Consider the following 53,814-nt stretch of genomic DNA (forward strand, 5'->3'; position numbering starts at 1 on the left):
CCTCAGAAGATGGACTGGGGCGCCGTCTTTACCGCCCCTGTCCTGTGGTTTGGGGTGTGGGCCCTGGGCTTCGTCCTGACCCTGGGCCGGTATGTCTGGAGCTACCTCCGCTTCGTCCGGCTGGTCCGGCGGGAGAGTCGTGTCCCCGACCAGTTGGCGCTGGACGTGCTCAAGGAGCTGGACCCCGGCGGGAACACTGTCCTGGCGGTCTGCCCGGCGGTCCCCGGTCCCATGGCCCTGGGGCTGCTGCGGCCCACGGTGGTCCTCCCGGAGGGGGTGGAGGACCGGGGGCGGCTGGAGGACATCCTTCGCCACGAGCTCACCCACCTGCGCCGCCATGACCTCCTCTGCAAGTGGCTGTGGGCGGCGGTGACCAGTCTCCACTGGTTCAACCCCCTCATGCCGGTGTTCCGCCGGGAGGTGACCCGGCGGTGTGAGCTCGCCTGCGACGAGGCCGCGGCGGGGGACCTGCCCCCGGCGGACCGGCGGCGGTACGGAGATACCCTCCTCTCCCTGGCGGCGGAGCCCCCAAAGGGGCTGATGGTCACCACCCTGTGTGAGGAAAAGGAGCATTTGAAGGAAAGGCTGGTGGATCTTGTGAACGGAAGAAAGCGGGGCCCTGCCGCCCTGTGTCTCACCCTGTGTCTTGCCCTGCTGCTGGGGAGCTGCGCCATGGTCGGCGGCACGGCCCCCGTGACGCCCGGCCCGGAGACGACGCCCCCGCCGGTGGAGACGGCCCCGGCGGCCACCCCGGACCCCGACGCCCTCTTTACCGATGCTGTCCTCTACGACCTGGGGGGCGGGCTCACCCTGGCCCTCCCCGCCGACCTGTCCGAGGACCTGCTGGTCCAGTTCCCCACGCCCGCCGAGGAGGGAGGCGGGCCCCTGTTCCCACGGGTCTACCATCGTCCCAGCTATGAGGCCAGCATGGAGGAATTTGGGGCCCCCATGGGCTTTCTCTTCTCCCTCTTCCGCTACGACCAGGTGGGCTACGAGCAGGAGTACCTGGCTGTCCATGGCGGAACGGGTCAGACCGTCTTCGCCAAGGACGAGAACTGGTACTATGTGATGGGGGAGCCCACCGATGTGCAGTATTACGCCAGGGGGGACGTCATCGACGACACCGCCCCCGAGTACCAGAGCTGGGTGTACGCCATGTCCCGCATCTCCGACATCCAGGCCGACTTCACCGCCCGCAACGGTCTCATTCCCATCAACAGCGCGGCTGAGCTGGACCAGCCCTTCCAGTGGAGCGGAGAGCATCACTATGTGGAGGTCCACAGTACCGATTACTCCGTTTCCCTGACCCTCCTCCTCTCCAAGCCCGTCACCCAGGGCCAAAGGGGGATCTGGTGTGTGGAGGGGGAGTTCTCCAACAACTACGGTGGCTGGAGCCGGGTGCTGCCACGAAACATCGATGTGACGGTCCGGGAATACTATGCCGACCTTCAGGCCCAGGCAGACCGGGGAGAGCGTCCGGAGCTGCTGGACCCGGTCCAGGCGGCCAGGGCGTGGTATCAGGAGGAGTACAGCGCCAAGACCCTGGACGGACTCACCTTCGCCCTCCTGGAGGGGGAGCCCGCCGGGATGCTCTGGGGCCGCATCTCCCGGGTGACCGGACAGCCGGGGACGTTGGAACACCTCTCCTACCTGGACGGCAGTCCGGGCAGCAGCGAGGGCCGGATGGCCTTCCCGGACCGGGAGTATCTGCACAGCCCCTACCTTTACACCTATGTGTGGCTGACCGCCCAGCCGCCGGAGACCATCGAAGGGGCGGCGGTGCGCTACCGGAACGTGCAGGGGGACCAGCTCCTCTTCCTGGCGGAGGGGGACCTGCTGGGGGTCACCTACCGGGAGGAAACCACCTGGTACCGGCCCGCCTACCCCTACGATCCCGGCCTCTATGAGCGGATGCTGGCCCTCTGCGCCGACCTGGCCCAGGCGGAGGACCCCTTCACCCAGGACCAGGTGAGCGCCGGTATGGACGCGCTGTCGGCCTGGCTGGAGAGGGAGGTCTGGCCAACGCCGGCGGAGGCCCCGCAGTATCTGCCCCTCTACGCTGGCTACCACGCCCAGACCTATCTGGAAAATGGCAAGGGGCAGGGGAGCGGCCTTGAGCGGGCCGACGTGCTGGTCCTGTTCGCTGCCCTTCCGGCGGATGCCCCCCAGGGGGAGGGGACCTACGTCTTCTGGCTCATCCCCGACGGAACCGGCGGCTGGCAGGTGGACGACTGGGGGTATACTGCCTTCCCCGATTTGGATACATAGCTTGGAATATGACAAAACAGCGCCCGGCGGTCCCCATGATGGGACCGCCGGGCGCTTACGTCTGCGTCGCAAATGCCACCGTCCCCCTGGAAGGGGGAAGGTCTGCGGGGGTGGTATTTCTTTTGTTGTGGTGCCCGACGACCCGGCGGGCCATATGACAGCGCCCCCTTGACGGGGGAGCTGTCAGCGCAGCTGACTGAGGAGGTGGGCAGGGCACAAACCACGCCGCGCAGGCCGATGGGGACATCGGCCCCTACGCCAAGGTTACGGCGGTGTTGTAGGGGCGGCGATCAGCCGCCCGGCGTTTCGGTGCGGTATTTCTTTTGTTGTGGGGCCCGACGACCCGGCGGGCCATATGACAGCGCCCCCTTGACGGGGAAGCTGTCAGCGCAGCTGACTGAGGGGGTGGGCAGGGCGCAAACCACGCCACGCGGGCCGATGGGGACATCGGCCCCTACACCCGTCATTCTGAGCGAAGCGAAGAATCCGTATTCCTGACCATGTGGAAAAGGACGGGGGGACGGATGTTTCGCTGACGCTCAACATGACGCAGAGATACGCCCCTTTCCCCGTCGCCCGCGCTCTGCCCCCGTCATTCTGAAGCCACAGGGGCCGACACGCTGGTCGGCCCCTGTGGCGGACAAGGCGGCGCATACCTGCCGCTTACGCTGTTTTATTTGGCGGGGCGGCCCTCGTCGGCGGGCGGGTCCAGGACCACCACCCGGATCTCCATCACCCGGCGGTGGTCCACCTTGGTGACGGTGACGTCCAGGTCCTCATAGACGAAGTGGTCGCCCTCCTCGGGCACCCGGCCCACCTCCTCCATGACCCAGCCGGAGACGGTGGTGGAGTCGCTCTCCCCCTTGATGGAGAAGAGGTCGTAGAGGTCGGTGAGGTTGGCGTTGCAGGAGATGAGGTAGCTGCCGTCGGGCTGCTTCTGGAACTCCTCGATGACCTCGTCGTGCTCGTCCCAGATCTCGCCCACCAGCTCCTCCACGATGTCCTCCAGGGTGCAAAGACCCTCGGTGCCGCCGTACTCGTCCACAACGATGACCATGTGGGCCTTGGCCTTCTGGAGGATGCGCAGCAGGTCGGAGATCTTGGTGTTGGCGGTGGTGTAGAGCACGGTGGAGACGATGGCGGAGATGTCGTCGTGGCCGCGGTAGCGGGCGGCGTGGAAGTCCTTCTCGTGGATGACGCCCACGATGTTGTCGATGTCCTCGTGGTAGACCGGCAGCCGGGAGTAGCCGCTCTCGGCGAAGGCTTTGGCGATGTCGTCCATGGTGTCGGTGTCCTCCACGGCCACAATGTCCACCCGTGGGGTGAGGATCTCGTCCACCTCCAGGTCGCCGAACTCGATGGCGGAGCGGATGAGCTGGCTCTCGTCCTGGTCCAGGCCGCCCTCGGTCTCGGCCTGGTCTACCATGGTGATAAGCTCCTCCTCGGTGATGCCGCTGTCCGAGCTGCTGCGGAAGAGCCGGCTGAGCAGCCGCTTCCACTGGGCGAAGAGGAAGTTGACGGGCCGCAAAAGGAGCATCAGCACCCGCAGGACGGGGGCGGAGAGCATGGCGAAGGATTCGGGGTGCTCCTTGGCCAGCCCCTTGGGGGAGATCTCGCCAAAAATCAGGATGACCACGGTCAGCACGATGGTAGACACCGCCGGGCCGTAGGCCGTGCCCACAAACTGTGTGAAGAGGACGGTGCCCAGGGTGGAGGCCGAGATATTCACGATGTTGTTGCCGATGAGGATGGTGGAGAGCAGCCGGTCATAGTCCTCGGCCAGGGCCAGGGTCCGGGCGGCCCGCCGGTCTCCGGCGTCGGCCCGGCTCTTCAGCCGGATGCGGTTGAGGGAGGTGAAGGCGGTCTCGGTGGCGGAGAAATAGGCGGAGAATACCACCATCAGCAAGAGGGCGACGATCATTGTGATACTTTGGGGGTCCATAAGGACGATCAACTCAACTTTCTTTTGATATTTGGTAGGAAAGGGGGACCAGAATGGGAAAATGCGCACAAAAGGACAGCCCTATGCCCTGCGGCTAAGGCTGTCCTCAGAATTCATTATCCAGTTCTGACTAGGCGGAGGTCGGTCCACAGGGACTCACCAGACCCTTCTTTCCGTAGAATGGGACCAGTATACCAGAAATGGAGCCGCCGCGCAAGGGGGAGTTTTTCACCGCCCCCGGCCGGGCATCTGGAAGGTCCGGGGGGTCTTGCCGCTGCGCTGGGCCAGGAAGGGGAAGAGCGCGGCGGGGTCGCCCAGGGTGAAGTCCTTCTTCCGGGCCAGGATACACTGGCCGCTCTTCAAAAAGACCAGCAGATAGCCGTCGGTCTCCACCAGATCGACGATCTGGTCGTAGGGGGTGTCGGAGGAGCCGGCGCTGTCGGCGGCGTCCAGATGGTCGTCAAAGAAGCGGTAGCGGATGGGCTTGCCGTAGGCGCCGTTTTTCCGGGCGGCCTTCACCACCTGCTTTTCCATCCGGCGGCACACCCGCTTGGCGGCGGAGCGGTCCACATAGGGTACGGCCAGCAGAAAGACGGCCAGACAGAAGATGCCGGTGCCCAGGGCGCGGATGCTGGCGTAATTGCCGGCGGCGGCGATCCACCAGATGGCCAGGGCCAGGACCACCGCCAGGGCATAGAGGACCCAGATGGGGTTTTTCTGATGGAGGATGTAGTGGGCGGCGATCATATGGGCGTAAGCGTCGGTATCATGGGCGGTCTCGACCTGAAAGATGGGTTCCATGTGTTCAGCCTCCTCTGAGTGCGTCGGCCTGCTCCTGGGTCAGGGGGACGCCGCCCCCCAGCAGCCGGACGTTGAGATGGATCTGGGCGGTGTGCTCCAGGGTCTCCATGCGCCAGTAGGCCCGCTCCAGATCGGGACCCATGGTGAGGGCGCCGTGGTTGGCCAGGAGAAGGGCGTCGTGGTCAGCCATGAGCGGGGCGGCAGCGGCGGGCAGCTCATCGGTGCCGGTGCGGCCATAGGGGGCGCAGGGCACCGGGCCCAGGGCCATGACAGCCTCCCCCAGCAGGGGCTCCTCCAGGCCCTGGCGGGCGCAGGCGAAGGCGGTAGCGGCGGGGGGATGGGCGTGGCAGACGCCGCCCACATCGGGCCGGGCCCGGTAGCAGGCCAGGTGAAGGGGAGTCTCCGAGGAGGGGCGGTAGGAGGAGGGACTGGTCATCCGGCCCTGGCTGTCCACCACCAGCAGCATGTCGGGGGTGAGAAAGCCCTTGCTCACCCCGGCTGGGGTCACCAAAAAAAGGCCCTCGCCCAGTCTCCGGCTGAAGTTGCCGTCGTTGGCGGCCACCCAGCCCCGTTCCCACATCCTGCGGCCCAGCTCGCACATGAGCCGTCTTTGGGTCTCGTAATCCATATCGCTCCTCCTTACTTGCGCACACGGGGTGCTTGTCCCCTCCATTATAACCTCTGCGCCGGCGCTTGACAATAAAAATGCCGCGACTTTCCCGGCCTGCCCGATGCAAAAGTTGGACTTGCATTCCCACAAAAAATATGGTATCATACTGATTACTGTTTGGGTGCATTGCGCCCATTTCATGCTGACCATGCCCTCCGGGGCTTGAAAGGAACGATGCTTTCATGGGTACGCTCAAATTTGTCCTCACCATCGTCCAGGTGCTGGCCGCTGTGTTCCTCACCTTCGTGGTGCTGGCGCAGTCGGGGAAGAGCTCCGGCCTCTCCGGCGCCATCGCCGGCGGCGCGGACACCTTCCTCTCCAAGAACAAGGCCAAGAGCTGGGACGCCAAACTGGCCCGCTGGACCAAGTGGGTGGCCATCGCCTTCATGATCCTGACTCTGGTGCTCTGCCTGCTGCCCAGCGGGGCCGCCGCCTGAGCCGGAGACTGAGACGAACAAGGACCAAAAGGGACGCACTCCAACAGGAGCGCGTCCTTTTTTGTTGCACATCGGCTCATCGTGGTATACTATGGAGGAAAGCGCCGGCCTGCCGCCGGCACACAAAACGAAATCGGAAAAAGACAAAGGAGATTATCTGTTTGATGAACGTACAGGGAACCTATCAGGCCACCGCCCGTGGCTTCGGTTTCTTCACGCCGGAGGGGGCGGCAGGCCGGGAGTCCGACCTCTTCGTCCCGCCCCGCTGTGACGGCGGGGCCTGGACGGGGGACCGGGTCACCGCCCGGGTGAGCGCCGACCCCCGGGACCCCCAGCGGCAGGTGGCCAAGATCACCGCCGTGGTGGAGCGGACCAACCGCACCCTGGTGGGGGCGGTGGAGCGCCGGGGGCGGGAGGTGTGGCTCCGGCCCACCAGTGACCGCTACCCCAACGCCGTCAAGGTGGTGGGCCGCTCGGCGGCCAAGCTGAAGGCGGGGGACAAGATCGCCGTGGCCGTCACCAGCTACGGCAGCGCCAAGCTGCCCCCCACGGGCACCTTCAAGCGCATCTTTGGAAGGGAGGGCACCCGTCAGGCCGCCGTGGACGCCCTCCTCTATGAGCACGGCATTGACCGGGAATTTCCCGCCCCGGTGACCGCCGCCGCCCAGCTGGTCCCCCAGGAGGTGGACCCCGCCGCCTGCGCCGGCCGGCTGGACCTGCGGGACAAGACCATCATCACCATCGACGGGGCGTCCTCCAAGGACTTTGACGACGCCGTCAGCCTGGAAAAAGACGGGGAGGGCCATTGGGTCCTGGGGGTCCACATTGCCGACGTCTCTCACTATGTGACGGAGGGCTCCCCCCTGGACCTGGAGGCGTTCCACCGGGCCACCTCGGTCTACTTTGCCGACCAGGTCATCCCCATGCTGCCCGAGGCCCTCTCCAACGGCATCTGCTCCCTCAACCCCCAGGTGGACCGGCTGGCCCTCTCCTGTATCATGACCATGGACGCCCATGGAAAGGTGCTGGGCCATAAGATTGTCAAGACCGTCCTCCGCTCCACCGAGCGGATGACCTACGACGACTGCAACCTCCTTCTCAGGGACCGGGACCCCGCCCTGGCGGAGCGTTACGCCCATATCCTCCCCATGCTCCGGGACATGGCCGCCCTGGCCCGGGCCCTGGAGAAGGGCCGGAAGGCCCGGGGGGCCCTGGACCTGGAGAGCCAGGAGTGCTATATCGTCTGCGACGAGACGGGGGCCCCGGTGGACATCCGGGTGCGGGAGACGGGGGAGTCGGAAAAGCTCATCGAGTCCTTCATGCTCGCCGCCAACGAGTGCGTGGCCGAGCACCTCAAAAAGGCGGGGCTCCCCGCCGTCTACCGGGTCCACGAAAAGCCCTCCGAGGACAAGGCGACCAACCTGAAGGCCATGCTGGCCCCCCTGGGGCTGGACCTCCGGCAGGCCGACAACGGCAGCCTCCAGAAGGTGCTGGAGGGGGTGAAGGGCACCCCCCAGGCCCCCGCCGTCCACACCATGGTCCTGCGCAGCCTCATGAAGGCCCGGTACGACACCGAGAACCTGGGCCACTTCGGGCTGGCCGCCAAGTACTACTGTCATTTCACCTCCCCCATCCGCCGCTACCCCGACCTTATGGTCCACCGCATCCTCACCGCCCTGCTGGACGGCTCCCTGGAACGGCGAAAGGGCAAGCTGGCCGCCGCCGCAGACCGGGCCGCCAAGCAATCCTCCGACCGGGAGGTCCACGCCATGACCGCCGAGCGGGACATTGAGAAGTGCTATATGGCGGAACTCATGACGGCCTATCTCGGGGAGACCTTCCAGGGCTCCGTCACCGGCGTCACCAAGTTCGGCCTCTTCGTGGGACTGGCCAACGGGGTGGAAGGGCTCCTCCCCGTCACCGCCCTGCCCGATGACCGCTATGAGTACGACGAGGTCCGCATGACCCTCACCGGGGCCCGGACCAAGTTCACCTACACCTTCGGCATGGACCTCACCGTCCTCTGCGCCGCCGCCGACCCCGGCTCCGGCCAGATCGACTTCACCCTGCCCGACGTGGTCCCCGCCCCCAGGCCCGTGAAGCCGGTCAAGCCCGCCAAGGAGGGAGAGCGCACCCGCAAGGGTCGGGGCGGGAAGGGCCGCAAACCCGGCTCCAAGCCCGGTTACCGCCCGCCCAAGCCGGGCAAGGGGAGGAAAAAGCGATGACGAAACGGAATTTATCCGCCTTATTATTGCTGGTCGTATTTGCTTTTGCCGCCGGCTGCCAGGCCGCCGTCCCGCCATCGGCGGCTCCGACCCCCACCCCGGTCCACACGCCCACCGCACCGCCCGCGCCCACTCCCACGCCCACCCCCGACCCGGTGGGGGAGGCCCTGGCCGCCATGACCACCGAGGAGAAAGTGGGCCAGCTCCTCATCGCTGGGTTCTACGAGACCCAGGCGGGGGAGGAGGCCCGGCGCTACATCCAGGACTGCCATGTGGGCGGGCTCATCCTCTATGGCCGGAACGTGGAGAGCGCCCGGCAGCTCACCGACCTCACCAACGGCCTGAAGGCCCTGGCCGGCGACATCCCCCTCTTCCTCTCCACCGACCAGGAGGGGGGCGTGGTGGAGCGGATGCCCCCGGAGGTCCGGAACCTGCCCAACGCCTATGATGTGGCCGATGCGGCGGTCTTCGGCGAGGTGCTGGGGGCGGAGTGCGCCGCCTTTGGGGTCAACATGGATTTTGCCCCATCCCTGGATATCTGGTCCAACCCGGACAACACTGTGATCGGAAAACGGGCCTTCGGCTCCGACGCTGAAACTGTGGAACGGCGGGGACTGGACGGTCTGAACGCCATGGAGGGGACCGGTACCATTCCAGTGGTCAAGCACTTTCCCGGCCACGGGGACACGGTGGTGGACTCCCATGTGGGTCTTCCCGTGGTGGACAAGACCCGGGAGGAGCTGTCGGCTAAGGAACTCATTCCCTTTCAGACCGCCATCGACGCCGGCGCCCCCGCCATCATGGTGGGCCATATCCTCCTCACGAAGCTCGACCCGGAACGGCCCGCCACCCTCTCCGCCGAGGTGGTCACCGGCCTGCTCCGGGAGGAGCTGGGCTTTGACGGGGTGGTGGTGACCGACGACCTCACCATGGGGGCCATCACCCAGCAGTACGGCCTGGGGGAGGCCGCCGTGCTGGCGGTGGAGGCGGGCTGTGACGTGCTGCTGGTCTGCCATGAGGCGGGCACCGTGGAGGAGGTCTATGCCGCCCTCTTGGACGCCGTGGACACCGGCCGCATCACGGAGGACCGGCTGGACCAGAGCGTCCGGCGCATCCTGTCCCTCAAGGGGGACTTCGGCCTCACCAGCGACCCGGTGGACCTCCCCGATCTGGACGCCCTCAACGACCAGGTGGCCGCCGTCACAGCTGGTTAGCAGATCGCATTTGCCCCGAGCATTCTGGAAGGAGGATGTCTATGTTCTCTCTGCTCTACACACTGTTTGGATGGACGGAACTCACCACTGCCTTTGACCTTTCGGATTATGACCGAATACTCCGGACCATGGACGGCGGTGGAATCCCCTATCGGACCCGAGCCCTCTTCGACGGGGATGCCCCTCGCTCCCGGAGTGCTCTGGGCTCCGTGGGCCATCAGCCGGAGCACCAGACCCAGTACCAGATTTTGGTCAAAAAGGGTGACCTGGACCGGGCTCGCTTCCTCCTGCGGACGACCCGTGCACAACGCTGATCTGACCTCTTGACAAGCACCTCCTACGGGTGTAGTATCTTGATAGAGATGCTACACTTGTAGGAGGTGTTTTGATGTCCAGACTCAGCGACAGCGAATGGCAGGTCCTCACCGCCCTGTGGGACAGGGAGGGGGCCAGCCTGGGGGAGGTGGTGGACGCCCTCCGCCCCGCCACCGGGTGGAGCCGGAACACGGTGCTCACCTACCTCACCCGGATGGAGAAAAAGGGGCTGGTGTCCATCGACAAGGGCTGCTATCCCCACGTCTACCGGGCCGCCCTGGACCGGGAGACCTGCCGGGCCCAGGAGCGGCAGAGCTTTCTTGACCGGGTGTACCGGGGCTCCGCCGGGGACCTGGTGGCCGCCTTTTTGAAGGAATCCCCCCTCTCCGCCGACGAGCGGGACCGGCTCAAGGCCCTACTGGACGATATGGAGGTGTGAGGGCGCACCAGCCCTGTACGTCTCCTGCATGACCATCCTGGGCGCCCTCCCATCATCCTGAGCGATCTCCTGTCATCCTGAGCGGTTCCCCCGTCATCCTGAGCGTAAGCGAAGGATCCGTTCCCTCTGTCCCCCGGCCATCAGCGTCATAGACGGGAAATGCGGATTCTTCGGCCTGCGGCCTCAGAATGACAGGAAAAGATGCGCAGTCCCAGGTGCGGCGGTCGCCGCGCCCCACAATCACAGTTCTCTATCTCTCCAAAGTGAGGTGACAGTATGACCGATCTCTGGTCCTTCCTGCTCCAGACCCTCACCGCCGCCGGAGCGGCGGCCTTCCTCCTGGTCCTCAAGTCCCTCTTTCGGGACAAGCTCTCCCCCCGGTGGCAGTTCGGCATCTGGGGCCTGCTGGCCCTGGTGCTGCTGTATCCCGCGGGCCGGGGCGGGCGATATGTCCTCTTCAACTGGCCATTGTGGCTGGAGACCCTGAAAACCGCCCTCACCAGGGACTACGACCTTATCCGGGTGACGGCCCCCATCCCTCTGCCCGCCCCGCTGAGCGGACCCCAGACGCCCCTGGACGTCCTCTACTTCCTCTATGTGGCCGGGGTGGTGGTGCTGCTGGCGTGGTATGCCCTCGCCTATCTCCGGCTGCGGCTGGCCCTCCGCCGGGGGAGCCCCGCCGACGACGCCCAGCTCCGCCGGGTGGCGGCACAGTATGAGCTTCCGGTTTGCCGGGTGGTGGAGGTGGAGGGACTGCCCACCGCCTTCGTCTGCGGGGTGTTCCGCCCGGTGCTGGCCCTTCCCGCCGGGCAGCCGGTGGACGACAAGGTGCTCCTCCACGAGCTTTTGCACCTCAAATACCATGACGCCGCCTGGGGCCTTCTCATCTGTCTGTTCCGGTGTCTCCACTGGTGCAATCCCCTTCTGTGGTACTGCGCCGACCGGGCGGGCAACGACGCCGAGGCCCTTTGCGACCAGCGGGTGCTGGAGCGGCTGGAGGGGGAGGACCGCCGGGACTATGGCCGCATCCTCCTCTCTATGGCCTCGGACAAATACGCCCGGGCGGTGGGTACCTCCTCCATGGCCAACGGCGGACGCAACGTCCGGGCGCGCATTGAGGCCATCGCCCGATTCAAGCGGTACCCGGCGGGGATGGCCCTAGCCTCGGTGTCCGTGGCCCTGGTCCTCCTTTTTCCCCTGACCCTGGGCTGGGGCCAGACCCTGGCCAAGGCCAACGGCCTGGGCCACTCCGGCGAGCTGGAGTTCCACACCGCCATGGCTTCGGCCCGGCTCACCCCCTGCACCACCGCCGCCGGGGCCTTCGACGCCTACGGCAAGGCGGTCATCCATGATAACGGCATCTACCGGGCCCTGTGCGCCCCCCTCTCGGAGCACCCCGCCCTGGCCGCCCAGATGGAGGGCTTCGCCCACGGTCCCGACCCCTGGGTCCACGAGCACTGGGAGAGCGGCCTGCCGGGCCGGGCCGACCATACCGTTGGCTATTTTCTCTACAACCTGACCCAGGCGGACGGCGGTTATGCCGCTGTGATGGTCTGGCCCCTCCAGATGGCCTATGTGGACGGCCCCGACGCCCCGCCGGTCTATTGGAGTGAGGAGGACAGGGCCTACGCCGCCTGGCAGTCCCTCTGGGCGGAGCGGCAGGGGGACCGCTGGGTGGTCCTTCCCCAGGGGGAGTTCCATCTCACGGAGACCGAGGGGGACGGCCTGGTCTGGGGTGACGATGCCCTCCCCAGTGCTGCCATCTACGCCGCCGATGTGGACGGTCTCCGCCTGGAGCTCACCTATCAGACCGTCCACAGCGTGTCCTATACCTTTGGAGAGAAGCCCAAGGTCAACGCCCGGTTTGACGCCGCCGGAGAGTCTTTCGATTTCACCGGTTCTGAGACCCATCCCGGAGCCGCAGACCTGGTGAACCGCTACGCCGCCGCTCCCGTCTACGCCGACGGCAGCGGTCCCGCCCTGGAATTCGGTTCCGGTCAGGGCAGCAGCAGTGACGGCACCTTCTGGGGCAATGTCCGGGACTACGGCGGCCTGCTCGCCAGCGGTGGCTCCGGCTTTGGAGACGACCCCAACGACCCGCCGGTGTGGCCCGACCACTACCGCATGGTCCTCACTTATGTGGATGGCCGGGAGGAGCAGATGGTGGAGCTCCGGCCCATGGAAGGAGGAAAACGCGCATGATCTCTGACCGGCAACGGCTCTACCGGGGGGTGTCCTGCGCCGCCTGGGCCTACTTCTTCCTCTACTTTGACCTCAGCTTCAACGGGATCAGCGTCCTCCCCAACTTCGTGTGCTACCTCCTGCTGTGGCAGGCCATCTCCTTTCTGGAGGGGGAGGAGCGGGACCTGGCCCTCCTGCGGCCCCTGTGCCTGCTGCTGGGCGTGTGGGTGGGAGCGGACTGGCTCTTCACCATCTTCGGTGAAGCCCTGGACGGACGGCTCCCGGTGGTGGACCTCCTGATCTCGGCGGCGGCCATCTACTTCCACTTCCAGCTCTTCACCGACTTTGCCCATCTGGCGGCGCGGTATCAGAGCGAGGGAATGGAGCTGGACCGGCGGCTGCTGCGGCTGCGGACGGTCCAGACCGTCCTGCTCACCGCCTCCTCCCTCCTGGGGGGCTGGCTGCCCAGCGGGATACAGCTTTTCTTCCCGGGAAACGCCCTGGCGGAGGAGGCGGTCAGCGTCCTGCTCGTGGCCCTGGCCCTGGCGGGGCTGGTGGTCTCCCTCCGGCTCATGTTCGGCCTCTTCGCATTGCGGAAGTGCTTTCTTCCATCGGAGGACAAGGCGTAAAAAAAGCGGAACAGACGCAAGTCTGTTCCGCTTCTTTCGTATCAGGATCATTTCCGCCGCTTGTCCTGGACGGCGTCGTTGATGAGCTTGTAGATCTGGATGACCACGGTGGGCAGGAAGGCCAGCAGGACCACCAGACCCAGCTGAGTCATGGTGAAGGGGCTCACCTCAAAGAGGGTGCGCAGGCCGGGGACAAAGAGGACGGCGGCCAGCAGCACCACGCCGGCGAAGAAGGCGCCGATGCTGGCCTTGTTGGTGGCAAAGCCGAGGCGGAAGATGGAGGAGAGACCCCGGCAGTTGAAGCCGTGGAAAAGCCGGGCCAGGGTGAGGGTGGAGAAGGCCATGGTCATGGCCAGGCCCGCGCCGCCGTCCCGCAGGCCGATGAAGTAGGCCGTCATGACCGCGGCGGCGATGATGGCGCCGTAGGCCAGGATCTTGCCCATGAGACCGCGGGTGAGGATGGGCTCCTTGGGGTCCCGGGGCTTCTGGTCCAGCAGGCCGCCGGTGGCCGGCTCCACGCCGATGGCGATGGCGGGAAGGGAGTCGGTGAGGAGGTTGATGAACAGAAGGTGGACCGGGGCGAAGGGGACGGACAGCCCAAGGATGGAGGTGAGGAGGACGCAGAGGATGCCGGCCATGTTGCCGGAGAGGAGGAAGTTGATGGAGTTTTTGATGTTGGTGTAGACGCCCCGTCCGTTGACCACCGCCTTGACGATGGTGGCGAAGTTGTCGTCGGCCAGGATCATGGAGGCGGCGTCCTTGCTGACCTCCGTACCGGTGATGCCCATGGCCACGCCGATGTCGGCGGCCTTGAGGGCGGGGGCGTCGTTGACGCCGTCGCCGGTCATGGAGACGATCTTGCCCTTGCGCTGCCAGGCGGAGACGATGCGGATCTTATGCTCGGGGGACACCCGGGCGTAGACGGAGATCTTTTCCAGCCGCTGGTCCAGGTCGGCGTCGGTCATGGCGTCCAGCTCCACGCCGGAGACGGCCTCGTCTCCCTCCCGGAAGATGCCCAGCTGCTTGGCGATGGCGGAGGCGGTGACCTTGTGGTCGCCGGTAATCATGATGGTGCGGATGCCGCCCCGCTTGGCGTCGGCCACGGCCTGGATGGCCTCGGTCCGGGGCGGGTCGATCATGGAGATGAGACCGATGAAGGTGAAGTCCTGCTCGTCGTCCAGGGTGAGGGTGTGGTTCTCCGGCAGCTCCCGGTAGGCGAAGGCCAGCACTCGCAGGCCCTCCATGGAAAGCTCCATGTTCACCCGGGAGATGCGCTCCTTCCACTCGGCGGTCATGGGCACTCTGCCCTCCCGGGTGAGGACGTAGGCGGACCGGGCGAGGAGGACGTCGATGGCCCCCTTGGTATAGAGGGTGGGGACGCCGTCGATGTCGTGGAGGGTGCTCATGAGCTTCCGGTCAGAGTCAAAGGCCAGCTCTCCCAGGCGGGGGTGCTGCTGGCGGTAAGAGATCTCGTCGATCTCCAGCCGGTCGCCCAGCATGACCAGGGCCACCTCGGTGGGGTCGCCGATGCTGGTGCCGGTGGCCGGATCGGTGGTGGCGTCGCTGGCCAGAAGGGCCGCCTTGAGGAGGAGGCGCTGGACGTCGTTGACCAGGTCCAGGTCATTGCCCTCCAGCAGGGAGCCGTCGGCATAGAGCTTCTGGGGGGTCATTTTGTTCTGGGTCAGGGTGCCCGTCTTGTCCGAGCAGATAACAGACACGGCGCCCAGGCTCTCCACCGCCTTCAGGTCCTTGATGATGGCGTTTTCCTTGGCCATCTTCTGGGTGCCCAGGGCCAGCACGATGGTAACGATGGAGGAGAGGGCCTCGGGGATGGCGGCCACGGCCAGGGCCACGGCGAACATCAGGGAGTCCAGAATGGGCATCTCCCGGTAGAGGGACAGGCCGAAGACCAGGGCGCAGATGGCCATGATGACGATGGCCAGCTTCTTGCTGAAATCGTCCAGGGACTGCTGGAGGGGGGTCTTGCGCTGCTGGGTCTGATTCATGAGGGCGGCCACCTTGCCCAGCTCGGTGTCCATGCCGGTGCCGGTGACCACCACCTGAGCCCGGCCATAGGTCACCAGGGAGCCGGAGAAGACCATGTTCTTCCGGTCACCCAGGGCCACCTCGTCGCCGGGGATGACGTCGGCGGTCTTCTCCACGCCCTCGCTCTCGCCGGTGAGGGAGCTCTCATTGACCTTGAGGGAGAAGTTTTCCAGGATGCGGCCATCGGCCACCACCATGTCGCCGGCCTCCAGCTCCACGATGTCGCCGGGGACGATCTGGGCGGAGGGGATGACGGTGCGCTTGCCGTCCCGCAGGACCTTGGCCGTGGGGGACGACATGGCCTTCAGGCTCTCCAGGGATTTCTCCGCCTTGAAGTGCTGGACGGTACCCAGGATGGCGTTGAGGATGAGAACGGCGAAGATGACGATGGTGCTCTCCAGATTGCCGGAGACGGCGGAGATGACGGCGGCCGCCAGCAGAATGACCACCAACAGATCCTTGAATTGCTCCAGGAAGACCTGGAGGCCGGACTTCTTTTTACCCTCGGCCAGGGCGTTCTTGCCGAACCGCTCCAGCCGCTCCGCCGCCTGGGCCGAAGTAAGGCCCGTCTGAGCGGACTCCACCGCTGTCAGGGTCTCCTCCGGGGTGCGGTTGAAAAAGGCTTTTTCCATGCTGCACACTCCTTTTTTTAAGATAATCTTTCCCCGGGGGCAGCCGCAGATCCCTCCGCCGGAACAATAAAAAAAGACTTTTGAGTATATCCTCCGCCCATGGCAAAGCACATACTCAAAAGTCTTGTCACCGTCACCGGCGTCCTCCCCCAGGTCAAAGACCGTGATGTTGAAGGAGGAACTTGCGACTACTCCCTTTTGAACAATTCTAAATTATACTGTGCAAGCCCGCATTTGTCAAGTCTGTCTGGCGGGGTTTGGGAAATTTTTTCCCGTCGCCCTGCCGGGGCGCGTTCTTGCAAATGGGACCTCCTTGGGGTAAAATGGTACCAACGCGAATAGGAGGTCATGGATATGCGCGATGGTTTTGTCAAAGTCGCCGCCGGCACCCCGTCCATCCGGGTGGCCGACTGCCGCTATAACGCCGAACAGATCTTCACCCTTATGCGGGAGGCCCACCGGCAGGGGGTGCGGGTCCTCTGCCTGCCGGAGCTGTGCCTGACCGGCTACACCTGTGGGGACCTCTTTCTCCAGCCCACCCTGCTCCGTGGAGCGGAGGAGGGCCTTCAGACCATTCTGGAGGCCACCAAGAACCTGGACATGGTCACCGCCATTGGCCTGCCGGTATGGAACAAATGGAACAACAAATTGTATAATTGCGCGGCAGTGATACAAAACGGAGAAATCTTGGGGCTGACCCCCAAGACCCATCTGCCCAACTATGGGGAATTTTACGAACAGCGATGGTTTGCCTCGGGCGCCGGGGTGGACACCATGGTTTCCCTGTGCGGTCAGGAGGTATCCCTGTCGGATACGGAGCTGTATGCCTGCAACGATATGCCCAACCTGGTGCTCGGGGTGGAGATCTGCGAGGACCTGTGGGCGCCGGAGCCCCCCTCCATCCGGGCGGCCCGGGCGGGCGCCACACTCATCCTCAACCTCTCCGCCTCCAATGAGACGGTGGGCAAGGCCGCCTACCGCCGTTCTCTGGTGTGCGGTCAGTCAGGGCGGTTGCTGTGCGGCTACGTCTACGCCGACGCCGGAGAGGGCGAATCCTCCACCGACCTGGTCTTCGCCGGCCACAACATGATCGCCGAAAACGGCGTCCTCCTGGCTGAGCGGCGCTTCGCCGCCGGCCTGACCGTCAGTGAGATCGACATAAACCGGCTGACCTATGAGCGGCAGCGGATGAACACCTACCGGGGCGACCCCAATCAGGAGTGCTACCGCATTTCCTTCGACCTGGACCTCGGTGATACCCACCTGACCCGGCCCGTCTCCCCCACCCCCTTCGTCCCCGCCGACAAGGCAGACCGGGCCGAGCGGTGCAACGAGATTTTGTATGTGGCGGCTCTGGGTCTCAAGAAGCGGCTGGAGCACACCCAGGCCAAGACGGCGGTGGTGGGCCTCTCCGGCGGCCTGGACTCCACCCTGGCCGTCCTCATCACGGCAGTGGCGATGCAGATGCTGGGCCGCCCCGCCACCGACATCATCGCCGTCACCATGCCCTGCTTCGGCACCACCGACCGGACCAAGTCCAATGCGGTGCTGCTCTCTGAGCGGCTGGGCTGCACCCTCAAGACCATCGACATCGGCGAGGCGGTGAAGCAGCACTTCCGGGACATCGGCCAGTCCATGGCCGACCACGACGTGACCTTTGAAAATGGTCAGGCCCGGGAGCGGACCCAGGTCCTCATGGACATCGCCAACCAGACGGGCGGCCTGGTCATCGGCACCGGCGACCTCTCCGAGCTGGCCCTGGGCTGGTGTACCTACAACGGCGACCACATGAGCAACTACGCCGTCAACGCCGGCATCCCCAAGACCCTGGTGCGCCATCTGGTGGGCTATGTGGCCGGGGACAAGGCGGAGGAGGACCGGCAGCTCTCCGACGTTCTCTCCGACATCCTGGATACCCCCGTCTCCCCGGAGCTCCTCCCCGCCATTGAGGGGAAGATCGCCCAGAAGACCGAGGCCCTGGTGGGCCCCTATGAGCTCCACGACTTCTTCCTCTATTACGCCGTCCGCTGGGCCTTCCCGCCCAGGAAGATCCTCCGGCTGGCCGAGCACGCCTTTGGCCGCAGCTATGACCGGGCCACCATCCTCAAATGGGAGCGGACCTTCTACCGCCGCTTCTTCTCCCAGCAGTTCAAGCGTTCCTGCCTGACCGATGGGCCCAAGGTGGGCTCTGTGGCCCTCAGCCCCCGGGGGGACTGGAAGATGCCGTCCGACGCGGTGGCCGCCCTCTGGCTGGAGGAGCTGGAGGGGTTGGAATAAAGTTTTTTCACGCCAAAGAGGCGGAGCCACACGGCTCCGCCTCTTTTCCATGGGTTCAACGGGTCCGCAGTCCGTTTCCACGGACCACGGTCCGGGCGCCGAAGTAGGTGGCCAGGAAGTAGGCCCCGTAGATGACAAAGAGAAGGGCGGCGGTGACCAGGGAGCTCTGGACCGAGTCCACCTGGCCCACCACGGAGATAACGGCGTTGGCCGCCGTCATGCCCACCACGGAGTGGACCGCCGCCAGGGCCAGGGGAAGGAAGAAGGAGAGGAAGACCTGGGTGAAGACGGCCCGGTCCCGCATCCCCTCCGGCGCGCCCAGCCGGGCCAGAACGGCATAGCGTTTCTGGTCATCGGCTGCCTGGGAGAGCTGCTGGAGGGCCAGCACCGCCGCGGCGGTGACCAGGAAGACCAGCCCCAGGTAGAGCCCCATGAAGAGGACCAGGATCTTGGTGCCCATATTTTCCAGGTAGATCTGGAGCCGGGTGTCCAGACGGTAGGAGCCGGTCTGGGCGAAGCCCTGGGACTGCACTGCGGCGGTGAGGGCGGTCTCGGCGGTCTGGGGGTCCCCGGCGAAGTTGCCCACGAAGATCTGCCGCCGGACGGAGAGGGTGGCCGCCGTGGCGTCGTCCACCACAAGATAGGCCCCCACGCCGGAGAAGCCGGTGACCAGGGTGGCGGTCCCGAGCTGGGGCAGACTCTCTTCGGAAAGTCCGGCCCGCCCCTGGAGGGCCATAAGGGCGTTGTAGTCGGTGAGGGAGATCACCACGTCCGACGAGCCCTGACCGGGGACGGTGATGCCGGCGTCGTTGTAGTAGAGGTCGCAGGACCGGGTGGCCGTCAGCTCGGTCTCGGCGTCAAAGCCATTTTCCGTGAGGAGGGCGGGGATATCGGTGGGGGAGACGTCCCCGCTGTAATTCTGGATGGTGAAATCGTAGGGGGCGGAGGCGTCGGTGGTGGCGCCGATGGTGTGGTTGAGTCCCACGCAGCAGGCGGTGACGCCGATGGCCAGGAGGAGCAGGAGACAGATCACCGTCATGGAGACATAGGTGGTGTGGATACGGCTGTTGAACTGCCGGAGCACGAACATGTTGAGCCCCTTGTAGTAGAGCCCCTTCCGGACCTTCACCAGCCGCAGCAGGAAGCCGGAGAGGGAGCGGAAAAAGAGCAGGGTGCCCAGGGTGCCGAGGGCCAGCATGAGGAAAAAGAGGGGGTCGATGTAGAGCAGCCCCCGGACGAGCAGCATGGTATAGGCGATGAGCAGCAGGGCTACCCCCAGGAGAAAGGTGAGCACGCTCTGCCACAGGGGAGGCTCCCGCAGTTCCTCGTTTTTCCGCCCGCCCTGGATGAGGTCAATGAGCCTGGCCCGGGAGACGGAGAGACCGGTGAAGAGCACGACCACCAGGAAGATGACGCCGAAGTAGAGGACGGTCTTGACGATGGTCTTCCCTGACAGGATGAGCCCGAAGGATTCCCCGGCGGGGTAGAAGGCAAACATGGACATGGTGAGAAGGCCCAGGCCGTGGGAGAGGAGGACGCCCAGCAGCAGGCCGGCCCCCAGGGACAGAAGGCCGATGACCAGGGTCTCCAGCACCAGCAGCAATGAGACCTTGACCGTGGGCAGACCCAGGAGGAAATAGGTGGCCAGCTCCCGTTTCCGCCGCTTCATAAGGAAGGTGTTGGCGTAGAGGACCAGACAGGCCAGCACCACCGACACAAAGACGGAGAACACGTCCATGAGAATGAGGATGGTGTCCACGATGTAGTGGGCCGACTGGGCGAGCATCTGCATGCACCACTGGCTCTCCAGAGAGTTGAAAATGTAGAAGATGCACACGCCGAAGGTGAGGGTGAGGAAGTAGACGGCATAGTCCTTCAGGCTCCGGGTGACGTTGCGCAGGGCCAGCTTACAGAACATCGGCGCTGTCACCTCCGAGCATGCTCACCACGCCCAGGATCTGGGCGAAAAAGGCTTTGCGGTCCAGCTCTCCCCGGCGCAGCTCCCGGTAGAGGACGCCGTCCTTGATGAAGAGGATGCGCCGGCACCAGGAGGCGGTAAAGGCGTCGTGGGTGACCATGAGAATGGTGGTCCCCTCCTCCCGGTTGAGGGCGGAGAGCTGCCGCAGCAGCTGCCCTGCCGCCTTGGAGTCCAGTGCGCCGGTGGGCTCGTCGGCCAGCACCAGGGCGGGCCGGGTGAGGATGGCCCGGGCGGCGGCCACCCGCTGCTGCTCGCCGCCGGACATCTGGTAGGGGTACTTGTCCAGCACGCCTTCCAGGCCCAGCAGCCCGGCGGTCTCCCGAACCCGGCCCTCGATGACCCTGGGGGAAACGCCCAGGATGGTGAGGGACAGGGCCATGTTCTCAAAGCCGGTGAGGGTGTCCAGCAGGTTGCAGTCCTGGAAGATGAAGCCCAGCCGCTCCCGCCGGAACCGGGAGAGGGCCTTTCCCCTCAGAGCGGTGAGGTCGGTGCCCTCCACGGTGATGGAGCCGCCGGTGGGCCGGTCGATGGTGGAGATGCAGTTCAAAAGGGTGGTCTTGCCGGAGCCGGAGGCCCCCATGATGCCGGTGAACTCCCCCTCCTCCACCGTAAAGCTCAGGTCGCTGAGGGCCTGGGTGCGGCTGCCTTTGCCGCCGTAGACCTTTTGCAGGTGGGATACAGTCAATATGGGTTCCATAAGAAAGAAGACCTCCTTCGTGATGCTGTTATGCTATCACGAAGGAGGTAAGGGTCTCTTGAGAAGGAGTGAAGAAAAGATAAAGTTTTCCCGTCGCCCTCAGGTGGGCCGATGGAAGCGGATGGAGAGGGTGACGGGCCCCAGGGGAAGCTCCAGCCGGTGGTGCAGGGAAGCGTGGGACCTGTCGCAGAGGCCGTCCCGCAGGAGGACGTCCATGCGGAAAACGGAGAGGAGGACCCCCATCAAAAGGCTGTTCAGCAGCAGATAGGCCACGCCGAAGGAGAGAAAGGGGAGGGAGAGGGGGACCCAGGGGAAATAACCCAGGTTGAAGAGCAGATAAAATACGCCTTGAAGGAGCAGAGGGAGGAGGGCGGAAAGGGCCAGGAGCTTTCCCGTCCGGCTCCGGAGCCGCGCCACCCGCCGCAGCAGCAAAAGGGCGGCCAGGGCCAGGAGGACGGCGGTAAGAAGGAAGACCCACCGGCCCGCCTGCCGGGCCAGAAAGGCCAGCATCAGGTCGGTACTGCCCAGGACGTTGCCGAAAAGGTCTGGGTCTGGGCCCTGGCGCAGGTGGAGAAAGAGGTATCCGGCGCCGTTGGGCTCCAGCTCCGGGTGGAGGAAGACGGTCAGCCGCCGGAGCAGGCTGCTGTGCTGTCTGACCAGGAGGAGTAGAATACCAAAATAGAGAAGGGTGGGGGTCAGGCTCAAAAGCAGATGCTTCCACCGCTTTCCGGCAAACCAGCCCAGCCCCGCCGCCGCCAGGAGCACCAGGGTCATGACGGCGCCGGAGAGCAGATAGGCGGCGGAGGAGGGGACCAGCAGGGCGGGAAGGGGAAGGACCCAGGCGGCCAGGGCGCAGAGGAGGACGGTGGCGGTCCCCTTGCCCCGGAGCCGGCACAGCAGGGCGGCATAGAGGACGGGCAGGAGGAGGGCCACATACAGGGCCGTGGGACGCCAGGTCCCATTGGTGCCCAGAACGGCCCATACAACGGCGGCTATGGTCAGCACGACTGCCCACCAGCGCCGGAGGAGGAGGGTACAGTCGGAGAACCACATCCCGCACAAAAGGGCAAGGGCGATGGGTACCCACACGGCCTGACGGGCATAGAGGTCCATCATCCCCTGCCCGCTGGCCTGATAGGTCATGAACTGAAGGAGAAGACCGGCCAAAGCCAGAAGGAGGGCGGCCAGGGCCAGCCACCAACAGTTTTTGGGACGGTGGAGCCGGTCCAGGTCCTTGCCTACGGTTTCCGGGTCCCCCATCTCGGCCACCGCACGGTCCAGGGCGTCACGCTCCTCCAGGCCCTGGGCCTGGTAGTCGGCTGCCTGGTCGGCGATGTGGTCGGAGAGCTCCCGCAGCAGAGGACCGCGGGCCCGCCGCCAGCGGATCTGGTCCCCTACGGCGGCGAGGTAATCCCCCAGGATCTCACGCGCCACAGAATACGCCCCCTTCCAGCACGCCCCGGACCCCGTCGGCATAGGTTCGCCACTGCTCCGCCTGCTCGGCCAGGGCGGCACGGCCCGCCGAGGTGATGGCGTAGTACCGCCGCACCCGGCCCCCCGCCTCCCCGTCCCGGGCGGTGACATAGCCCTGGGCCTCCAGACCGTGGAGGAGGGGGTAGAGGGTCCCCGCCTTTAAGTCGAAGACGTGATTGGATCGCTCCCGCAGAGCGGAGATCATCTGGTAGCCGTACATCTCTTCCTGGGAGAGAAGGGAGAGCAACAGCATCCCGGTCCCTCCGGGGAGATTCCTTTCCCGCGCCATGGCAAGACCTCCTAATAGATAGATATTCTATCTATTATTATATCGGATATCTACCTATTGTCAAGGGGAGAAAGGGACCGACGGAAAACGCAAGTGTTGGCGAAGGATGGGGGATTTTGCATTGTCATTTGGGGCGAGGCCGTCTATAATGGGTATTGAAAGGACGACCCTCCTGGAGAGGGGAGAAAAGGAAGGACGGTGGAACAAGCCCCATGGACATCATGATTATCGGCATCGCCGGCGGCACCGGCTCCGGCAAGACCACCCTGACGGAAAAGCTCAAGGAGGAGTTCCGGGAGGATGTGAGCGTCCTCTACCACGACAACTATTACCGCTCCCACAGCGCCATGCCTTACGAGGAGCGGACCAAGCTCAACTACGACCACCCGGACGCCTTCGAGACCGATCTGCTCATCCGGGACATCCAGGCCCTCCGCCGGGGGGAGACGGTGCGCTGCCCCGTTTATGACTACACCATCCATGACCGCTCCGGGGAGACGGTGGAGGTCCGGCCCACCAAGGTCATTCTCGTGGAGGGCATCCTTATCTTTGAAAATCAGACCCTCCGGGACCTCATGGACATCAAGATCTTCGTGGACACCGACGCCGACGTGCGCATCCTCCGGCGGATCATGCGGGATGTGAAGAAGCGGGGCCGCAGCCTGGACTCGGTGGTGAAGCAATACCTCACCACGGTCAAGCCCATGCACGAGCAGTTCGTGGAGCCCTCCAAGCGGTATGCCGATATCGTGGTGCTGGAGGGCGGGCACAATCTGGTGGCTCTGGACATGATTATCCAGCGCATCCGGAGCCATGTGTCGGGAGGATGACCAGACAAAAAGCGCCTCTGCCAGTGGGCAGAGGCGCTTTTTGTCATAGGGTGAACTGGCTCCCGGCGCCGATCCAGTGGATGCGGCCGGGCAGCTTCTGCTGCAAACGCTGGAAAGAGGCGGAGCCGGTGCAGTGGCAGGTGTAGTACTGGGTGGGCCAGGCGGCCAGGGCGTCGCCGATGGCGTCCAGCGTATCGCCGGAGGCATTTCCGCCGTCCCTGGGGTTGGACAGGTGGAAGCCGCCCACCACCGCGTCCATGGGCCGGCCAGAGAGCTCCATGGCCCGGTCCAGGATGTTGAGGATGCCCCGGTGGGAGCAGCCGGTGAGCAGGACCCGGCGGTCCCCCTCCGCCAGGAGGAGGTTCTGCTCGTGGAGGAAGGGGTCGGTCTGGGGCTGGCCTCCTTCGCCGGAGAGATAGCCGGAGGTGTCGGGACACAGGCGGCAGCCGGACAGGGAAGAGAAGAGCCAGAGCCCGTCGTCCAGCTTCCGGTCCCCCGATACCGGGACCAGGCGGGGTTCCCCGGCCAGAGACGTCGGAAGGCCGATGTCCTCCAGGGCCCCGCTGGCCCTGCGGGTGAAGTGGGGGGTCAGAGCCCCTGCCTGCACATAGACCGGGGCCGTTTTGTTGACGGCCAGAAAGGCGGGCAGCCCGCCGCCGTGGTCCACATGGCCGTGGGACAGGACGGCCAGGTCCACCGCGGCCAGGTCCAGGCCCAGGGCGGCGGCGTTTTCCAGGAAGAGGCCGCTGGTACCGGCGTCAAAGAGAATGGAATGGTCCCGGCAGGCGATGTGCAGGCTCAGCCCGTGCTCGCAGGCGAAGGCCGGGCCGGAGGTGGTGTCATCCATCAGTACGGAAAGCAGCATCGTACGTCACTCCTTTGCCCCAATGGTATGCCCCCGGAGGAAAAAAGTCAATCCCGCCCCAAAAAGATGGGAACTTTTTTCCTCCTCCGCCGTCAAAGGAACAGACCCCGCCACCCGGCGACCCCAAAAAAGGGGGGCCGACCTATACAAAGGGGGCGGAGCCGGGTATAATATCCGGGAGATATTCTGTGAAACTGAGGTGTGTGTGTTTGGTCTTCTCCAGCCTGCTCTTTTTGTTCACCTACCTGCCGGTGGTGCTCCTGATCTACTACCTGTCGCCATTGAAGTGGCGCAACGGCGTGCTTCTGCTCTTCAACCTCATCTTCTACGGCTGGGGCGAGCCGGTCTATATCGTCATCATGTTCGCCTCCATCGCCATCGACTACACCCACGGTATGCTGGTGGAAAAGTGCAAGCAGAAAGGGAATGACCGGGGCGCCCGAATGGCAGTGGCCTCCTCGGTGATCTTCAATCTGGCCCTGCTCTTCTTCTTCAAATACTGGGACTTCCTGGCCGGCAGCCTGGCCTCCCTGGGCCTGGACTTCATGCCCATCCTGGGCGTGAGCCTCCCCATCGGCATCTCCTTCTATACCTTCCAGACCATGAGCTATACCATCGACGTCTACCGGGGGGACGCCGGGGTCCAGCGGAACATCGTCAGCTTCGGCACCTTCGTCACCCTCTTCCCCCAGCTCATCGCCGGCCCAATCATCAAATACAAGGACCTGAGCGATCAGCTGGACCACCGGGATCACACGGCCGAGCGCTTTGCCAGCGGCGTGGAGATCTTTGTGGTGGGTATGGGGAAGAAGGTCCTCCTGGCCAACAACCTGGGCCAGCTCTGGGATGCCTACAAGGCCCTCCCCACAGCCGAGCTCACCGTCCTGGGGGCCTGGCTGGGGGTGCTGGCCTTCTCCCTCCAGCTCTACTTTGACTTCTCCGGATACTCCGATATGGCCATCGGTCTGGGGCGGATGCTGGGCTTTGAGTTTTTGAAAAACTTCGATTACCCCTATATCTCCCGCTCCATCACCGAGTTCTGGCGGCGCTGGCACATCTCTCTGGGCTCCTGGTTCCGGGAGTACGTCTATATCCCCATGGGGGGCAACCGGGTCTCCCGGGGGCGGCTGTGTCTCAATCTGCTGGTGGTGTGGGGGCTTACCGGCATCTGGCACGGGGCCAGCTGGAACTTCCTTCTGTGGGGCCTCTACTTTGGGGTCCTCCTCATGCTGGAAAAGCTGTGGCTCAAGAAGTGGATCGACCACTGGCCCAGGGTGTTCCAGCATGTCTACACCCTCTTCTTGGTGCTGGTGAGCTGGGCCATCTTCGCCGTGGAGGACTTTGGCCGGCTGGGGGCTTACCTCGCCGCCATGTTTGGCTTTGCGGGCGGCGGCTTTGCAGACGGCTCCTTCGGCTATTATCTGGGGGCCTACGGTCCCTCTCTCCTGGTCGCCTGTGTGGCCGCCACCCCCCTGATGGCGTCGTTGTGGCGGCGGCTCCCCAAGCGGGGCAAGCAGGTCCTCCTGCCGGTGCTCCTCCTGGCCGGACTCCTCCTCTGCACTGCCTATCTGGTGGATGCCACCTACAATCCCTTCCTCTACTTCCGCTTCTAAAGGAGGCCCGGATATGTCAAAACGGTATGCTTTTTTCATCACTGCCCTGTTCTGCGGCTTCCTGGCCGTCTTCTTCGCCGCTAACCTCATCAGCCCTGACCGGGACTTTTCCGAGGACGAGAACCGCTATCTGGCCCAAATGCCCAGTCTGGATGCCGACGATTTTACCCTGAAGCTCCCCCTGGATGAGAGCGGCGATTTCTTCACGGGAGCCTTCATGTCCGACTTTGAGACCTACCTCACCGACCAGTTCGTCCTCCGGGACCGGTGGATCGCCGCCAAGGCCATGGCCGAGCGGCTCTCCGGCAAGGGGGAGAACAACGGGATCTACCTCTGTGACAAGGAGACTCTCATCCCCCGGTTTGACCGGCCCGACCCGGACAAAGTGGCAAATAACTTGGATTATGTGAACAAACTGGTGGAAAATGTGGATATTCCGGTCTATTTCTCCCTCATACCAGGCAAGGTGTCGGTGTGGGCGGACCGGCTCCCCGACGGCGCGCCCAACGCCAGCGAGGGGGACATCCTGGCCCAGGCCCAGTCCTCCACCCAGGCCCACTGGGTGGACATGGCCGCCGCCCTGGAGGCGCACCGGGAGGAGGAGATCTACTACCGGTTGGACCACCACTGGACCAGCCTGGGGGCCTACTACGGCTACGCCGCCCTCATGGAGGCCATGGGGCTGGAGGCCGTCCCCCTGAGCGAGTATGAGAAGACCACCGTCTCCACCGACTTCAAGGGAACCACCTACTCCAGCTCCGGCGTCCGGTGGATGGCGCCCGATTCCATCGACATCTATGTGCCCGAGGAGGGGATCACCGTCACCGCCTGGAACGGCATCCAGCCGGAGGAGGGGACCCTCTACGACTGGAGCAAGCTGGAGGTCAAGGACAAGTATTCCTTTTTCCTGGGGGGCAACAAGCCCCTGGCAGTGGTGAAGGGCCCCCGGGCCGATGGGCCGAAGGTGCTGGTCATCCGGGACTCCTACTCCGACAGTCTGGCCCCCTTCCTGACGGCGGACTGCTCCGAGGTCCACCTCTTCGATCCCCGGTACAACAAGACTCCGGTGAGCCAGTATGTGGCGGAGAACGACATCGACCAGGTGCTGGTCCTTTACAGCGTGGCCAACTTCGTCACCGACAGCAACCTGTTCGTCCTGGGCAAGTGACCGCCGGGACGAGACAATAAAATGCGGCCCCGGGAATTGGATTCCCGGGGCCGCATTTTTTATTGCTCGCGGAGAAGGCCCAACCGCTCCAGAACAACGGCGGCCTGCTCCCGGGTCAGGGGCGCCTGGGGCTTGGTGCCGTCAAAAAGTCCGGCGGCCACCGCGGCCCGCCAGGCGTCCCCGGCCCAGCCGCTGACCTCCCGGCCCTCCAGACCGGCGGCCCGGCGGGCCAGCGCGGCCTCCAGCATGGCGTCAAAGGTACTCTGCTCCATGGTATCCTCCTTTTCTCCCTCCAGCAGCCGGGCCACGTCGGCCCGGAAGGTGTCCATACTCTTGCCATGCCTGGGGAACCAGTGCATCACGTCGGCATGGCTGCTGGCGATGTCCAGCCGGCTGCCCTCCTGGTGGTCCACGATGTCGGTGGCGGGATCAAGGGAAAACTGCCGGCACAGCTCCGCGGCCAGCTCCACCGCGTTTTGGTAGACGGCGGCGAAGTAGGCAGCGTTGGCCTCCGCATCGTAGCCGATCATGGTACCGCCCTGATAGGTGTGGCCTTTGGGCTCCAGGATCTCAAAGGCGATGTGGGTGTTGTTGGCGGATACCCCGCCGTTTCTGGGGGTGCCGGCGTGCCAGGCCCGGTGGGTCCAGGGCAGGGTCTGGATCACGCCCCCCTGATGGACCAGGGCGTGGACGCAGGCGTCTGCCTGAGGGCTGTCCCAGAGCCGGAGGAAGACCTCCGGGTCGGGCTGGGCCACCCCGGTGGCGTGGACCATGATCCCCTTGGGGACGATGGTCCGGCCCGCCTGGTAGCAGGCGCTCCGGGTGAGAAAGTGCTGTGTGTGCTCCATAGAAAACCTCCCTGCGCGCAGTCTGCACGGATCTGAGGTGGGCGGTCCGCCGTCGGTGCGGACGGGGCCTCCCCCTCATCTCTATGCGCGCCGGGTCCTTTTGTTGCACGTTTTGGGGCGTTTGCTTGCAATTATATCCCGCCTGTGATATAATTTTTTGCCATCATCGGTACCAATTATGACGCTTTATGATGCCGGAGGGACGGACCGACCTGCCGTCATAGAGCTTTTGGAGGGAATCCCTTTGTCAAACTATGAGCGCGAGATCGCCCGGCGCCGCACCTTCGCCATCATTTCACACCCTGACGCCGGTAAGACGACCCTGACGGAAAAGTTCCTGCTCTACGGCGGAGCCATCGCCCAGGCCGGCGTGGTCAAGGGCAAGAAAAACAGCCGTTCCGCCACCTCCGACTGGATGGAGATCGAGAAGCAGCGCGGCATCTCGGTCACCTCCTCCGTCATGCAGTTCCAGTATGACGGCTACTGCATCAACATCCTGGATACCCCCGGTCACCAGGACTTCTCCGAGGACACCTACCGCACCCTGATGGCGGCGGACAGCGCCGTCATGGTCATCGACGCGGCCAAGGGCGTGGAGGCCCAGACCAGGAAGCTCTTCAAGGTCTGCGCCATGCGGGACATCCCCATCTTCACCTTCATCAACAAGATGGACCGGGAGGCCCGGGACTCCTTCGAGCTTCTGGAGGAGCTGGAGAAGGAACTGGGCATCGAGACCTACCCGGTGAACTGGCCCATCGGCTGCGGCAAGGAGTTCAAGGGCGTCTATGACCGGGGCAGCAAGAAGATCATCCATTTCACCTCCAACGGCGGCGCCAAGGCGGCCACTGCCACCGAGGTGGAGCTGGGCGACCCCAACCTGGACGGTCTCATCGGCGCCACCCTTCACCAGCAGCTCACCGACGAGATCGAGCTGCTGGACGGCGCCGCCGCCGAGTTTGACCTGGACCGGGTCCGTCACGGCAAGCTCTCGCCGGTGTTCTTCGGTTCCGCCCTCACCAACTTCGGCGTGGAGCCCTTCCTGGAGCACTTCCTCCGCATGACCACCGCTCCCCTGGCCCGGAAGGCGGGGGACGAGATCGTGGATTCCATGGACGACGACTTCTCCGGCTTTGTCTTCAAGATCCAGGCCAACATGAACAAGGCCCACCGGGACCGGATCGCCTTCTTGCGGGTGGTCTCCGGGCGGTTTGACGCCGACAAGGAGGTCTACCACGTTCAGGGCGGCAAAAAGATCAAGCTCTCCCGGCCTCAGCAGCTCATGGCCGCCGAGCGGGAGATCATTGAGGAAGCCTACGCCGGCGACATCATCGGCGTGTTCGACCCGGGTATCTTCTCCATCGGCGACACCCTGTGTACGCCGGGTAAAAAGTTCAAGTTCGACCCCATCCCCACCTTTGCCCCCGAGCACTTCAAGCGGGTGCGCAGTCTGGATACCATGAAGCGCAAGCAGTTCCTCAAGGGCATGGAGCAGATCGCCCAGGAGGGCGCCATCCAGATCTTCAAGACCCCCTATACCGGTATGGAGGAGGTCATTGTGGGCGTGGTGGGCACCCTTCAGTTCGATGTGCTGGAATACCGGCTCAAGAACGAGTACAACGTGGACCTCTATATGGAGGGCCTGCCCTACGAGTACCTGCGGTGGATTGTCAGCGACACCGGGGAGCCGGTGAAGGAGGACGACCTGATCCTGGGCACCGACGTAAAGCTGGTGGAGGATTACAAGGGCAACCAGCTCCTCCTTTTTGCCTCCCAGTGGTCCATCAACTGGGTCCAGGAGAAGAACAAAAACCTGACCATGAGCGAGTTTGGCGGGGCAGGATAACAAGACAGGAACGGCGCGGACCCATTTCGGGCCCGCGCCGTTTTTTGCCCTTTGGAACCGTCCCAAAATGGAAATGCTACCAAAATGCTACCAAAAAACGGCCTCAAACCCTTGGGGCGCAAGGGGTTGAGAAATGGGGAAAAAAGCGATGCTACCAAGATGCTACCAAGGGCACTTTTTGTGCTGAAACGTGGGGCATTTTCCGCAGAATGTGGAGAATACCCCACGTTTTTTAATTTGTAAGGGGCGTTATACGCCAATAGACGGGCAAAAAGTTCCGGAAAGTTGGTGTTTCTCCCCGAAAACCCCAAATTTTAGAAGGAGGAATTCCAAAATGAGAAACCTCAAGCGGGCTCTCAGCCTGGCTCTGGCCTCTGTCATGGTCCTGTCCATGATGGTCATCGGCGCCGGCGCTGTGAGCATCGACGACTTCTCCGACAAGGACAAGATCGTCAACACTGAGGCCGTGACCACCATGGTCTCTCTGGGCGTCATCAACGGAAAGGAAGATGGCTCCTATGATCCCACCGGGATCGTCACCCGTGCCGAGATGGCGAAGCTGATCGCCGTCACCCTGAACGGCGGCAAGGATCCCACCCTGGGCTCCATCACCGCCAACTTCACCGACACCAAGGGTCACTGGGCTGAGTCCTACATCGCCTACGTGGCCAGCCTGGGCATCATTGATGGCCGCGGCGACGGCACCTTCGGTCCCAACGACCAGGTCACCGGCGCTCAGGCTGCCAAGATGATCCTCACCATGCTGGGCTACCGCAGCGACATCGAGGGCTTCACCGGTCCCCTCTGGGCCATCAAGGTCCAGACCAAGGGCAACGACATCGACCTCTTTGCCGACATGCTGATTAACCCCGACGAGGGGCTGACCCGTGACGACACCGCCCAGATGCTCTACAACGGCGTCCAGTCCTGGATGGTCGAGTACCGCAACCTGGAGGGCAGCTACGACGGTATCGTCTATCCCCAGCCCCTGAACAAGACCAAGGAGGACTCCACCGTTCTCGTTGAGAAGTTCAAGGTGGCCAAGGTGACCGGCGTCGTGGAGGCCACCAGCCTCATCTCCCTGGACGGCAACACCACCGTGGAAGGCAAGACCCGCCTGACCGATGTGGAGTACCTGGGTGAGAAGTACGGTAATAAGAACTTCACCTATCCCATCGCCGTCGACAGCGATCTTCTGGGCCAGCGTGTGGTCATCTATGTGAAGGGCCTCAACAGCCTGTCCCCCAACGCTTCCAACATGGAAGTGGTCGGCAGCGCCATTGTCTCCGAGGATAACAGCGTGGTGGAGACTGCTGCCCGCCTGAAGAAAACTGACGACGTGAAGGACGCCCTGAAGGGCTCCGGCATCTCCATGCCTTCCGCTGGCGCCGACTATGTCTACATCACCGAGGATGATACCACTCGCGGCGCCACCGACGGCAGGCAGGCCATGCCCGGCGTTGCCCAGACCTTCATCGACAACGACGGCGACGGCACTGTGGACGTCGTGATCCAGAAGAATCCTGCTCTGGCCAAGATCAACACCTACAACGAGAAGGACGAGTCCATGAACATCTCCACCATCGGTTCTGTGGACTTTGTGGACGTGCTCAATCCCAAGGATGTGGCTCAGGGCGACTATGTCCTGGTTTACAACTACGACGACACCTACGTGCTGGAGAAGGCCGAGACCGTCTCCGGTGTTGTGTCTGCCTTTGTGAACAACGCCACCGACATCGACCTGAGCAAGATCACCGTCGATGACACCAACTATGGCATCGGCTCCGGCGAGAACCTGGCTCCCGATGTTATGGATCTGGTGGGCGACGCCATGAGCGATCTGGTGGACGGCACTTACACCCTCTACCTGGATCCCCACGGCAACATCCTGGGCTATGTCGAGGATGAGGGCGCTGTCGGCAACTACGCCGTCATCACCGGCGTGAACGACACTGGCAACACCGCTGGCTTCTATTCTGTCGAGGTCAAGCTGATTATGGCCGACGGCTCCACTGGCAAGTACGACGTGAACCTGCTGGCCTCTGCCAAGAAGTGGGACCCCACCACCAATGTCACCGGCACCAACGACGCCAAGGAAGCGGCCATGCATAGGGCCCTCACTGCCAACGCCGACCGTGACGGCAAAACCGATGTTATTGGCACTCTGGTGAGCTACTCCCTGAACGACGGCGCGGTCACCCTGGTCCGTCCTGACTACACCACCAACAACTACCATGAGACCAGCACCAACGCCGACCTGAAGCTCCAGAACAGCAAGGCCTCCTATTCCTTTACTGCTGGCAAGCTGATGGCCGATGACAAGACCGTCTTCTTCATCAAGGACGCCAACGGCAACTACACCACCGTCAACGGCCTGAAGAACCTGCGCTCCACCGCTCTGAACACTGTGGGCACCAGCCAGGCCATCTACTATCAGGCTACCGGCAGCGCTACTCTCGTGGCCCGCGCCATCTTCGCCGAGGTGAACGCTGTTTACAGCTCCAACTCCAACTACGCTTTCGTCACCGGCAACTACACTAAGACCACCTCCGGCACCAATACCGTCTACAGCTATCCTGTGGTGCTGGCTGACGGTACTGTTACCACCCTGAAGTCCAAGACTGAGGACAATGTGGGCAAGACCCTGGTCCACGAGTATCAGGTCGACGGCGACTATGTTACCTTTGACAACATCGAGACCTATGTGGTGAACGAGAAGATTGTCACCGGTACCGGCGCCAACGCCGTGTCCGTGGCCGATGCCGACAATCTCGCCACTGGCAAGGACAGCTATCCCACCACTGATGCCACCGTGTGGAACGTCGAGGACACCGACAACGTGTTTGAGACCTCTTTCCAGAAGAACGACCTGGTCGCTCTGGTCCTGGATGAGGATGGCAACGTGGAGACCGCCTTCGTCTATGACCGCCAGGATGACGACATGACCGACACCGTTGCCGGTGCCAAGCCTGTCGCTACCTCCGGTACTCTGACCCTGGACGGCAAGAACAGCACCTGGACTGGCATCGCTGCTGGCAACGAGCTGAAGATGAACTTCACCCTGGGCGCCAACCAGACCGGCAAGATCGCTGTCGATGCGGATGACAACGCCAAGGGCACCGTCTTCAACAACGGCACTGAGATCGCCAAGGGCGGTTCCTTCACTGGCACTGTTTACACCGCCGGCGCCAACGAGAACGGCGGCAAGGTCACCGTGAAGGTCACCATCAGCGAGGATGGCAAGGCCAGCCGTACCCTCACCTATGTCATTGAGCTGAAGGGCAATGTGGCTCCTGGTGTTAACTCCGTGGTCCTGGCTGCGAACGACTCCATCACCGTCAGCAAGCTGAACGGCGTTGCTTACGCTAGCACTACCAATGCCCAGCTGAATGTCGGTGAAAACACCGCCGAGGCTACCGGCTGGGTCACCAGCACTGCCGATGGCATCAAGCTGACCATCACTGCTGGCAGCGCTGACTCCTTTACCGCTACTAAGTCCGTCAATGGCGCTGCCGCCACTGACTACACCAGCGGTTCTGAGATCCCTCTGGCCGAGGGTAATAACACCGTGGTCCTCACCGTTGTCACCAAGAAGGCTGGTGCTCTGGATACCACCACTGTGTATAACCTGACCATCAAGACTGCGCAGACTGCTTCCACTGTCTCTACCAGCTCCCTGGAGGTCAAGGCCAATAACCATGTGATCGCTGGCAGCGATAAGACCTATGTGGTGAAGGCTCTGGCTGCTGGTCAGGCCATCACTCTCAATCCTAAGGCCAGCACTGCTAATGGTGCTACCGTCAAGGTCGAGACCACCGGTAACCTGTCCAACAATGTGATTCCTGAGGGTTCCTTTAACCACAACAGCAGCAACACCATCTTTACCGCTGACGATGCTGAGAGCAACACCTCTGGCACCATCAAGCTCACTGTCACCTACAAGAAGGCGAATGAAGCTGACCTGGTGGAGACCTACACCATCAAGGTCACTGTGGCTAAGAGCCTGGCTCCTAAGGCTACCATCAACCTGGATAACTTCGCCGGTACCGGTACTGGCTACACTACCGGCTCTGTGAGCACTTCCATCGGTGGCGGTAGTTCTGCTGTGGGCGATGTGGTGTATCTGACTGTCGCCCCCGCAGAGGGTACTCAGGTGTCCATCAGTGTTCCTGATGGAAAGGCTGTCTACTCCGACGGCGTGCTTCAGATTCTGAACGTTGCTGCTGACTTCAATATGACGGTTACTGTGACTGGTGACAATTTTGTGACCAACACCTACACCATCAATGTTGACGTTGCGGCCTGATTCCAATTAAAGTGGATACCCCCCGGACCATATGGTCCGGGGGGTTCCCCTTTTTTCAGAACAGCAGAATACCGTAATCATAGACATACATGGCTGCGGCATTTCCCACGTCCATGGTCAGCTGGAAGGACAGGTGCTCTCCCTGGGGCGTCCCCTCCTCCAACAGGAATTCCGTCTCGGTACAGCTTGCGCCTCCGGGCTCCATGGTGGTGCGGCTGCCCGCCTGGGTCAGGGCGAGCCAGCCGGTCCCGCCCTGTACGGACAGGGCCACGGTACCGCCGCTGTGGCGGACCCAGGCCCGCAGACCGGTCCGCTCCGGCAGGGCCAGACTGGGGGTAGTCACTGTGCCGCCGGTGGTGCCGGTGGAGGTGATGAGAAAGGTCCCGCCCAGGAGACCATTGCTGGTGGTGTAAAGTTCGTAAATATCCGCGCCAGTCTGGATGTGCAAATAGAATGTGTCTCCTTTGCTGACGGATACGGAACTGATGGAAATCGTTTGCTCCTCTGCCGCAGCGCCGAACCGGAGCTGGGCTGTCCCCTGGACCGCCTGTTTGCCGTTTTTGTAGAGCTTCCAGGTGGCTGAACTGGTGACGGTCAACCCCTGCTCATGTATGGTTTTCAGCCGAAAGCCGGTGATCCGTCCGCTGCCGCCCGCCGTGCAGGTGGCGGTACTTCCGCCGCCAACATAGCTGGTGCTCTGGCCGCTGTATCCCAGTGGGATATCGCCCTGTCCTGTGCGGTCCAGCGTGAGCTTGTTTTGAGAGCGCACCACCCCGTTGCTCATGGAGGCCGTCATGCTCCCATCCAGAAACCCATCGAAGATCAGGGCCTTTTTGAAGTCCACCTTCTTCCCTCCGTAGTACTGCTGGAGCAGCAGGTTATAGAGGTTATAGCCCTGGTCCTCCAGCCCGCTCAGGGCCCGGTCTGCCGCCGCCTGGGCTTTCTCCGCTGCACTCGCCGCCCGGTCCTCTGCTGCCTTGATGGCCCCGTCGATTTTCCCGTTATCCTGATTGAATTCCTCCCGCAAGAACTTGTCCCCCGGTTCCCACTGGCACAGCCCATAATTTGCAGTATAGTTGCTCGCCATAAAAGCATCCCTCCTTACCCCTACCCGCCCCGGCTCGTCCAGTTGCACGGCCCTTTTATCCCCGGGACCGCCCCTGCCCGCAGGCTGCAAAAAGTCCATGGATCGGGACCGTTCCCGACGCCTTCCCCTGGGGGAGGGCCTGCGGGGGTGGGCGCACACACAGGTTGTGCCCCACCCACGTCATTCTGAGCCGCCCTTCCCACGTCATTCTGAGCCGCAGGCGAAGAATCCGTATTCCTGCCCCGGTACAAAAGAACAGGGGGACGGATTCTTCGCTCCGCTCAGAATGACGTGATGCATGGGCGCGTCCGGGAGGCCGCGCCCCACAAAATATAGCTCCCCCTTGACGGGGGAGCTGTCACCGCAGGCGACTGAGGGGGTGGCCGGAGCGCAAAGCCACGCCCGATACCCACCCTCATCCGGCCCTGCGGGCCACCTTCCCCCTGGAAGGGGGAAGGTCCGCGGGGGCGGGCGCACACACAGGTGTGCCCCTGCACCCGTTATTCAGACCAGCGGAAACAGGAAAAACGGCGGGCGGACCCTTTGGAGGTCCGCCCGCCGTTTTTGGTTACTGACCGCTCTTTTCCTGCAAGGACAGGCGCTTGCGCACATCCCGGCGGAGAAGGGCGTAGAGGATGGAGGCCACCGGCACGCTGAGCAGGACGCCGGCCAGGTCGAAGAGTCCGCCGCCCACGGTGACGGCAGTGAGGACCCAGATGCCGGGCAGCCCCAGGGAGGTCCCCACCACCCGGGGATAGATGACGTTGCCCTCCACCTGCTGGAGACAGGCCAGGAAAATGAGGAAGACCAGGGCGTCGATGGGGTCCACCATGACCAGCAGCAGGGCGGAGGTGATGGCCCCCACATAGGCGCCCACCACCGGCACCAGGGCGGAGACCCCGATGAGGACGGAGATGAGGAGGGCGTACTCCAGCCGCAGGAGGAGCATGCCCAGGAAGGTGAGTCCGCCCAGGATGCAGGCTTCGGTGATCTGCCCGCTGACGAAGCGGCTGAAGGTATCCGCAGTGAGGGCCGTGACGTCCAGCACCACGTCGCAGATCTTCGGGGGGACGTAGGCCCTGAGGACCCGGCGGCACTGTCCCAGAAGGGTGTCCTTGCCGGAGAGCATATAGACGGAGAAGACCAGGGCCAGCACCATGGTGACGATAACGGAGATAAGGCCGCTGGTGAGGGTGAGCAGCTGGGGCACGGCGGTGGAGAGGGCGGCGAGGAGACTGTTGACAAAATCTTTCAGCGTCTGCCCGAACTGGGAGAGGTCCAGCTGCTCCAGGTGGAGCCAGGCCATGATCTCGTTGATCCAGATCTGCGCCTGACTGAGGTAGCTGCTGAGGTTGGCGGCGAAACGGCCCACGCTGCTGGTGAGCTGGGGAATGACGAAGGCAAAGATGGCCCCCACCACGCCGATGAGGAGCACGTAGGAGAGGGCGACGGCCAGCGGGAGGCTCAGTCCGGCCAGCCGGGTCCCGCCCAGGCCCTTGTCCAGGGTCTTGCGGAAGAAGGCGCAGGGCCGGCTCAGGACAAAGGCGATGGCCAGACCGGCGAAGAGCGGGGTCAGATTGGAGAGGACCAGACGGACCGTGCGCCAGAGGTCGTCGAAGCGCACCACCAGAAAGATCAGTCCCACGGTGAAGGTGATGAGCAGCAGCAAGCTGCGGAAGAGTTTTTTGTCCATGGAGAAATTCCCATCCTTCTCGTTCAATGACACCAATATAGCATCTTCCCCATGGGAAAGTCAATGTATCCCTTGGCGAAAGAGGGAAAACACCTGGGGTCATTCCAGGTCCATGTGCCGCTTTCGGTGGGCGGACCAGGCCAGCTTTTGGGTGAGGGCGGCGGTGTCGCCCCGCTCCAGCACCTGCCGGTAGGCGCGCAGATTGTCCTCCAAGTTGCGGATGACCTTGGTGAGGGCGTCGGCGTTCATGGAAAAGAGCTCGGTCCACAGAGGGACGTCCAGGGCGGCCACTCTGGTGCAGTCCCGGAAGGAGCCGCCCTCGAAGCCCCGGCACTCAAAGAGGTCCGGGTCGTCGCACACCGCCACCGCCATGATGTGCATGACCTGGCTGGTATAGGCGATGATGGCGTCGTGCTTCTGGGTGGTGGTCTCCACCACGTCCCGGCAGCCGATGTATGCGGCGATGCGCCGCAAAAGGTCCAGGTGCTCCGCCCGGCAGCCGGGCCGGGGGGTGAGGATGTAGTGCGCGCCGCGGAAGAGCCCGCCGTCCGCGTGAAAGATGCCAGAGGTCTCCTTGCCGGCCATGGGGTGCCCCCCGATAAAGGCCACCTCCGGGGGGAGGACGGCAGCGGCGGCGTCCACCACGGCGGTCTTGACGCCGCACACGTCGGTGACCAGCCCGCCGGGCTTGAAGTCCCCGCGGTGGGCGCGCAGGAAGTCCACGATGGCCTTGGGGTGGAGACAGAGGTAGACCACGTCGGCAGCGGCAATGGCCGCTCTGGCGTCGTCGGTGAGCCGGTCAGCCGCCCCGTGGGCGGCGGCAAAGGCCAGGGTGGCGGGGTCCCGGTCCACCCCCACGATCTCAAAGTCCTCAAAGCCCTTCAAGGCCATGGCCATAGAGCCGCCAATGAGCCCCAGACCGATGATGGCGATGGTTTTATTCATTGGAAAACCCTCCTGAAAGCCGCAACGGATTGGGCGGCTCATTCGCGCGTATGCGCGTCCAAGTGTTTTGCCGGAACCGGCAAAACCTTGATGCCGGGGCAATTCATTTGCCCCGAGCAGATGAAATCCAACGGGGTCCCCCACGGACTTCAGTCCGGTGGGGGACCGCCAATGAGCCCCAGACCGATGATGGCGATGGTTTTATTCATTGGAAAAACCCTCCTGAAAGCCGCAACGGATCGGGCGGCTCGTTCGCGCGTATGCGCGTCCAAGTGTTTTGCCGGAACCGGCAAAACCTTGATGCCGGGGCAATTCATTTGCCCCGAGCAGATGAGATCCAACGGGGTCCCCCACCGGCCTTCAGTCCGGTGGGGCGCCGCCAATGAGCCCCAGACCGATGATGGCGATGGTTTTATTCATTGGAAAACCCTCCTGAAAGCCGCAGTGGACCGGGCGGCTCATTTCAGCCCCAGGCCAACGATCACGATGGTCCGCTTCACAGCCCGTTCCCCCTCAGACAGCCCGCCCCAGGCAGGGGGTCAAGGCGCGCAGCTTGTCCATCAGGCCGTCAAATTCCGCAGGGGTGATGGACTGCGCGCCGTCGCACTTTGCGTGGGGGGGATCGTTGTGGACCTCAATGATGAGGCCGTCTGCCCCGGCGGCAGCGGCGGCCAGACTCATACGCTCCACCATCCAGGACTGGCCGCAGGCATGGGAGGGGTCTACCACCACAGGGAGGTGGGAGAGCTTTTTGACGGCCAGCACGGCGGAGAGGTCCAGGGTGTTCCGGGTGAAGGTCTCAAAGGTGCGGATGCCCCGCTCGCAGAGAATGACCCGCTCGTTGCCGCCGGCCATGATGTACTCGGCGGACATGAGCCACTCCTCGATGGTGGAGGAGAGCCCCCGCTTGAGCAGGATGGGCTTGGTGGTGCGGCCCAGCTGCTTCAGGAGGTCGAAGTTCTGCATGTTCCGGGCCCCTACCTGGATGACGTCCACGCACATCTCGAACATTTCGATGTTGTCGGTGGACATGATCTCGGTGACGATGGGCAGACCGGTGGCACTCCTGGCCTCCTGGAGGAGGCGGATGCCGTCGTTTCCCATGCCCTGGAAGGCGTAGGGGGAGGTCCGCGGCTTGAAGGCCCCGCCCCGGAGGGCGGCGGCGCCGCTGGCCTTGACGGCCTGAGCCACCTCCACGATCTGCGCCTCGCTCTCCACCGAACAGGGGCCGGCAATGACGGCCAGCTTCTCCCCGCCCAGCAGCGCCCCGCCGCCCAGGTCGATGACCGTGTCCTCGGGGTGGTACTTGCGGTTGGCCTTTTTGTAGGGCTCGGTGACCCGCATGACCCGCTCCACGCCGGGGAGCAGGGAGAGCTTTTCCCGGTCAATGCCGGAGGGGTCGCCCTCCGCGCCCAGGATGGTGGTCTCGGCGCCCTTGGACACCATGACCTTCACGCCGCCAGCCTCCATGGTGCGGATGGCGGAGGCCAGCTGCTCCTCGGAGAATCCGGATTTCATAATAACGACCATATTCGTTCCTTCCTTTCTGTCAATGACCCGGGTAAGAAACTTCATGCGCCAGGCGCGCACCACGAAAACGGGCAAAGGCTTGTGGCGCATGAAGTTTATGCGCATATGGGCCGTCCCGGCCCATGCGCTTTGACTGCATGGCCGTGCCGCGGAAAGCGGCACATGGCCAATTTTGCGATGCGTTTGCATCGCAAAAACGCGGCGGTCCCGGTTGGGACCGCCGCGTTGTGTCGTCCACACGCATGGATAGCGGGCCTGTTCCAGGGCACGTCAAATCGCCGTTGCCGGTATAGCGGCAGCGGTAGGAATACCCATAGATGCGGCCCTGGAACAGCTTCATTGCGAACACTTCCTTCTGTCTAGGTACTTTAACACTTTTTCCCGTTGAAGTCAAGAGAAAAGTTGACGCCGCGCCTGAAAAAATCAGCCAAGTGCTGTCAGTGGAGCCTTTTTGATAAAACGGGCTGGATTTTCCAGAAAATGTGGAAAATCCAGCCCGCTTTTGCTTTATAAGGTGTGAGCGCGTCTGTTCGTACAGGTCACTTATCAGAGGGGAGCCCACCCGGTTCTCGCACCAGGCTGCCCAAGCGACCCCGGACCTTTATGACAGCGCCTTGAGATGCCGGATCAAAACGCCGGCAATATCCGTACACGATGCCTGTGTGCAGACCGCGCCGATCTCGTGCGCGACGGCAGGCATCCCATAGACCACACAGGTCTCCTTGTTCTGACCAATCGTATAGGCCCCTTTTTGCCGCATGGCCAGAAGCCCGGCGGCGCCGTCCTGTCCCATACCAGTCATGATAATGCCCACCATCTTGCACTGTACTACTTCCGACATGGATTGAAAAAGCACGTCGACAGAGGGGCGGTGGCCGCTGACCTTCTCGCCGGGTGTGCAGGAGAGGGTATACTTGTTGCCAATGCGCACCACGCGCGCCTGCAAATCGGCGGGGGCGACCAAGGCGAGACCGCGATGCAGTTCGTCGCCATTTTTCGCCTCCCGGACCTCCATCTTGCATAGACGATTGAGGCGGTCGGCATACATCTTGGTAAAGCCGGGGGGCATATGCTGCACGATGACCATGCCGGGAATGTCCGCAGGAAGCCGTTTCATGACCTCCAGGGTCGCTTCCGTGCCGCCAGTGGAGGCGCCCAAGCCAATCAGAACACGATCAAAGCTGGAAGAGCTTCCAAGGGGGACGGCCGGGAGGGGAGGAAGCGGGCTTTTCGGATGGGGCGAGACCACAGAGGGCGAAGAGCGGACTTTTGCAACAGACGCGATCAGAACCTTCTGTGCCAACGTATGGACAAAGGCATCCGGATCGTCCTGTGCCTCCGGTTTGCGCACGAAATCGACTGCGCCGGCGTCCAGAGCGTCAAAAACACGCAGATTCAATGACGAGACCAGGATGACGGGGATCGGATGAGTTGGAATATACTGTCTTAAAAAATCGATCCCGCTCTGTCCGGGCATCTCAACATCCATGGTTATGACGTCGGGATTCAATTTTTCGATTTTCTTCTTGGCATCAATGGTGTTGATGGCATACCCAACGACTTCAATTCTTTGATGAGCAGACAGACCACGGATTATCATGCTTCGGGCTACGACTGAGTCATCCACCACCATGACACGGACCTTTTCGTTTTGCATAACGAAATATCGCGCCTCCTGAACGTTATTTTTGGAATGTCGCTGTGGCCAGTCTGCGGTACGGTGTGTTCTGACTCAAATTCTCTGAATAGCTGATGAGCAGATACCCATTTGGAACCGTAGCATCGTAGAATCGTCTGACGAGGGCATCCTTTGTAGGCTGATCGAAGTAGATCATCACATTTCTGCAAAAAATCACGTCGAATTTACGACGGAACTGAATCGGGTCCATCAGATTGAAATGCTGAAAAATCACATTGTTCCGAACATCTTTCGTAACTGTGTAGGAGCCGTTTGGATTTGGCGTGAAGTATTTTCTCTTCCACTCTGCGGGAACGGTGTCAGGCAGCTCATATACGCCCCTCTTGGCGGTGCTCAGGGCGCGGTCAGAAATATCTGTCGCCAGAATTCGGGTATCCCATTCCTTGGCGTGGGCCCCCAGGTAATCAAAGAGATACATGGTGATGTTATAGGGCTCCTCACCGCTGGAGCAGCCGGCGCTCCAAATCGACAAAATCTTGTCTTTTTGGTGGCGTCTGACCAGATCCGGGATGATGCGCTGCCGAAACAGATCCAAATGCTCTATTTCACGCATGAAAAAGGTGTAGTTTGTGGTCAGCTTGTTCAGGATCATCGTGATCTCGGCATCATCTCTTTTTTCGATCAGATGGGAGACAAAATCCGAGAAATTGCGATAGCCCAATTTGCGGATCGTGGGCGACAAACGCCCGGTGATTAACTGGCGCTTCTGGGACAGATCGATACCATAGGAGGACTTTACAAAATCGACCATGCGGCGGAAATCTGTATCGGTTATTTGCAGGGGAGAGAAAGCGCGCGCGTCCCCGGTCAATATGGTATCACTCATAGCTCAACAACTGCTCACAATCAAGCACGAGCATGGTGCCTGTCCCGTCCGGAATCGTACACATACCAGAAACCAGACGCTGGGTACTTTGCGAGGGCATCGGGAGGATGTTTTCGGTCGGGATCTCAATCATTTGATCCACGGCATCCACCAATATACCGACCTGCGTGTTGTCAAAATTAAGGACCACCAACAGGGTGTCTTCGTCGTTGGCGGGTTTTCCCAAACGGAGCCGAATATCCAGAACCGGAATGATCTGGCCGCGCATATTGAAGATACCACGGATATAGTCCGGCGTCATGGGAAGGTAGGCGGCGTAGTGATCGTTCAGGATCTCAACCACGTATTCGGCGTCGACCCCCAGCTTCAAATTGTCGGTGATAAAAATAAGATATTTCCGAGTAACGCTGCCCATTTGCATGGATTCTTTCAGCGATTCATCTTCTTCGGTGAGAAAGGCATCCACTTTTGCTGCATTCAATTCTTTCATCTCCTGCCATCTGTGAGTTTTGGATAGGCACATGGCTGACTGCCATGGCTGCTTGAGAAACGACGAGATCGGCTCCATATGTCAAAGCCGCACAGGCCCCGCGCGGAAAATGATGGGTGCATGGAGCGTGCCCGTGGGAACAGATCCCTCAATTATAAAGACTGAGCTGCCGCATAGAGGTTTCCTGCGTCCAGAATGATGCTGATATTGCCATCACCAAGGATGCTGCAGCCCATGATGCCATAGTCTTTCACATCAAAATTGTTGATATAGGCCGGGAGCGGCTTTACGACGATCTTCTGCTCTCCCAGCAGCTCGTCTACGAACAGGCAGTAAGAGTAATCACCGGATTCAAGCCAGAGAAGGATGCCCTCTCCGATCTCGTCGGTGCCGCCGGGCAGACGATAGAGGTCCTTGGCGCGGATGACCGGATAGTAATGGTCCATCAACCGAATCATTTCGCCATCTACGGAGTCGCGCAGGATGTCCTGGCTGGACACCTTGAAACTCTGGCGGATGTTGTTGATGGGGATCGTGAAAATCGAGTCGCCGACAGAAACCTCCATGCCGTCCATGATCGCCATGGTCAGGGGGATCCGCATGATGGTCGTCATGCCATGCCCCATTTCGCTGGAGATGGAAACGCTGCCGCCCAATTCCTCGATGCCCTTTTTCACAACGTCCATACCAACTCCTCTGCCGGAAAACTCGGTCACAGTTGCGTTGGTGGAGAAGCCGGGCATCATGAGGAAATTCAGGATCTCACGATGAGAATATTCTACATCGGGGGAAGCCAACCCACTTTTGATGGCTTTTTTGAGCACGTTTTCGTCATTGACGCCCTGACCGTCGTCCCGGATCATGATGATGACCTCGTTGCCGGTATCCTGGGCGGAAAGCGTGATCTCACCGACTGGATCTTTCCCAGCTGCGATGCGCTCTTCCTCAGAATCTTCAATGCCGTGGTCCATGGAGTTGCGGATCATATGCATGATCGGGTCTCCAATGCTGTCAACGATGGTCTTGTCCACCTCGGTATCCTCGCCCACCAGTGTGAGCTTGACCTGTTTGTTCAGCTTTTTGCTCATATCACGCACAATGCGGTTCATCTTCTGGAAGGTATTGGCCATGGGGACCATCCGCAGGGACATGGAAATATCCTGCAATTCATCTGTCAGCTTGCGAAGCTGTCGGGCATTTTTGGAGAATGTATCAAGGTTCAAGCCTTTCAAGTCGGGGGAGGCAGTCACCATGGACTCAGTGATGACGATCTCGCCTACGATTGCGGACAGCATGTCCAGCTTGCTCAGATTTACGCTGATGAGACTTTCCTTCGGGTGCTGAACAGGTGAAGAACTGCTGGTGCTGGAGGTCGGAGTGGCGGCAGGAGCCTTCACAGTGGGCTCGCCAGCGGCATCCGGCTTCGGCGAGGCGGCTTCCACCGCAGGCGCCGGGGCCGGGTGGAAATCATGGGGCTGGTAAGAGCGGACGGAGCCGGCGTCGCGCACGACGGAGATGGCCTTTTCCCGGTCCCCCTCCCGCTTGAACATCAACAAAAATCCCTGTTCGATCACCTGAGCAGATGTGGATGCGTCATTTTCCACAGCGGATGGCTCAAAGAGGAAATCGGACTCGGCACAGAAATCACGAATAGAGGCGACCAGCATGAAAGAGCGCAGATTCTCCATACCGCAGCCCTCGTCAAAGAAAACCCGCAGCTCATAGGGAAATTCTGAATTTCCATCCCCGATGCGTTCCGGTACGGCTTCGGCGTCCGCTGCGGGAGCGGAAGCCTCCTGACCGGAAGGGGCGGACTCCGGGGGCGCCTCCCCTTTAATTTTGGCGATCAGGCTATTAATATTTGAGAGGAAAGCGTCGATATTCTTATCAAGAGGCTGCGCCGACTCGACTTTCTCCATTTCTGCCCGAAAATAGTCAATGGACTGGAACATCAGGTCGAACAGAGTCGGGCGATTTGCTTCGGAAACGACATCCATCGTGTTTTCACGGATGATGAAGAAAAGGTCCTCGATCCGGTGAGAAATGGTCGTAAGCGTATCAAATTCCATCATGGCGGAGGAGCCCTTGATGGTGTGCATAATGCGGAAGATTTCGTTCACATTATCCTGAGAGAACGTATCCGCTTTCTCCGCCTCCAGAATGATATTTTCCAGCTGTTCAAGCAACGTGTTGGTCTCATATATATACATGTCGAGGATTTCGTTTCCACTGCTCATAAATAACACCAGCCTTTGCCTTTTTAGTTTTTATCGACGCTAAAGCGCCAAAAGATAAGGGGCATTTTAAGTTTTTTCTGTGGGGTGAGAGGAATGCCAGATATTTTGGGCGCCACAAATCCGGTCCCTGGCTATGATAAAGCGGTCAGCAATCGAAACATACCTGTTTCTCCGGAGAATACGCAAATACAAAATATTCCGGACCCAAGCAGAGTCGGCAGGACGGATGGCCGGACAGAACAACAGGACAGCACGCTGCAAGGCGATGGACGAGTTCGCTATGACTCCAACTTCCAGACCTTCCTTCAGCGCCTTCGCCAGACGCCGGGAATGGCCGAGAGCCTGTCACAAATCTTCGCCGGAGGAGAGCGCACCATTGTGTCCTCCGGACTGGGCGAGGGCATCGCAGAGGAGATGGCCAAGATCATCGAAATGCTGCAGCTCAGCGGCGAGGACCTGTTGGATTTTTTGAAGGCGCAGTTCAAGGCGGAAACACGCTTCAACGGAGCCTTGTTTGCCCTTTTGCGCACCGCCTACATGAAAGCGGCATCCGATGGCGTCAGGACAGATATCCTGCGCTTTTTGAAGTGCTACGTGAACTTTTCCTCGACGGCCCATGTTGAAGAGAGCATGCTGCGCAATCTTGCAAAAATGGCGGATGCAATGCCCGGCAGCTGGGCGCTGAAGCTCCGGCAGTTGTCGGCGAAGCTGGAAAATGGGATCGCGGCAGGGGACCGGAAGGGAAGTCTGCTCCTGCTTCAGCGGGAAATATTTCCTTATATGGCCGAGTACGTTGAGCGGACGCACGATATGGGTCTGCCCAGAATGCTGCTGAACCTGTTGGCGCTGGATGTCGCGCGGTATGAAAATGGCGCGCAGGAAAACCTTCTGGAGGCGTTTCACCAGCTCGCTGGATATGGGACGCTGAGAGAGCAGCTTGGTAAAATCGACGACGAGGCGCTTCTCGCCCTTCTGAAAAACAGCCAGTTCAACCAGAATTCAAGTGCAGTACAGTTTTCCGAACATCTGGCGGCGGCGGCGGCCAGAGCGCTGCGGGGAGAGGGGAGCGCCGAGGTGCAGCAGGCGTTCTCCAACCTGGTCAGCGCCATGCTGATTAATGAGAGCGTCTATATGCCGATCAACCATTATCTGCTGCCGCTGGAGTGGAATGGGCGGCTGCTTTTTTCTGAACTGTGGGTGGACCCGGACGCAGAGGAGGGCGAGCGGAAAAAGGGCGGCCGCGGGACCGGCGTGAAGATCCTGTTCAAGATGGACGTGCAGGCGCTTGGCTGCTTTGACGTGATTTTAACAAGCCAGGGAAATGAGGCGGACATCCGCATCATGTGCCCCGAAAAGATGCTCCCCTTCTCGAAGCAGATCGAGCAGTCCCTTTCGGAGATATTGGCAAGGAACGACCTGGTCCCATCGAAAGTGATGGTGCGGAAGCAGGAACGTCCGGTCACGCTGACGGAGGTGTTCCCAAAAATCTTTGAGAGGAGGAACAGCATCAATGTCAAGGTATGAGCAGGGCCGCAGTTCTCCTCAAAAGGCGGTTGCCCTCTCTTACGGAGCGGGCGACGCGGCGCCCGTGATCGTGGCGTCTGGAATGGGATATATGGCGGAAAAGATCGTGGAGACAGCCGCGGACCACGGCGTCCCGATCTATGAGGACAATTCGCTGGCGACCATCCTGACACAGCTGCAGTTGGGCCAGGAGATTCCTGAGAACCTGTATCAGGCGATTGTAGAGATCTACGTCTACTTTCTCAACTTCACTCCCGAGACGTCAGACGGGCAGGCCAAGGAATCCGGCACCGGTGAAGCCGGTCAGTGAGGAGGAGCAGTATGGAACACTATCAGGATGACACCCATTTTCTTTTGCTGGACAGCCGAAGCGTCCCCCTCGCCCACGGAAAACTGGAGAGCGCGGTGGATGCGCCGGCGCTTCAAATGCTTGTGCTGAATGGGAAAGCAGACGAGGTAGCCCGACATGAGATCATTCAGATCGCCGGAATGAGGAGCGACAAGCTGGCGATTCAGTGTCAGGTGCTCCGGCAGCGGGGCGAGCGGATCATTCTGAACAAGATCTCGCAGCTCGGTTCGGATTTTCAGAGAAATCTGCGGGTGCCGGTCCAATTTGAGAGCTTTATCTACCCGTTGAGCGGAGCATGGAAAGGGCGGCGCAGCATACAATCCGTGGATCTCAGCTGCGGCGGCATCGCATTTTACAGCAGATACGGGCTGGAGAATGGGGAGCGATTTGAGGTTGTGATCCCAATTACGGCTCAGCCTGTCGTGCTGCGGGGCGAGATTCTTCGTCAGCAGACACTGGCAGGGGAGCGCTGCTTTTATGCGGCGAAGTTTGTGGATATGTGCAACGACGAGGAGTTTATTGTGCGGGAGGCTGTCTTTCGCGTCCAGATACAGGGGGCGGCAGCGGGACCGCGCGGGAGATAGATGATCGGTGGAGGGAGAAAAATAGTGCAGAAAGAAAATAGGAAGCAAATAAATCACGCTTTGATTCTGAGCATGGCAAGATCCGTTCTGATTTTGCTGTGCTGCTTTGGCCTGTTTATCGGATTGACCGCGCGCGCAAGGGCGGCCTCCTGGATGGACCCCTACCTGGATCAGGTGGTGGATTGGGGCATCATGGCAGGCGATAAGGACGGGAACCTGCATCCGGACCGGCAGATCACAAGGGCGGAGTTCGTGACGCTGATTAACCGCGCCTTTGGCCATAAGGAAGTCGGCGCGACGCCGTTCCGCGACGTGCCGGAAAGCGCCTGGTATGCAGAGGATGTGGCGATTGCATACCGCGCGGGGTATTTTGCCGGTACATCTGCCACGACGGCTTCCCCCGAAGCGCCGGTGACCCGGGAGCAGGCGGTTGTCATGCTGGGGCGGAATATGCGGATGCAGGAGGGCGCGGGGTCGATCCTGGACTACACCGACAATACCTCTATGGCGCCGTGGAGCCGCGGCATCATCCAGGAGGCAACGGACATGGGCATCGTGACGGGATACGACGATGGCTCGTTCAGGCCGCTGACCCCCATTACACGGGGACAGGCCGCGACCATCATCACCCGGGCCCTGGGGACGCTGGTCAACAAGCCTGGGGAACAGACTGCGGGCAGCGTCTACGGAAATCTGACCGTCAATACGCCGGGCATCACGCTGAAAGACACTGTGGTGACCGGGAATCTCTACCTCGCCGGCGGCGTCGGACTGGAGAATGTGGTGCTGGAAAATGTCCGGGTCATGGGCAAGATCATTGTCTGCGGGGCCGGCGTGAGCCAGAAGGGTGAGAGCAGCATCATCCTGCGGAATGTGACGGCCCAGGGCCTTGAGATCGACAGCATGACCAGCCACTTTATGAGCGTGCGCGCGGAAGGTCTCACCAATATCAAGGAGACGACGGTGCATACGTCGGCCTATCTGGAGGATATCACAGACGACGGCCTGGGCCTCCAGTACATCAAGCTCGACGGGGCTGAGTCCACGAGTCTCCAGCTCGCCGGCAACATCAAAGAGGTGCTGAACATCACGCCGGGCTCCGCGCTGGCGATTGGGCAGGGCGTAGCGAATAAGGTCACCATAGACGAGCGGGCGCAGAACAGCACGCTGCATATCGATGACAGCGCCTATATCCGCGACCTGAACCTGGATGTCGGGACCACCCTGTCCGGCTCGGGCGACATTGGAAAGCTGTCCGTCAACGCCAGCGGCTCGGTGGTGCCGATGCTGCCGGACCATATTACGGTTCGTCCGGGGGTGTCTGCGGATATCAATGGTGTGGTGATGGACTCCACTCTGGCGGCGGAGTCTTCGGAGGACCCCCGGTTGCTGGCGGGCTATCCCGCCGTGCGGAATGTGGGCCCGAAGGCTGCGGATGTGGTATTCAGCACCAATAAGAGCGGGACCATCTATTGGGCGCTGACCGCCCTGTCCGACGGCTCTGTCGGAGAGGATGCCCTGGTCAATCCAGCCGAATATTCGGCCAAGATCATCAAGAGCGGCACCATCAGTGTCTCGTCCTCCAAGACGGAGCTGAGCACGAAGCTCTCCGGCCTGACGGTGGACGGCTCCTACTACATTTCCGCCATCCTGGTGGACAGCCGGGAGCGCCGCAGCCCTGTGAAGGTAACGGCCTTCACAACGCCGGACGACACCGTACCGAACTTCTCTTCGGGCTATCCCTATGCGCTCATGAGCGACGACGGGGACCAGCAGGTGGTCCAGGCGATGGTCATGCCCACCAAGGACTGCCAGCTGTATTACGCCCTGCTGCCCAAGGGCTCCTCTGCCCCCAAAGCGGAGGACTTCAAGGCGGCGGCTGTCACCGGCAACCTGGGCTACGGCATGATGGACGTGAGAAAGAACACCCAGCATCTGATCCCGCGGGTCAACGCCTCCTACCTGAAAGAGCAGACGGCCTACGACCTGTATCTGTGGCTCAATGACGCGGACAACGGAAAGAGCTCCGCCGTGAAAAAGGTGACCGTGACCACCCTGGACCGGACGCCGCCGGTGCTCCAGCATCTGACCGTGACGGATATGACGGCGAAGTCCGTCACCATGACCTATTCCCTGGATGAGCCAGGCACCCTCTACTGGGCGGTGGTGAAGCGGGGGACGCCCTTTTATGCCAATGGGATCACAGACCCGGAGGACCGCATTGCCAAGATCCAGGTGGAGGCCGGTACCGGCGCACTGAAGCGGGGCAACGGCTCCACGTCCAAGGGGGCCACAGACGCGCGCTTCAACATCAGCGGCCTGGAGCCGCAGACGGCCTATGACCTGTATTTTGTGGCCAAGGACAAGGCCGGCAATTACAACATCTACACAGAGGAACTCAAGCCGCCCATGGAGATCAATACCCTGGACAGCGAGGGGCCGACGGTGGAGCAGGAATTCACCCATGACGGAACAGACAACCCCAAGAACCTCACGCCCTACCCGGACACCTCGATCCGGCTGGTGTTCTCCGAGAGCGTACAGGGCGTCCGGGACGTGGACGGAAAGCAGGTGTACTCCAACTTCCTGGAGCTCTATAAGACGGCGGTCTCTTCCGTCGGAGCGGAAAAGGAGAAGGCGGAAAAGGCGCTGGCCGAGGCGCTGAAGGCCCATATTGCCCTCTATTACAAGCCCATCAGCGGCCAGCCTGTGCAGGTAAAGGACCGTATGGAGAGCGAGGACGATTGGGTGATCGACTACCGCAAGGCGGTGGTGGAGCTGGACCCGTCCGGGAGCGGGCAGATGATCATCACCTTCCCGCACCACAGCACCATGGACAAGAGCGGCCTGAATCTGGCCAGCGGCGCGACCTACTATTTTGAATTGCAGGGGATCGCCGACACCTCTCCCGCCGCCAACCGGATGGAGGGGAACAGAGGGGTCACCAAGCTGCAGGAGTTTACCACCATCGACGCGCAGATGATCTTCTCCAGAGGCAGCGCCACCGGGTCGCTGACTGGTCAAGACGAGATCGTATTCGACATGAATTTCCGCCTGACCCCGGAGACGGCCAGCAGCGTCGAGGCCGATGTGAAGTGGGACCTGCTGTTCTGGTCCAAGTCCAATGTGAAGTTTAAGCTGTATTACCACAATGTGGGTGATGATGTCTGGGTGGAGGTATGTGAAGCCGAGTTCAAGCCCACCACACAGACCCCGGAGGTGGGACTGAGCATTACCAGCAAGGCGGACGAAGACGGTGCGGAGCCCTATACCTTCGCGGCGCTGCGGGAGGCGAAGGACGGTGAGTACGGCATTCTCGTGACGGAGCTGAACGGCTCCGACAAGCGTGCGGACTGGAGCGGAGAGGTGTCCATCGACGTGGTGCCTGTGGCGGGAGACGAGAACTCCCTATCTGCCCTGGCCAACTCCTACCTGACCCCAGAGAGCTACAAAAACCACCAGGCGGGCAATAACAAGGTCAAGGAGATCGGCGTTCCGGCCAAGTACACCGTTTCCCGCCCCTTCCGGGACACTGCGCCCCCCATTTTTATCAACGATTACCCGACCTTTGAGCCGGGGGACTCCGGGGCCAATATGAACATCCAGCTCAGCCGGAACAAGGCTATGTACTACTATGTGGTGACTGAAGTGGGGAAGATTCCCACTACTTTGACAACTGGTGAGCAGATAAAGGAGAGGAACTGGGATAAATTACCGGAAGATGGAGCGCTCCTCCCGCAGGGGGGCGACCCGATCGCTCAGCCAAATGTGAAAGTGCCCACCAGCAATAACATCACAAACCCGACTTATGACGGCCCGATGTATGTGATGGGCTCCGGGAAATACACAGGCGGTGTGTTGCCCATTCGCATTGACGGTTTGAAGGCCAGCACCAGGTATGTGGCCTATTTTGTCCTCCAGGGCGAATCCCAGGAATCCATCTCTGAGGTGTACGCCTTCCGCTTTGAGACGCAGGAGGTCGTCCGCCCGGTCCTGCGCGTGTCCCTGCAAAATCCCTCCGCCACAGTGGCCTCCGTCGGTGAATATCCTAAGGAGGCGGATGTGAAGTATATGATGATCGTGGCAGGTAAGGAGGGCACTACGCTCAAAGAGAAAATGGCTGATTGCTGGGACGCTGAAGCGGCCCGCGACGCAGGGCTGACAAGCGATGAAATAGCCAAATACCAAAAGATGACCCTGCTCCAAGCCATGCAGGAAAGTTATATGGGGCAGGGCAATGAAAGTCTCGGCTCTGTCTTCGATCTCTTTGCTGTGTCAGAAAAGCAGAGACAGGTTGCTGGGGACTTCAATTCGGCAGCTTCTGATGGAAAAAGTATCATGTTAACCGGAGAAATGCGGCTGAACGGGCGCAATAGCTTTACCTCTACGGTGAATTGCGAGAAGGCAATGATTAAGGACAGCCCAACTATGGAGTATTGGTTTGTGGCGATGGGGCGGAGCCCCCTGGGGTCGGGTTACGCGTTCAGCGCGTCTGGATTCCTGTTTTATCCCGACGATACTCCGCCGCAGGTCATTGCACTTACCACGACGACTGATACTTGGCTAAGTGATAATCCCGCTGATGCGGGACGCAAGCCGTACAACTGTACCATTACAATCACATTTGCCAGCGATTTGTATTATAAGGAAAGCACCGACACATATCTTCAGGTCGTGGACAAGTCTGTGCTTGATTTGGGTGTTCAGCCTGGCTATATAAGCTCTGCACTACTGGTTACAGGAGACGGTGTTTCTGTTAAGCATCAAGTAACAGGAACGGAGAATCCGAAGTGTAGGACTTTGATTATTGAGTATAAAAATGCCAGACAAAATGCTCAAGTCACTTTTGATCCGAGGATCGCCAATAGCCATGGAGTTACAGGAAATGAGACACTGAGCATTGTCATGAAATTAGAAAAAAATGAACAAGGACTCTGGGCTCCGAAATTTGAACTGAAATCTTCGGGTTGGGGAGATCTGTAAGCTGGAAAGCAGACACAAGAGGAATCACATGGGAGGGCGGGCGTTTTCGCCTGCCCTCTCCCGCGTATATCATGCAAAGGAGGGCGAGCAATGAATCGAACATGGCAGCGCCCGCTGTGGGTGGGCGTCCTTGCGGCTATGCTGGTCATGGCGCTCGGGATGCCGGCAGCCGCAGCGGACCAGGGGACGATTCGCCTGGAGCCGACAACGCTGTCCCTGGTGGAGGGACAGGAGGGGACCCTGAAAGCGACTGTGAGCGAGGGCTTGAAGGGCTGCACGCTGGACTGGTCGAGCGACGAGGAAGCTGTGGCGACTGTCAAGCCCGCAGTCATCGGAAGCGTGGATGGAAGCGCCGCCTGCACGGTCAAGGCCATCAAGGCCGGGGAGGCCACCATCACGGTCACGGCCCAGCAGGGCGGAAGGGCGGCAGAGACTGCGTCCTGTCAGGTAAAGGTGACCGCGCCGCCGGCCTCCGTGACCGGGGTGGATATTGTGATGCCGGCGGGACAGAATATCGTGGAGGTCGGGGGGACGCTGCAGCTGACGCCGGTTGTCACCCCATCGGACGCCGCCAACAAGGCGGTCACCTGGTCCAGCAAGGATCCCGACGTGGCCGCCGTGGACAAGGACGGCAGAGTGAGCGGCGTGGCCCCGGGAAAGGCCACCATCCAGGTGACCACGGTGGACGGCGGAAAGCAGGACGAAGTTGAGGTGGAGTGCTCCGGCGTCTCCCTGTCCGCCTCCAACCTGAAATTGTTTGTCAACGAGAGCAAGAGCCTCAGCTTCCCGCTCTATGGCATGGCCAAGGGAAAGCTGGTGGAGTGGTCCAGCAGCAACCTCTCGGTGGCCGATGTGAGCAGCGGCAAGATCACAGGCCGCAATCCCGGCACCGCGACCATTACGGCTTCCGTCTATGGGACGGGGTACTCCGCCTCTTGCAGCGTGACGGTGGAGGAGGACCTTGCGGGCGCCATCCAGGCAGAGGTGGAGGCCGGGCAGGTATACAGCTTCTCCGACTCGGGACTGCTCTCCGAGCTGGAGGACTGGTGCGAGGAAAAAACGGGGGGGACCCTGGAGTATGTGACGGGCATGACGGTCCCGACTGCCCAGGGCGTGCTCTACTACGGCTATGTGTCGCCGGACGCCCATGGACACGGGGTGGGCGGAACGGAGAAATACTACCGCCGCGCCGGCGGCGGCCAGAACAGCCTGACCGAGATCTCCTTCGTGCCCCGCTCTGATTTTGACGGGACGGCGATCATCTCCTACACCGGCTGCGCCGACAATGGCAGGACCTTCAACGGCACCATCCGGGTCGAGGTGGAGAAGACGGATGACGTGGCATACAGCACCGCTGAGGGCCGCCCCCTGGAATTCAGCTCGGCAGACTTTGCAGCCGTGTGTCTGGCCCGCACGGGCCGTTCCATCCGTCACATCATCTTTGAACAGCCTGCCTCCAACCGCGGAACGCTCTATTACAAATACAGCGCTGCTGTGGAGTTCTCCCAGCGTGTGGACAGCAGCACGAATTATTACGCCACGGGTACGCCCAGCATCGACCGTATCACATTTTTGCCGTCGCCGGGCTATACGGGCCGGGTGTCAGTGCCGTATACCTGCGTGGACGCCTCCGGCGGGAGCTATCGGGGCAGAGTGACCATCACTGTGTACACCGCAGGAAGTAACGGAACGGGTGATGTGGAATACACGACTGGCGTGGGTGAAGAAGTCACGCTGGATGCGACGGACTTCAACCGGGTCTGTCAGGACACAAACGGCAGAAATTTCTCCTATGTGCGCTTTGAGCTCCCCCGCGCCCGGGAAGGCGTCCTCTACTACGATTATGTCAGCGCCAACCGGTATGACCGGAAGGTGTCGGAG

The 53,814-nt window shown here is 61.9% G+C and carries 38 protein-coding genes; 19 read left to right on the forward strand and 19 right to left on the reverse strand.

All coding sequences use genetic code 11. From position 1 onward, the window contains the following. On the forward strand, window positions 1–2,268 hold a 2,268-nt coding region (locus Q0Y09_RS00570), incomplete at its 5' end, for a M56 family metallopeptidase (RefSeq protein ID WP_297716426.1). Between the two features lie 673 nt (window positions 2,269–2,941). Here the strand turns inward: Q0Y09_RS00570 and Q0Y09_RS00575 are convergent. The 3 genes from Q0Y09_RS00575 to Q0Y09_RS00585 form a co-directional block, all read right to left on the reverse strand. Next, window positions 2,942–4,210 (reverse strand): HlyC/CorC family transporter, encoded by a 1,269-nt coding sequence (locus Q0Y09_RS00575; RefSeq protein WP_297716427.1) that lies wholly within the window; start codon window positions 4,208–4,210, stop codon window positions 2,942–2,944. Window positions 4,211–4,438: 228 nt separating this feature from the next. Continuing rightward, the gene (locus tag Q0Y09_RS00580; protein ID WP_297716428.1) at window positions 4,439–5,011 is read right to left on the reverse strand and encodes a YcxB family protein; all 573 of its coding nucleotides are present in this window, start codon (window positions 5,009–5,011) and stop codon (window positions 4,439–4,441) included. 4 nt (window positions 5,012–5,015) lie between these two features. Beyond that, window positions 5,016–5,639 (reverse strand): class II aldolase/adducin family protein, encoded by a 624-nt coding sequence (locus Q0Y09_RS00585; protein WP_297716429.1) that lies wholly within the window; start codon window positions 5,637–5,639, stop codon window positions 5,016–5,018. 224 nt (window positions 5,640–5,863) lie between these two features. On the opposite strand from Q0Y09_RS00585, the gene secG reads away from it, so the two are divergent. The 7 genes from secG (at window position 5,864) to Q0Y09_RS00620 (ending at window position 13,121) form a co-directional block, all read left to right on the forward strand. Further along, window positions 5,864–6,118 carry a preprotein translocase subunit SecG gene (gene secG / locus Q0Y09_RS00590; protein WP_297716430.1) on the forward strand — a complete coding sequence of 85 codons (255 nt, stop codon included), beginning with the start codon at window positions 5,864–5,866 and terminating at the stop codon, window positions 6,116–6,118. 86 nt (window positions 6,119–6,204) lie between these two features. Further along, window positions 6,205–8,343 carry a ribonuclease R gene (rnr, locus tag Q0Y09_RS00595; protein ID WP_297716462.1) on the forward strand — a complete coding sequence of 713 codons (2,139 nt, stop codon included), beginning with the start codon at window positions 6,205–6,207 and terminating at the stop codon, window positions 8,341–8,343. Further along, a complete protein-coding gene (gene nagZ, locus Q0Y09_RS00600; RefSeq protein WP_297716431.1) occupies window positions 8,340–9,557 on the forward strand; it encodes a beta-N-acetylhexosaminidase in 1,218 nt (405 codons plus the stop codon). The genes rnr and nagZ overlap by 4 nt, the downstream gene beginning before the upstream one ends. A gap of 41 nt (window positions 9,558–9,598) precedes the next feature. Then, the gene (locus Q0Y09_RS00605) at window positions 9,599–9,871 is read left to right on the forward strand and encodes a hypothetical protein (protein ID WP_297716432.1); all 273 of its coding nucleotides are present in this window, start codon (window positions 9,599–9,601) and stop codon (window positions 9,869–9,871) included. Window positions 9,872–9,945: 74 nt separating this feature from the next. Further along, complete coding sequence (locus Q0Y09_RS00610) at window positions 9,946–10,311, forward strand: BlaI/MecI/CopY family transcriptional regulator (RefSeq protein ID WP_297716433.1); 366 nt, start codon at window positions 9,946–9,948, stop codon at window positions 10,309–10,311. Window positions 10,312–10,587: 276 nt separating this feature from the next. Further along, window positions 10,588–12,513 carry a M56 family metallopeptidase gene (locus Q0Y09_RS00615; RefSeq protein ID WP_297716434.1) on the forward strand — a complete coding sequence of 642 codons (1,926 nt, stop codon included), beginning with the start codon at window positions 10,588–10,590 and terminating at the stop codon, window positions 12,511–12,513. Next, window positions 12,510–13,121: a hypothetical protein gene (locus tag Q0Y09_RS00620; protein WP_297716435.1), complete on the forward strand. Its 612-nt coding sequence runs from the start codon at window positions 12,510–12,512 to the stop codon at window positions 13,119–13,121. The genes Q0Y09_RS00615 and Q0Y09_RS00620 overlap by 4 nt, the downstream gene beginning before the upstream one ends. A gap of 47 nt (window positions 13,122–13,168) precedes the next feature. Here the strand turns inward: Q0Y09_RS00620 and Q0Y09_RS00625 are convergent, their stop codons facing one another. Beyond that, window positions 13,169–15,799: a cation-translocating P-type ATPase gene (locus tag Q0Y09_RS00625; RefSeq protein ID WP_297716436.1), complete on the reverse strand. Its 2,631-nt coding sequence runs from the start codon at window positions 15,797–15,799 to the stop codon at window positions 13,169–13,171. A 354-nt stretch (window positions 15,800–16,153) separates the two neighbouring features. Here Q0Y09_RS00625 and Q0Y09_RS00630 point away from each other — a divergent pair, with 354 nt between their 5' ends. Beyond that, entirely contained in the window at window positions 16,154–18,076 is a 1,923-nt protein-coding gene (locus Q0Y09_RS00630; protein WP_297716437.1) for an NAD(+) synthase, read from the forward strand. A 55-nt stretch (window positions 18,077–18,131) separates the two neighbouring features. On the opposite strand, the gene Q0Y09_RS00635 is transcribed toward Q0Y09_RS00630, so the two are convergent. The 4 genes from Q0Y09_RS00635 to Q0Y09_RS00650 form a co-directional block, all read right to left on the reverse strand. Beyond that, window positions 18,132–19,994: an FtsX-like permease family protein gene (locus Q0Y09_RS00635; RefSeq protein WP_297716438.1), complete on the reverse strand. Its 1,863-nt coding sequence runs from the start codon at window positions 19,992–19,994 to the stop codon at window positions 18,132–18,134. Beyond that, the gene (locus Q0Y09_RS00640) at window positions 19,984–20,751 is read right to left on the reverse strand and encodes an ABC transporter ATP-binding protein (protein WP_297716439.1); all 768 of its coding nucleotides are present in this window, start codon (window positions 20,749–20,751) and stop codon (window positions 19,984–19,986) included. Before Q0Y09_RS00640 ends, Q0Y09_RS00635 begins: the two co-directional genes overlap by 11 nt. Before the next feature lie 99 nt (window positions 20,752–20,850). Then, on the reverse strand, window positions 20,851–22,185 hold the full coding sequence (locus tag Q0Y09_RS00645) for a permease prefix domain 1-containing protein (RefSeq protein WP_297716440.1): 1,335 nt from the start codon (window positions 22,183–22,185) through the stop codon (window positions 20,851–20,853). Further along, window positions 22,175–22,513 carry a PadR family transcriptional regulator gene (locus Q0Y09_RS00650; RefSeq protein WP_297716441.1) on the reverse strand — a complete coding sequence of 113 codons (339 nt, stop codon included), beginning with the start codon at window positions 22,511–22,513 and terminating at the stop codon, window positions 22,175–22,177. The genes Q0Y09_RS00645 and Q0Y09_RS00650 overlap by 11 nt, the downstream gene beginning before the upstream one ends. Before the next feature lie 212 nt (window positions 22,514–22,725). Here Q0Y09_RS00650 and udk point away from each other — a divergent pair, with 212 nt between their 5' ends. Beyond that, window positions 22,726–23,343 (forward strand): uridine kinase, encoded by a 618-nt coding sequence (gene udk, locus Q0Y09_RS00655; RefSeq protein ID WP_297716442.1) that lies wholly within the window; start codon window positions 22,726–22,728, stop codon window positions 23,341–23,343. 43 nt (window positions 23,344–23,386) lie between these two features. Here udk and Q0Y09_RS00660 read toward each other — a convergent pair whose 3' ends face one another. Then, complete coding sequence (locus Q0Y09_RS00660; protein WP_297716443.1) at window positions 23,387–24,208, reverse strand: MBL fold metallo-hydrolase; 822 nt, start codon at window positions 24,206–24,208, stop codon at window positions 23,387–23,389. A 209-nt stretch (window positions 24,209–24,417) separates the two neighbouring features. On the opposite strand from Q0Y09_RS00660, the gene Q0Y09_RS00665 reads away from it, so the two are divergent. Together Q0Y09_RS00665 and Q0Y09_RS00670 are read left to right on the forward strand one after the other, a co-directional pair. Further along, a complete protein-coding gene (locus Q0Y09_RS00665) occupies window positions 24,418–25,821 on the forward strand; it encodes an MBOAT family O-acyltransferase (RefSeq protein WP_297716463.1) in 1,404 nt (467 codons plus the stop codon). Between the two features lie 13 nt (window positions 25,822–25,834). Further along, a complete protein-coding gene (locus Q0Y09_RS00670; protein WP_297716444.1) occupies window positions 25,835–26,989 on the forward strand; it encodes a DHHW family protein in 1,155 nt (384 codons plus the stop codon). A 59-nt stretch (window positions 26,990–27,048) separates the two neighbouring features. Here the strand turns inward: Q0Y09_RS00670 and Q0Y09_RS00675 are convergent, their stop codons facing one another. Beyond that, a complete protein-coding gene (locus Q0Y09_RS00675; protein WP_297716445.1) occupies window positions 27,049–27,837 on the reverse strand; it encodes a peptidoglycan recognition family protein in 789 nt (262 codons plus the stop codon). A 244-nt stretch (window positions 27,838–28,081) separates the two neighbouring features. On the opposite strand from Q0Y09_RS00675, the gene Q0Y09_RS00680 reads away from it, so the two are divergent. Beyond that, a complete protein-coding gene (locus Q0Y09_RS00680) occupies window positions 28,082–29,680 on the forward strand; it encodes a peptide chain release factor 3 (RefSeq protein WP_297716446.1) in 1,599 nt (532 codons plus the stop codon). Between the two features lie 334 nt (window positions 29,681–30,014). After that, complete coding sequence (locus tag Q0Y09_RS00685) at window positions 30,015–33,986, forward strand: S-layer homology domain-containing protein (RefSeq protein ID WP_297716447.1); 3,972 nt, start codon at window positions 30,015–30,017, stop codon at window positions 33,984–33,986. 55 nt (window positions 33,987–34,041) lie between these two features. On the opposite strand, the gene Q0Y09_RS00690 is transcribed toward Q0Y09_RS00685, so the two are convergent. The 9 genes from Q0Y09_RS00690 to Q0Y09_RS00730 form a co-directional block, all read right to left on the reverse strand. After that, window positions 34,042–35,073, reverse strand: a complete 1,032-nt coding sequence (locus Q0Y09_RS00690; protein ID WP_297716448.1) for a hypothetical protein — start codon at window positions 35,071–35,073, stop codon at window positions 34,042–34,044. 568 nt (window positions 35,074–35,641) lie between these two features. Continuing rightward, window positions 35,642–36,766 carry an AI-2E family transporter gene (locus Q0Y09_RS00695; protein WP_297716449.1) on the reverse strand — a complete coding sequence of 375 codons (1,125 nt, stop codon included), beginning with the start codon at window positions 36,764–36,766 and terminating at the stop codon, window positions 35,642–35,644. Between the two features lie 99 nt (window positions 36,767–36,865). Then, window positions 36,866–37,711: a prephenate dehydrogenase/arogenate dehydrogenase family protein gene (locus Q0Y09_RS00700; RefSeq protein ID WP_297716450.1), complete on the reverse strand. Its 846-nt coding sequence runs from the start codon at window positions 37,709–37,711 to the stop codon at window positions 36,866–36,868. A 513-nt stretch (window positions 37,712–38,224) separates the two neighbouring features. Further along, window positions 38,225–39,241 (reverse strand): 3-deoxy-7-phosphoheptulonate synthase, encoded by a 1,017-nt coding sequence (gene aroF, locus Q0Y09_RS00705; protein WP_297716451.1) that lies wholly within the window; start codon window positions 39,239–39,241, stop codon window positions 38,225–38,227. A 19-nt stretch (window positions 39,242–39,260) separates the two neighbouring features. Beyond that, window positions 39,261–39,581 carry a hypothetical protein gene (locus Q0Y09_RS00710; RefSeq protein WP_297716452.1) on the reverse strand — a complete coding sequence of 107 codons (321 nt, stop codon included), beginning with the start codon at window positions 39,579–39,581 and terminating at the stop codon, window positions 39,261–39,263. A gap of 261 nt (window positions 39,582–39,842) precedes the next feature. Continuing rightward, window positions 39,843–40,898, reverse strand: a complete 1,056-nt coding sequence (locus Q0Y09_RS00715; protein WP_297716453.1) for a chemotaxis response regulator protein-glutamate methylesterase — start codon at window positions 40,896–40,898, stop codon at window positions 39,843–39,845. A 25-nt stretch (window positions 40,899–40,923) separates the two neighbouring features. Further along, a complete protein-coding gene (locus Q0Y09_RS00720) occupies window positions 40,924–41,766 on the reverse strand; it encodes a protein-glutamate O-methyltransferase CheR (protein ID WP_297716454.1) in 843 nt (280 codons plus the stop codon). Next, on the reverse strand, window positions 41,759–42,334 hold the full coding sequence (locus Q0Y09_RS00725) for a chemotaxis protein CheW (RefSeq protein ID WP_297716455.1): 576 nt from the start codon (window positions 42,332–42,334) through the stop codon (window positions 41,759–41,761). Before Q0Y09_RS00725 ends, Q0Y09_RS00720 begins: the two co-directional genes overlap by 8 nt. Window positions 42,335–42,408: 74 nt before the next feature. Next, window positions 42,409–44,493: a chemotaxis protein CheA gene (locus tag Q0Y09_RS00730; protein WP_297716456.1), complete on the reverse strand. Its 2,085-nt coding sequence runs from the start codon at window positions 44,491–44,493 to the stop codon at window positions 42,409–42,411. A 93-nt stretch (window positions 44,494–44,586) separates the two neighbouring features. On the opposite strand from Q0Y09_RS00730, the gene Q0Y09_RS00735 reads away from it, so the two are divergent. The 5 genes from Q0Y09_RS00735 to Q0Y09_RS00755 all read left to right on the forward strand — a co-directional run. After that, window positions 44,587–46,017: a hypothetical protein gene (locus Q0Y09_RS00735; protein WP_297716457.1), complete on the forward strand. Its 1,431-nt coding sequence runs from the start codon at window positions 44,587–44,589 to the stop codon at window positions 46,015–46,017. Next, entirely contained in the window at window positions 46,004–46,327 is a 324-nt protein-coding gene (locus tag Q0Y09_RS00740; protein WP_297716458.1) for an EscU/YscU/HrcU family type III secretion system export apparatus switch protein, read from the forward strand. The genes Q0Y09_RS00735 and Q0Y09_RS00740 overlap by 14 nt, the downstream gene beginning before the upstream one ends. Before the next feature lie 11 nt (window positions 46,328–46,338). Beyond that, window positions 46,339–46,950: a PilZ domain-containing protein gene (locus Q0Y09_RS00745; RefSeq protein WP_297716459.1), complete on the forward strand. Its 612-nt coding sequence runs from the start codon at window positions 46,339–46,341 to the stop codon at window positions 46,948–46,950. Window positions 46,951–47,022: 72 nt separating this feature from the next. Continuing rightward, the gene (locus Q0Y09_RS00750) at window positions 47,023–51,933 is read left to right on the forward strand and encodes an S-layer homology domain-containing protein (RefSeq protein ID WP_297716460.1); all 4,911 of its coding nucleotides are present in this window, start codon (window positions 47,023–47,025) and stop codon (window positions 51,931–51,933) included. Between the two features lie 90 nt (window positions 51,934–52,023). After that, on the forward strand, window positions 52,024–53,814 hold a 1,791-nt coding region (locus tag Q0Y09_RS00755), incomplete at its 3' end, for an Ig-like domain-containing protein (protein ID WP_297716461.1).

Origin of the sequence: Intestinimonas sp., assembly GCF_026169115.1 — a bacterium.
Lineage (GTDB): Bacteria > Bacillota > Clostridia > Oscillospirales > Oscillospiraceae > Intestinimonas.

Coding starts and splice junctions, on each gene's coding strand:
- Q0Y09_RS00690 (WP_297716448.1), bottom strand. CDS start 35,073: ATGGCGAGCAACTATACTGCAAATTATGGGCTGTGCCAGTGGGAACCG.
- Q0Y09_RS00750 (WP_297716460.1), top strand. CDS start 47,023: ATGGCAAGATCCGTTCTGATTTTGCTGTGCTGCTTTGGCCTGTTTATC.
- secG (WP_297716430.1), top strand. CDS start 5,864: ATGGGTACGCTCAAATTTGTCCTCACCATCGTCCAGGTGCTGGCCGCT.
- Q0Y09_RS00670 (WP_297716444.1), top strand. CDS start 25,835: ATGTCAAAACGGTATGCTTTTTTCATCACTGCCCTGTTCTGCGGCTTC.
- Q0Y09_RS00635 (WP_297716438.1), bottom strand. CDS start 19,994: ATGTTCTGTAAGCTGGCCCTGCGCAACGTCACCCGGAGCCTGAAGGAC.
- Q0Y09_RS00675 (WP_297716445.1), bottom strand. CDS start 27,837: ATGGAGCACACACAGCACTTTCTCACCCGGAGCGCCTGCTACCAGGCG.
- Q0Y09_RS00585 (WP_297716429.1), bottom strand. CDS start 5,639: ATGGATTACGAGACCCAAAGACGGCTCATGTGCGAGCTGGGCCGCAGG.
- Q0Y09_RS00605 (WP_297716432.1), top strand. CDS start 9,599: ATGTTCTCTCTGCTCTACACACTGTTTGGATGGACGGAACTCACCACT.
- Q0Y09_RS00640 (WP_297716439.1), bottom strand. CDS start 20,751: ATGGAACCCATATTGACTGTATCCCACCTGCAAAAGGTCTACGGCGGC.
- Q0Y09_RS00575 (WP_297716427.1), bottom strand. CDS start 4,210: ATGGACCCCCAAAGTATCACAATGATCGTCGCCCTCTTGCTGATGGTG.
- udk (WP_297716442.1), top strand. CDS start 22,726: ATGGACATCATGATTATCGGCATCGCCGGCGGCACCGGCTCCGGCAAG.
- Q0Y09_RS00615 (WP_297716434.1), top strand. CDS start 10,588: ATGACCGATCTCTGGTCCTTCCTGCTCCAGACCCTCACCGCCGCCGGA.
- Q0Y09_RS00610 (WP_297716433.1), top strand. CDS start 9,946: ATGTCCAGACTCAGCGACAGCGAATGGCAGGTCCTCACCGCCCTGTGG.
- Q0Y09_RS00685 (WP_297716447.1), top strand. CDS start 30,015: ATGAGAAACCTCAAGCGGGCTCTCAGCCTGGCTCTGGCCTCTGTCATG.
- Q0Y09_RS00650 (WP_297716441.1), bottom strand. CDS start 22,513: ATGGCGCGGGAAAGGAATCTCCCCGGAGGGACCGGGATGCTGTTGCTC.
- Q0Y09_RS00700 (WP_297716450.1), bottom strand. CDS start 37,711: ATGAATAAAACCATCGCCATCATCGGTCTGGGGCTCATTGGCGGCTCT.
- Q0Y09_RS00740 (WP_297716458.1), top strand. CDS start 46,004: ATGTCAAGGTATGAGCAGGGCCGCAGTTCTCCTCAAAAGGCGGTTGCC.
- aroF (WP_297716451.1), bottom strand. CDS start 39,241: ATGGTCGTTATTATGAAATCCGGATTCTCCGAGGAGCAGCTGGCCTCC.
- Q0Y09_RS00630 (WP_297716437.1), top strand. CDS start 16,154: ATGCGCGATGGTTTTGTCAAAGTCGCCGCCGGCACCCCGTCCATCCGG.
- Q0Y09_RS00735 (WP_297716457.1), top strand. CDS start 44,587: ATGCCAGATATTTTGGGCGCCACAAATCCGGTCCCTGGCTATGATAAA.
- Q0Y09_RS00660 (WP_297716443.1), bottom strand. CDS start 24,208: ATGCTGCTTTCCGTACTGATGGATGACACCACCTCCGGCCCGGCCTTC.
- Q0Y09_RS00720 (WP_297716454.1), bottom strand. CDS start 41,766: ATGAGTGATACCATATTGACCGGGGACGCGCGCGCTTTCTCTCCCCTG.
- nagZ (WP_297716431.1), top strand. CDS start 8,340: ATGACGAAACGGAATTTATCCGCCTTATTATTGCTGGTCGTATTTGCT.
- Q0Y09_RS00730 (WP_297716456.1), bottom strand. CDS start 44,493: ATGAGCAGTGGAAACGAAATCCTCGACATGTATATATATGAGACCAAC.
- Q0Y09_RS00695 (WP_297716449.1), bottom strand. CDS start 36,766: ATGGACAAAAAACTCTTCCGCAGCTTGCTGCTGCTCATCACCTTCACC.
- Q0Y09_RS00725 (WP_297716455.1), bottom strand. CDS start 42,334: ATGGAGCCGATCTCGTCGTTTCTCAAGCAGCCATGGCAGTCAGCCATG.
- Q0Y09_RS00625 (WP_297716436.1), bottom strand. CDS start 15,799: ATGGAAAAAGCCTTTTTCAACCGCACCCCGGAGGAGACCCTGACAGCG.
- Q0Y09_RS00745 (WP_297716459.1), top strand. CDS start 46,339: ATGGAACACTATCAGGATGACACCCATTTTCTTTTGCTGGACAGCCGA.
- Q0Y09_RS00710 (WP_297716452.1), bottom strand. CDS start 39,581: ATGAAGCTGTTCCAGGGCCGCATCTATGGGTATTCCTACCGCTGCCGC.
- Q0Y09_RS00580 (WP_297716428.1), bottom strand. CDS start 5,011: ATGGAACCCATCTTTCAGGTCGAGACCGCCCATGATACCGACGCTTAC.
- Q0Y09_RS00620 (WP_297716435.1), top strand. CDS start 12,510: ATGATCTCTGACCGGCAACGGCTCTACCGGGGGGTGTCCTGCGCCGCC.
- Q0Y09_RS00715 (WP_297716453.1), bottom strand. CDS start 40,898: ATGCAAAACGAAAAGGTCCGTGTCATGGTGGTGGATGACTCAGTCGTA.